This window comes from Sulfitobacter sp. SBS6 (assembly GCF_048285585.1).
Lineage (GTDB): Bacteria > Pseudomonadota > Alphaproteobacteria > Rhodobacterales > Rhodobacteraceae > Sulfitobacter > Sulfitobacter pontiacus.
In genome coordinates this window covers 418,307-473,778 of sequence record NZ_JBLWBA010000008.1, presented here as the reverse complement: position 1 = coordinate 473,778, position 55,472 = coordinate 418,307, and the positions used below count along the sequence as shown (strand labels likewise).

The following is a 55,472-nucleotide window of genomic DNA, read 5'->3' as shown; positions in this document are numbered from 1 at the left end:
CGCAGTGAGGATCTGAGTATGGCTATCAGTCTCTGGGCAGCGCCCCGAATTCATCCGCCTGCTCGATAAGACGGAGCTCGGAGATGTGTTGACTGTGACTAAGCTAGGCCGGCTAGGTCGTGATGTGATTGGCGATACGCAAACTGTCGACGTCGCTCTCTTAGCTCATCCGCCCTTTACGATTGCACAGATCGAATACTCCAAGCTCGCCCCCGCTAAAACCGCACAACGTCCTACATCCTGTAGGTTTTGTTATCGAGATGTTTTTTGGGAAGGGATTTGCTCCCTTAGACCCTAGTCTTTGAATGCATAGTTTTGGGACATGGAGGCCATTTCATATGATTGACTTTGAACAACGCCTCGTTACTACTCAGTGTCGATTTAAGTGGAAAAACGAGCTGTTAAGAAGGTTGCACAGATGAGATCGAAGGAATGGTTCTATGGTCAGTGTATTGCCTTAGTACGAGAAACTAGCGACCTAGAAGGAATTGCATGGCGGGCACTTGAGTTGGGTGTGGAAGGTGTCGACAACACACGCGGACACATGAATCATTCGGTTGGCGTTGCTCAGAAATTTCTCGAAGATCGTCCTGCCGCCAAAGATGCTATAAACGAGTTAAATATGGAAGCTGTTGACCTCGGAGACGATATCAATGCTGACCTGCGTACTGATTTTGTTGACTGGATCGCTGACAAGGCTGGAGCTTTTGGACAGGTCGGAGTGCATAACTTCGGATTTAACTTTGATACCTTCAAATCGGTCGCCACACCTCGCTTGGGTGGTCACCGCCAGGACGGAGGTGGAGCAGACAATGAGCTTCATATTGCGCTGCGGTTGGCTGCGTATTTTACGGAGTGACAGTGGACCTTTCACGCTTTAGTGCCGCCCTAAGTACTCGTTTAGGCCACTTTCCTTTCGAAGGCGACAGGGCTTTTCCAACCTAGTGCTGAGTGGCGGAGACGCGGATTGTAGAAGCCATTGATTTATTCGAAGATCGTCTTCTCGGCCTGTCTGCGCGTTTCCCATGACCGCCACCAGATCAGTTCCTCCTTGATGGAGTTGAAGAAGGTCTCTACTGCCGAATTGTCATAGCAATTTTCTTTTCCGCTCATGGTCATTTTGAAGCCATACTGTCGCAAAATCTTCTGGTAGTCGTGTGAACAATATTGCGCCCGGCGATCCGTATGATTGATGCAGCCCTTCGGCGGTTCCCTGAATGCAATAGCCATCCACTCCTTTGAGGAACCGCCGATGGCTACGGCGACCTAACCTGAGATCGTTTTATCCGGAAAAGACGCCTATTCGCCTCAGACAAGCGTGACCAGCTTCAAATCAACAGCTGCAACCTTGCCTTCAGCGCGCCGTCAATCGAAGCAAGCAACGACTCAGGGAAACCCTCTGGAAGCTGGTTGAACGTGGCCTCAACGATCGCGGACGAAGTCTCCTGCAGCTCATCGAACAGGCCCTGCACGACAGCGCGGGATAAGCCAGACTGAATTCCGGTCTCCACGATGTGGCGGCCCACGATATTCGCCACCTTATAGTGGTTCGAGTTGCCGAAATTCATGGCCAGTTTGAAGTACTTTCGCTCGATTTGTCGCGCATTGACAGTCGGCTGCACCGTCAGAACGTCGTATAGCGGTGTCATGCGGAAGCGGCCGCCGGGTAAGAGGCTGACGCTGAAGTTCTTACCATGCCCGTCTGTCGCGCCCAGCAACCAGAACAAGACGTTCGCTTTGAAAAAGTCGTACCGGTCTTTGTTGGGGTCATCACTTCCCAACAAAAGATCCATAATATCTGAGATCCCTGGGCCGCCCTCGTTCTGGTACTTCTGGGTGGGCACAACGGATAATGCTTGGCAGCAATCCTCTTGCGGCAGACGGATCAAGCGGCCATCCGATGTCCAGCGCCGATCAAAACGTTCAACAACTAAGGCTTTCTTTTCGCCAAACTGCGCCATTTCGACATTCGTCGCCCGAAGCCCAAACGCTTCCATCAGCTTGAGGCACAAGTATTCATTCTCAACGCTGTCGGACAGATCCATGCCGTTGGGCAGTCTGCCGATTTGCGGCTTGATGATGTGCGTGGTTGGCGTCGTGCCGGTTGGCTCAATCCACTGGCCATCTTTACGAAGCAGCGCCGTTTTTTCCTGCGCGCCCGCGACAGAAATGCGGAAGTCATTCTCGCGGCGAATACCCAGTGGCGCGAGATCGAGGTCGCTCAGAATTGCCCCAATCTGAGCCTCATTCACAACTTCTCCAGTCAGCTCGGAGATTGGCTGTGGCTCTTGCCCGTCGGGCAGAAACTGAAGCGCGCCGATGCAGTCCCGCCCAATTTGTGACAGCAAGCTAAAGGCATCGACGCCTTCGGCCCCGACGCGTTCTGCGACCCTTCGCCTGATGAGGTCACTGTCGGGCAAGAGGTTGTCAAAGACTGCCATCACAGGCGCGCCGCTGTAGCGATTCTCCTGCAATGGCAACGATAACGACACCGGCATCCGGTGCTCCCAGTCGTGCCAGTCTCGTGCATAGGCGAAACTGACGCCGCCTGATGGCTCACGCACCAATTGACCCACGAGCCGCGAATTCAGGAAAACGTTCAGCGGTGTGTAGCTGCGCTTGCGACCCATGTCAGAAAATGTCCTCAAGCCCGTCTGATGTGCCTTTGCTGCGCTCGGTCACCGTGATTTCGAGGTCCAAGGCCGCGATCAAATCAAATAGCGTTTCCAGCTTGGTGCCACCGCTGCCGTTCTCGATCTTTGAGATCGTCTCTTGCCAGACACCGCTCATCGAGGCGAGCTCCTTCTGGGTGAGGTTCTTGGCCTTCCGAACCTGGCGAATTGCGTGACCCAAGTTTTTTGATGTTCGAACGAGGTGCTTCATGGTGGTTCTCCTGCCACCCCATATGACCTCCGGATCATAAATTGTCAATATGACCTCCAAACCATAAGTCCGCAATATGATCCGAGCGCCATATCATGCAACTCCATCATGAGCCTTATCTCAAGAAACGATGCGGTTTCTGAGATAACGAAAGACATATCTCAGATTGCGTCACAACTCTCACGCCTCCAGCCCCGCAGCGCGCACCTGCTCAGGCGTCACCAGCTTTGACAAAATCAGATCCTCGACCTGCCGGTTGGTGATGTGACGACACAGGGGATGGCGCTCGTGGATCCACTCGGCAAGGCTCGCACGGCCTTTGGCTTCGGCCTCTCGCGCCTTCTCGCGGTCGGCCTGTATTTGGGTAAGCCCCTTCTCCCATCGGCGCATCTTGAACCAGTTGTCCGAGAAACAAACCTTGCTGCGCGTGTAGCCCACGCTTTCCTTGGCATAGGCTTTGACCGCCTGCTTTAGATCATCAGGCTTTACCCCGGCTTTCAGGGCGGCTGCGATCAGGCACAGACTGGTTCCCCGGTCTCGGATCCTGTCCTCAGGATAGGCCGCTAAGATCTTCTCAGCCTCAAGATCTTCAACCTCCGCCGCCTCGTGCCTGCGCGTAGGTGGTTTATGGATGGTTTTAGGATGGTTTGGGGTCCACCGTGAACCCCGTACCCCGTTCACCGTGGACCCCGTACCGGGTTCAGGCTGGACGGGGTTCACAGTGACACCCGTCTCAATGTCGGGCTCGGCCGTGGGTTCGAGCGCGGCCACGCACTCCAGAACGATGCGGTAAATGACGGTGTAGCCATTCTTGCATTGTCGCCGCCCTGTCTCGATCAGAATGCCTTCTCGAAGGAAGTCGATGATGGTGCGCTTCACCGTGCTCTCGCTGAGCTCTGTGTGGCGCTGGATCGTCCCCTTGGAACACCAGATGCCCGAGCCGTCATCGCTCGCCTTGTCGGCCAGGAACATGATGATCTGTTTGCGCGCGGCACTGCCAAAGCGACGCTCTGCGCATTCGTTTGCGATGCGCCAACTCATTGGACCACCTCGCCGCTCAGAGACCACAAAAAAGCCGACTGCGCATTTGCGGTGCAGCACTGGCCCATGCTAATGTGCTTCGAAAGCTGACAGGCTTTTTCTATTTGGCCCCGGTTCACAGTTGCCGCTGTGACGGGGCCTTTTTCGTTTTGAACCGGCGAATTTGGCTTTGAAACTTTCGCTTTTTGTTCACTTTTTGTCAGGGGGCATTTTGCACCCCTAAACCGTTGTTTTTGCTTTATCTCTTTCTGGATTGCAAATCCACTTCGCGACCGATGCCCGTATGCCCTCTGAAATTTCAAACCAAACCGGTTTTTGGGTTTTGCTTTGCAGAACGGATGCGCGAGCTTTGATCTGCCCTGAAGCCATTACATCCACGACTTTCATCTGGACGAGATCACAGCCGCGCAATTTACTGTCGAAAGCCAAATTGAACAAAGCAAGGTCGCGATGGTTCTCCGCCAATTCGAGGCGCACCCGGATCGCCCAGACATGTTTGGGCTTTAGTGGGAGTTTTTGACCGACGATACGTCCTTTGTTCCAAGCGGGCCGAAGCGCGCGAATGGCCGGTAAGTTTGGTGTCTGCATGATGGATCCTCCGATCCGCCATACCCTCCCACAGCGACAACCGGACGTTGACGGCGCAGCATATCACATGATGCGCAAATGCAGCTAATGGCGGCTTGGAGCCCGAAGGGACCGATGCTGCGCGACGCATGTATGACCGTTTTTCTGGATGTCGCTTTGAGGTATCGGCTTAACCATTCGACTTCGCGACCCCCGGTGTTACCCACTCGTTCAGGTTGGCTTTTGTCCGTCGGGCTTGTTTCATTGAAGCGATGTTCTTTTGGTCACAACAGCCGGTCAAAAGCCTGCTTCAGGTTGGCATCGAACCGCTGCGTCAACTCTGTACCAGGAACGATGTCGAACCCGTGGATCGCACCAGGATAGATGGTGAAATCGACCGGGACGCCATCACGGCTGAGGCGGAGTGCATAGGCCGCGTTTTCTTCCATGAACAGGTCCAGCGCGCCCACGACCATGAAACATGGTGGCAATCCCTCCAGCGTGGCGGCGTGGCTGGGTGAGAAATGCCCGACCCGGTCATCATCCAGCCCATAGTCGCCGCGCAGAGAAGTCCAGCCGAAACGGTTTGCGGCCCGGCCCCAGACGAATTCCCCGGTGGTCGGGTTGTCTACGGGTGCGGCTTGGGTACCGGTGCGATAGTCCAGCATCGGATAGATTGGGAATTGCGCCTTCACCGGGATCTGTCCGCGGTCGCGCGCCAGAAGCGCCAATGCCGCCGTCAGACCACCGCCTGCGCTGGCACCCATGATGCTGATTCGGTCAGGGTCGATGCCAAGTCGTGCCGCAGTCCGGAACACATAAGAAAGGACGTCATAACAGTCTTCGACCGGCCCGGGGAACGGCGTTTCCGGGGCGAGCCGATATTCGACACTGGCCACAACGGCGCCAGATTTCTGCGCAAGATCATAGCAATAGGCATGATAGCTGACCGCGCTGCCCAGGATATAGCCGCCGCCATGGATATAGACGATTGCGGGCGTTGGCGTGGCGCGCGGAGTGTCGGGCCGATAGAGGAAAAAGCTGGCGGGGCTGTCAGGCAGCTCAAAGCTCTCGAATACCGGATTCTCCGACCCCGGAACCGTAGTGGCATCTTGCGCCGCCCTGATATCCGGCAGGATGTCCGGCGTAAAAAGCATGGCGGGCATCGCCTGCGCCATCTCGCGATATTGCGGGTCGACCAGATGAAGTGTGCTGTCCTCAGGGTCCGCTGCCGGAGTAGAAATCTGCGCTCGCGCGCTTCCGGGCTTCAATGCAAGTGCTGCAGTACTGGCAATACCTGCTGCCAGGAACGCTCGACGGGTAGGAATGAGGGGCATGGGGTGTTCCATTCTTTAAGGGAGATAATTCAATTCTGGCGACCAAAGTTTTTAGTGTTGATGCACGCCACCCGTTGGTTGGCGCGTCTCGGCGCTGCTACACGTCTTTTGGCACCACCTGGTCTGAGATGAACTGGGACATCTCCTGTTCTGACAGCGACTTCTTCATCTGCAGAAACGATTCCGCATCACGGCCGCAAACATTGTGGGTGGGCGTATCTTCGGTCGCGCATTCATAGACTTTTTCGGCCACCTCACGCGGGTCAGATGGCTCACCACCCTGTTGGGCCATCTGGGTCACGTTATCGTTCATTTTCGTAGCGAGTTTGGCCGAATACGCCCTTATCTGGTCGTCACCGTTTGCCAGTATCCCTTCGTCCATCGACGTATAGAGGCTCGTCTCATATGACCCGGGCGCAATGGCCTTCACAGAGATGTTGAACGGCGCGTATTCAAGCGCCAGAGCCTCGGTCAGGCCCTCTACGGCGAATTTCGCGGAGCTGTATACGGAAGCAAACGGAAAAGCGATCAAGGCCGCGAGCGACGAGATGTTAATTATCGTCCCCTCGCGCTGCCGCCGCATGACGGGAAGGACCGCTTTCGTCACGCGCATCAGGCCAAACACATTGGTGTCAAACAGGTCGTGGATCGAGTCCTCATCCCATTGCTCGAAAACCCCAACACCGGATATCCCTGCGTTGTTGACCAGAACGTCAATCCGTCCGAAGGCATCAAGGCTCTTGTCGACGACCTCCCTGATGCTCTGCGGATCGGTCACATCGAGCCGGCACAGAAGCGTGTTTTCCAACTCACCCAGATCGGCCTCCTTCTCGGGAGAGCGCATCGTTGCAACGACATTCCAGCCTTTGGATTGAAACAGCTTCGCGGACTGCTTGCCAAAGCCGGAGCTGCATCCGGTGATGAGGACTGTTTTGCTGTTCATCTTGTTATCCCAAGTTTCAGGCATTCGGTGCCAATGGATGTCAACTGAGGAGGTTCTCGTGTTCGGGATCTGTTTTTGCGGACGGGCTGCGGAGCCGGGCATGGTGCCCATCCGGCCCTCATGAGCCCGCGCCTTTGGGAGGAAAGCCTGCCCAGTGCTTGGTCCCTGGAAGGGCCGGATCAATCTGGCCCGCCAAAGAAAACGTCGTTGGCGTGCATTGTATCCATGTATTCCTTCCATTCCTGGACCTTGCCGTCCCGGATCACCATCAGGATATGGAAATGGTTGTTATAGATCTTGCCGCTGACATGCTTGCCCAATGACACGGCCTCAACCGCAACACGCTCACCTTCCGCTGTCAGTGCCTTGGGCGTAAGACTCATGCCCTCCGGAAAGAACGCCTTGGTTCGCCCTCCCGAGGCCAGAACGAACGCCTTGCCGTGATCTCCAGAGATCGGCATTGATCCCGCCACCCAGACCTTTGCATCCTCAGCAAAGGCTTCTTCGACGAACGTCCAGTCGCCAGCGCCGATTGCTTGGACGACCTTATTCGCAAGGGCCTTGTTTTCTTGGGTATCCATAGTGTTTCTCCTTTGTGATCCTTGATCGCGTCTTTTCAGGCCAGTTTGGCCAGGGTGTTGATTTCGGCTGAGCCGAGGCGGATTCTTGCAGGCTGTTCTGGACCCTTTCCCAGAACCGCAGCGATGAACGCGCGTCCTATTTCTTCCGTTGATGTTGCCATCCCGAACGGGCGCATTAGCGGGGCCAGCCAGGCCGCCAGGCCGTACACTGGAACGTTGTGTTTGATGCCCCGCCGGGGCGCGATCGTACCCGGCCGAAAGATCAGCGCCTGCTTGAAGCCCAAACCCAGAACGGCGTTTTCGGCCCGCCCTTTGACACGGGCCCAAAGCTGCCGAGAGGTCTCGGTTTCGTCGGCACCTGCGCCGGACCCGAAGACGAAGCAGCATTGCGGACTTTGCTTGTGCAAGGCTCGGGCAGCGGCGGCGACGTAATCATGCTCCACCCGGATATAGGCTTGCTCATCAGCGCCGGAACTGGGTGTTCCGACCGCCCAGAAGCATCCGTCGATGTCGTGCATGTCACTGGCAATCGTCGCGAAGTCCAGGAAATCACGATGAATGATCTCTCGCAGCTTCGGGTGCGATCTTCCTGTCGGGCGTCTGACAATGCAGAGGACCTCGCCGATTTCCGGATGGTCCAGACATTCGAGAAGGGCTCCGGCACCCACTGTGCCAGTGGCACCAAAGATCAGGACGCGCTTTTTCATGGCAGCACCGCTTCTCCGGACGCAGGCTCATCTGCCGGGAGCCAGTTTTTCAGGGCTCGTTCTGTGATCCGAGAGAGCTGCTTCCTCTGCGACGCATTCTGCGCTTCGGGATGCGCCGGGCGGATAGTGTCTTCGACAAGATAGGCCCCGGTGATGCCGTCAAATTCGGAACAGGCCGCAAGGCGCACAATCCTGTCGGCCCCCACCTCGGTGGGTGAGGCTGCGACACGTATGACGTATCCCATGATCCGTTTGGCTCCGGTCAGGTGTCGCAGCAGGTTGGACCGGATATTGCCGGGATGCAGGTAATTCACGGTGACGCCCTTGCTCTCAAGCTCTTGCGCCAGATCGATCATGAACATCGACCCCGAAAGTTTGGATTCCACATAAGCCTCGCTCGTGGCGAAGTCTGGCTTGGCGGCGATCTCGTCCATGTTGATCCGGTCGAGAAAGGCCAGATTGGTTACCAGATAGACGATACGCGCAGGAGCCGAAGCAGTGATCCGGTCGGTCAGCAAACGGGTCAACAGGATCGGCGCCAGATAGTTTATCGCCCAATTCATCTCGAACCCATCCTCGGTGAAGGTCGGCCTGGTTGCGTTGACCCCTGCGCCATTGATCAGAACGTCGATCCGATCATGCGCGGCGAGTATCCGTTCGGCACAGGCTTTGACGCTGTCCATCGAGGCCAGATCGCAGACCTGAAAACTGGCTGTTCCCGCGCCGCCACGCGCCGCCAGTTCCCGTATCACGCGATCACCTACGGCCTGCTTGCGCCCCAGAAGGACAAGATTGGCCCCCATGTCACATAGCATCCCGGCGGCTACGCGACCTATACCGTCTGTGCCGCCGGTCATAACGATGGTCTTGCCCGTCAGATCACGGTCGGCTTGGGGAATTGCGTGGCGTGGATCGGGCGTCCGGCGCTGCGGCAGGAACAGGTTGATCGTGATGCGGGTGCGGTCGCTGATCAGGGGCATGTCAGTCTCAATTTCCGAGGTTTTTCTTGAAGAATGCGCTCAGCGCGTCGGCGCCCTGCACCACGAGGTCTGGCGTGTCGTAGGTGCGCAGATGGCTGCCGCCTTCAAGGACCACCATCTCGGCCGCCTTGCGTTTTGGCTGCGATAAAGCGTTCGGTGAACGGTTTGGTGAAGGCCTGTTCACCCACGATGCCCAGATACGGACAGGTGATCTGACCGGCGTAGTCCAGCCCGTGCGAGCGCGCGAGTTGCTGATACGAAAACGGCACCATGTGGTTGCTGTAGTTTGGCCATTCGGCGGCCACCCGGCAAAAGTAGTAATCATACTGCTCGGCCAGGAACGGATCGGCCCCGGCTGGGGGCACTTCGGTCATGTCAGGGATGAGCATGTCATCCGGCTCGGCCTCACCTGTCTCGAAATAGCGCTGCCGCGCCGTGTTGGACCTGTCATACATGACACGCTTCTGTTCGTCGGTCGCAAGCGGGTTCGAGACCAACGCCTCACGCAGGCTGAAATGACCGCTGACTGTGCCAAAGGCCTTGACCCGCCGGTCGCCTTGCAGGGCGTCGGCAGTGTAGGACGCGCCCGCGCAGATCCCCAATGCACCCACGCTCCCCACGTTTTCATGAGCGCATAGGAAGCAAATCGCGTTCTGGATGTCCTCGGTCTTGGAATTCGGGTCTTCGTATTGACGCGGCTGCCCGCCGCTTTCCCCGAAGGTCCGGTGATCGAAGGCGAGCGCGATCAGACCCCGTTCGGCCAGCGCCTTGGCGAAGACGCCCTGTGATTGCTCCTTGACGGTCGCCATCGGGCCAGCAACGGCGATCGTGGGGTATTTCTGACCGGCGTCGAAATTTTCGGGGAGGTAGAGATGTCCCCGAATGACCTCTCCATGGCTTTTGAAACTCACGTTCTGTCGCATGTCGTGCCCCCTGTCGAATGGGCATTTTTCGTATGATTGTCTATATTGACATTATTCGTCCAAATGTCAATATGCGCAGCATGACCGACAGAGATAAGTATATCCTCGACGCTGCGGTGCGCCTGTTCTCGCGTTATGGCGTCAAGCGCACCAGCATGGGCGACCTGGCTGAAGAGGCCGGGGTGGCGCGCCAGACGCTCTACAATGCCTACAAGAACAAGGATGACGTTCTGAGGGCTCTGATCCGCTACCACACAGATATGGCGATCGACGAGATCGAGGCCGGACTGGATGGTGTCCAGGCTCTTGGCGACCAACTCGACATTATCTTCAACAGGATGTCCGTCGCTGGCTTCGACTTGGTTCAAGCCACACCGAATGCCCAAGACATCATCGAAGGGTTCAACGCAATCGGTCAGAGGGAATTGGAGGCCTCGGCGGAGAAATTCCGGAGCGTGATCGAAAGGATCCTGTCCCCTTACGAAACGGTACTGGCGGGTTCGGGGCTGTCCTCGGCTGATCTGTCAGATTTTGTTCAACAGTCGGCCAAGGCAGCCAGCAGCGAAGCACGTGACAGAGACCATCTGATCGGGCAACTCAACACTCTCAAGAAACTCTGTCTGGTGGCAATCGCAACTGATACGTCACGGTAGCAAACAATCACGAAATTATGCGTCACGGGACAAATCTTTCCCGAGACATTGGGGTGTAAGCGAATGCCCGCATCCTGTAGTGGTGCGGGCATTCAGCTTTCATGGACTTTGGCCCGTCCCGTCAGTCGTTCTGGAACCGCGAGAAGAGGCCCTCGCCGCGTTGCATCGGCGGGAAATACGCGGGGTATTCGGGTTTCAGGGCGCTCACTTCATCCAGTGCCTTGACCTCGTCGTCGCTCAACGCAATGTCCGCAACTCCAAGGTTGTCGACCAGCTGTTCTTCCTTGCGTGCCCCCACGATGACGCTGGTGACACCCGGCTTGTGCAGCAGCCAAGCCAGCGACACCTGTGCGACCGAGGTGTTGATTGTCACTGAGAACTGACCCGGCGGGTCAGTTCTCAGTGACAATCAACAGGACGGGATACAGGATTGATCTTCCCGTTGTGTCTGTCGAAAAGGTGGTCAGTCGTGGTGCTCGGGTATCGGTTGCCCCACCCGGTCAGGACATCGTCAGCGCCACGACTTACGGCGCATATGGCACCCGAAAACATTACGACGCGGTTGCTACACGCGGAGCTCGAACCGTCGTACCTCTCGCAAGAACGCCAAACCGTAGAAACCCTCGAGCGCAGGCGCAATCATTCGGAACGAGGCCGCAAATGCCTCAAGATATCTGGTTGTTACCATCTGGCGGCGATGAAGCGGATACCATCGCCGAAGCCGCCCCGAAACAAAGACGCACTGTGTGAAGCTGCTGAAAGAAAGACACATTGCGAGGAGCTCTGCCCCGTAGGTCACAGAAACCCAACTCTGCATCGCCACTCTGAACCGCCCTCGGCATAGCTGGCCCCGAAGCTGTTGAAACAGGATACTTAACTTAGGACAAAGGAGAGCAAGCCCCCAACTGCTTCGCGCAAAATTGGAGATGGCCAAGTGCGCCGTTGGATGGGTCTACTCGGCAAGCGATCAACTCCTTTTATTGCAAGCCTTGGACCACATGGAATGTCCTATGGCTATTGCGAGCCACGGAGTTGGGTCCATGGCCCTTCCCAGATGAATAAAACATCCAAGAGAAATGTTATCTTTATTCTGCAGGCTACACTGAAAGGTTCAAAGCTGAAGAACTCATTCACTGTAGCAATTTCCGTAGCAAATGCTGTAGCAATTCTGAGACCACCCACACCGAAAACCCTTCTATGCTTATATTTTTAAGGGAAATTGCATATATCCGCTTGGGATAAATGGTGCCCAGGGGCGGAATCGAACCACCGACACGAGGATTTTCAATCCACTGCTCTACCCCTGAGCTACCCGGGCACCGGAGACCACCGTAGTGGTCGGGTGTGCGGGTTCTAGGAGTTTGCGGCGGGGGTGTCCAGAGGGTTTTGCCATGTTTGGCAAAGGTTTTTTCGGAAAATTCTAATGCGGCTTGTCGGGGGTGTGCAAAGCGGCCTCGGTGGCTTCGATTGCGGCCTCGATATCCTCGGGGTCGCGGCTGGGGGTCGCGTAGCTGCCGTTCAGCCACTTGGCCAGATCCACGTCAGCGCAGCGCCCGGAACAGAAGGGGCGATACTTGGGAGAGGTTTCACGGTCGCAGATCGGGCAGGTCACTTCAACACCTCGGCCAAAGGCATACGGGCGCGTTTGCGTTGCAGTTCGTAGTGGCCCAGCGGGGTCCAGCCGACCAGCGTCGTTTCCACGTCGTCGGCGCGGAAGGCCTGGCGCAACGCGGTCTCGAACGGGCGGCGATCTTTTTTGGGCATGGGCGCAAGGTCAAGCGTGATCTGCCCGCCCAACCCGCGCAGACGCAGGGCACGGGGCAAGGCGCGGGCACAGGCCATATTCGCTTTGATCCCGGCAGCAAGGGACACGTCCGCACCGGTGTTCACATCAACGGCCACCAACGCACGGGTAGGTTCCACAAACATAAAGGCACCGCCGTCAAGCGCGACGCGCGGCTGCGAGAGGCTGTCGACAGTGTCCAACACGCCATGGGTTTCAAAACCACCGGGGTCGGTTACGACGTCGGCGGGCTCGACCCAGTCGCGCCAGGCCAGAATATGCGGACCATCGCCTTCGGACAGGACCTCCATGTCGGTGGATGGGTCGTCCAATACCTTGTCCGCCAGCGCCAGCATCGCGTCGATATCATCGGCGATGTCATCGGCATCCGCGCCGGCGCAAGAGGACCGGAGAATCAGGCCATGTGCGGCCCCGTCGGACGCTTCATGCGCGATTTCGAGCAGCCGGTCCCGTTCTTCCTCGTCGCGGATACTACGCGAGATATTGGTGCCGGGTGCGCCTGGCGTCACGATAGCATAGCGGCTTTTGAACAGCAGCTTCTGGGTGACGGGAACGGCCTTGCCGGGTTCAGCATAGCCGGACACCTGCACGAGAATGGGTTGCCCCGGTGCGAGCCCCTTGATCTGGCGCAGAAACGCAGAGCCGTCGGGCGTTTTCAAAAACATTCCCCCCTGCCCCTTGACCGGACGATCCGCGATGGCGCGGTAGATCGTGCCGGGGCGCGGGCCGTCGCTGTCGATCAGAAGGTCATCCAGCTTGCCGTCCACGATCAGCGCGGCGGCTTCGATGTCGCCAAAATGGTCCAGAACGATCGTACGGCCCTTCATGAGGTCTCTCCTGCGAAAACATATCCTGCAGCACGCAGCAGGTTTGCGGTTTCGGCCAGTGGCAGGCCGACAATGCCGGTGAATGATCCGCTGATCCACGGGATAAGGGCACCAGCCGGCCCCTGAATACCATAGCCGCCGGCTTTGCCCTGCCAGTCGCCGGTTGCCAGATAGGCCGAGATCTCGGTGTCCGACAGTCGTTTCATGCGGACGGTGCTGACCACATCGCGCTGCCACAGCTTGTCGCCGCGCTTGACCGCGACGGCCGTGATAACCTTGTGGCGACGCCCCGACATGAGGCGCAGGAAATGGATCGTCTCTGCTTCATCCGCGGGCTTGCCCAGGATTCGTCGCCCCACCGCAACGGTGGTATCGGCACATAGCACGATATCAGCGGCCCCCGCCTGCACCGCGGCGGCTTTTTCACGGGCCATACGCGCACAATAGGGGCGCGGCAGCTCGGCGGTATGGGGGGTTTCGTCGATATCGGGCGCGCGGATATCGTCAGGCACAACGCCGATTTGCGCCAGCAATTCCTTGCGGCGCGGACTTCCTGATCCGAGGATAAAACTCATATGCGATCCTAGATCGCTGCCCGAAAACCACTAGGTGATTCTCGGAAAAGCGTATTATTTAAAGCGGTAATTGATCCGGCCTTTGCTCAGATCATAGGGGGTCATTTCCACCTGTACCTTATCGCCAGCCAGAACACGGATGCGGTTCTTGCGCATCTTTCCTGCCGTATGTGCGATGATCTCATGGCCGTTTTCAAGCTCGACCCGGAACGTCGCGTTCGGCAGAAGTTCTTTCACGATACCGGGGAATTCGAGCGTGTCTTCCTTGGCCATGGTCTCTCCTTGAACACTTTGCCCTGCAATTTCAGGACGCAGGCTTAAATGGGCGCAATTTTCCCTTTTTTCAAGGGGTATTCACATCAAAGGCACGTTTATGGCCGTTGCGTCACGCCCGAACTGATCCTCCCAGTGGTTTCGGTTCAAAACCACCCCGTCTGCACGCACGCGGCTGATCTGGGCGATGTCGACCTCAGCGAAGGTCCAGCCGGGCACGTTGATCTCGGCGGCCGCAAGGACTCCGGTGGATGGAAAGCCCACATCCGGCGGGCAAAAGATGCCGCCCGCCCCGTAAGATGTGCCAAGCGCCTCTGACCAATCCGCAGGGCCGATGCAGGATGACATGGCCGTAACGCATTGATTTTCAAGTGCCCGCGCCATGGATCCGATGCGGACACGCCAGTAGCCCGCCAGCGCCTCAGTCACGCTCGGCACGGCGATGATGTCACAATCGGCAAGGGCACGGCCCAGCAGGGGAAACTCGCTATCGTAGCAGATGAGGATGCTGATCTTGCCCAATGTGGTCTCGAAGATACGCAGAGGCTCCCCGCCGACCACGCCCCAGACCTCGCGTTCGAATCGGGTCATGATCTGCTTGTCCTGCACCCCGACTTGACCTGAAGGGGTGATCAGACGCGCGCGGTTCACCGGACGCGCGGCGGCAAGCGTCACCGCAGGCCCCGATGCCGCAACGATATGCACGCCATATTCCGCCGCCAGTTTATGATGCGCCGCATCCGCATCCGCCAACCGGTCAGAGACTGCAAACAGCGACGCCTCAAGATTGCCCGCCACATTAAGGCCAGCGAGCGTCGCAAGCTCCATCGCGCCGTATTCGGGAAAAACCAACAGCTCCGCCCCGCTGGCGGCCGCCGTTGCGACCCAGCCTGCAAGCTTGTCTTCATATTGCGCCCAGCTGGTCAGGACATCCAGCGGGTATGCGGCGGTTGCGATTTTCATGAGGCCTCCGGGTGCGTGGTTTCCCTTATGGTGCGCCGCGCGCGGCCAAGCTTCAAGTACCACCACCCCACCCCGGGGCTCATTTCACTTTTGTGAAACTATGGGCGCATGATCCGCGACAAGCTTGCCAATTTATCGGGCATGCTTCACAAAATTGGAAAGAACGAAGGGGGCGAGGACCATGATCAAAAAGGGCATCACCCTGCGCGGTATAGAGGTATTCGAGGCTTTGGCCAGCCGGGGATCGGTCGCACAGGCCGCCGCGCTGACAGGGTTAAGCCAACCCGCCGTGAGCCAGCAGATCAGCAACCTCGAAGCCGCCATGGGCACCGCCCTGATCGACCATAGCACACGCCCCATGCGTCTGACCGCGGCGGGCGAAAGCTTTCTGCGGCACAGCGGCGCGGCGCTGACCCATATCCGGCTGGCGCAATCCGAGCTGACGGTCATGGATTTTGCCAATCTCAGCGATCTGAGCCTTGGCGTGATCGACGACTTTGACAACGATGTCACGCCGCGTCTGGCGACCCTACTGGCCGACAGTATGGCGGGCTGTCGCTTTCGCATGGTAACCGACGGCAGCAAGGGGCTGATCCAGTCGGTGCAGGACAAATCGCTTCATGTCGCCATTGCGGCCACCAGTGGGGATGCAAAAAGCGGGCTGATCGAGATTCCGCTGGCCCGCGATCCCTTTGTTATCGTCACCCCGGCAAGCTTTGACGGCGACAGCGCCGCGCTGATGACGGGGCGATCCGCCCTGCCCTTTGTTAAATACGCGGCGGACCAGTTGATCGCAGACCAGATCAACAACCACCTGACGCGCAGCAATATCACCCTGCCCTCGCAATTCGAGATCGGCAGCCATCTCGCCCTGATGGCGATGGTGGCACGGGGCATCGGCTGGGCCATCACGACGCCCTTCGGCTATTGCCGCGCAGAGCGGTTTCACCAGCAGCTTGCGGTGCACCCGCTCCCCACGCCCGGATTAACGCGACAGATCTCGCTGTTTGCGGGGTCAGACTGGACGGGGCCGGTGCCCCAGAATATTGCCGACACGATGCGGCAACTGCTTCGGTCCCACATGATCGCGCCAACGGTGGCGCAGTTGCCGTGGCTTTCTTCCAGCTTCGAGGCGTTAGAGGGCTGACCGCTTGCGCAAAAGCTGCGCGGCTGGTTCACTTGGCGCGTAAAACAAAGGGGCTGACATGAGCAAGATCGTCATTCTGACCGGCGCGGGCATTTCTGCGGAAAGCGGCATTGATACCTTCCGCGCCGAAGACGGGCTTTGGGCGCAGCACCGGGTCGAGGACGTCGCCACTCCCGAAGGCTTTGCCCGCGACCCGCAACTGGTCGTCGATTTCTATAACGGTCGCCGCAAACAGGCGGCAGAGGTATCGCCGAACGCGGCGCATCAAGCGCTGGCCAGACTGCAGGCGAATTATGCCGGACAGGTGGTGATTGTGACGCAGAATGTCGATGATCTGCACGAACAGGGCGGCGCGCGGGCGATCCATATGCACGGCGCGCTGAATTCGGCGCTCTGCGCTGCCTGCGACCACCGTTGGCCCGCACCTATGGTCATGGCCGTCGGTGATCCCTGCCCCGCCTGCAATGCTCCAGCCGCGCGGCCCGACATCGTTTGGTTCGGCGAAATGCCCTATGACATGGACGAGATTTTTGACCATCTGGCCGAGGCCGATATCTTTGCAGCCATCGGTACCTCTGGCAACGTCTACCCCGCCGCCGGTTTCGTGGCAGAGGCGCGGCGCAACGGGGCCCATACGGTAGAGCTGAACCTCGAACGTTCTGCCGTGGGGAACCAGTTCGCCGAGCACCGCACCGGTCCGGCGACACGTGTGGTCACCGATTGGGTGGAGCAACTCTTGGGCAGCCCACCCCAGCAGCGGCCCGCGTTTTAACACAGATCGGGCCGCTACCATTCATGGGGGCGAAAAGGCTCAGTCTTTCGGCATCTCGTGACCGGTGTGATCCATATCACCGTGGTCATGCTTCATCTTGCCATGGTTCGGCTTGCGGTCCTGATCGACCATCACCTCGATCTCGACCGCACCGGCCTTTTCGAACTCAAGTGTGACGGGCACCATCGCGCCCTGCTCCAGCGGGCCTTTCAGGCCCATGAACATCAGGTGGTCGCCGCCGCGTTTGAAGGCGTGCATGTCATCCGCCGCAATGGCCACGCCGCCTTCGATCTCGCCCATCCGCATGACGCCATTGTCGTCAGAGGTGTGGGTATGCAATTCGACCTTGTCAGCCACGTCGGAGGACGCCCCGATCAAACGGTCATCCGCGCCAGAGTGGTTCATCACCACCATAAACGCCGCACCGGAGGTGGATTTCGCGGTCGAGCTGCGGATGTAGGCGTCATCCACCATGATGCCTTCGGCAGCGAGAGGGGCGGAAAAGAGAAACAATGCGCAGACAGCGCGGGTCAGCAAAGCAGGTGTCATTGGTATATCCTGTCGTCATATTCAAAATGTCTGTGAAGGGTGTGGCTCAGACAGCGACAGGCGGGGCCCTTGGGTCGTGGCGCGTTTTACGTCGCGGCACATCGGCAGTCAGGACATGCACCGCCGGCGCGACAAAGGTCACGATCCGCATCGGTGCGGCCGCCAGAACCACCGTGCCTGCCATTGCAACGTTAAGCGCCGAATCGGGACAGATATGCGGGGCCGAGGTCGGCTTGCCCTGCGCATCCACATAAATCGCCACAGGGCCCGCACCGGTGCACAGCACCATCTGCCCCGTAGCCGCAGAGGCCCCGCGCGCGACAGCCATGCTTTGACCCGTGAGGGCCAGCATCAACGCCAGAACCAAAGCTGAAAGGGAACGCAGGGTCATGGGCCGCACCCTAGACGAAGCGCTTGAAAAAGCACCAGCCCAAAACGACGCAGCCCCGGCCAAAGGCCAGGGCTACAACATCGTAACGATTGGAAAGTCTTACGACAGCGCTTCGGCTGTGGCGCTGGACTTTGCAATTGCTTTCTTAACTTTCAACGCGTTGACGGACAGTTCAGTGTCCTTTGCCTTCGCCATGAACTTGTCCAAGCCACCGCGGTGGTCAACAGTGCGCAAAGCAGCTGCCGAGATGCGGAACTTGAAACCGCGGCCCAGTGCTTCGGACTGCAGGGTGACATCGTTCAGGTTTGGCAAGAACCGACGACGTGTACGGTTCTTGGCGTGGCTTACGTTGTTGCCCGTCATCGGGCCTTTTCCGGTCAATTCGCAAACGCGCGACATGGGTCTATCCTTTTGCTGCGGGGCATTTCCGGCGATCCGGTGCAATACCCATATGGGCCGCGCTACGGCAAACCCTGAAATTGGTTTGCTGGCTTTAGGCGGAATCGCGAGCGGGGTCAACCCAAGCCTGCGCGGCAACACACGCTTTTCCTTTTGCATCCGTCGAAAAGATTTGTCATCTGTCGCATATGAATATTCATTCCCGTGCCCTTCTTGTCCATCTGTTCACTGCGACGGGTGCGATTTTCGCCATGCTGGCCATGCTCGCTGCCGCCGACGAACGCTGGGATATGATGTTCCTCTGGCTGGTTGTCGCCTTCTTTGTCGACGGCATCGACGGACCCCTGGCGCGTAAATACGACGTAAAGACCAACGCGCCGGAATTCGACGGCGTGCTGCTTGATCTGATCATCGATTATCTCACCTATGTGTTCATTCCGGCCTTTGCGCTATTCCATTCCGGCCTCATGGACGGGTGGAGCGGTTGGGTCATGATCATCATCGTCACCTTCGCCAGCGCCATGTATTTTTGCGACACACGCATGAAAACCAAGGATAACTCGTTCTGGGGCTTCCCCGGATGCTGGAACATGCTGGTACTGGTGCTCTTTGCCCTGTCGCCGCCATGGTGGGTGTCGCTGGTGCTTGTCACGGTCTTGGCCATTACCATGTTCGCCCCGCTGAAATTCGTGCACCCCGTCCGGACAGAGCGTTGGCGCGTGGTCACCCTGCCCATGGCATTGGGCTGGACCTTCTTTGCCGGTTGGGCCGCGTGGGTCGATTTTCACCCGCAAAGCTGGGCCCATTGGGGCCTGATCATCACCAGCGTCTATCTGATGTTTGCCGGTGTCGCGCAGCAGTATCTTTACGACCGCGAGGCCTGATAGAGGCGCGCGGGGCCAAGGCAGCGGCACGAGACCGCTAAACTAGATCAGCAGTCCCGCCGCCCCTTCGTGGCGTAGCAGGGCGACCTTGGTCTCTACCCCGCCAGCACCCGAGTATCCGGTCAGCCCCTTGGCCCCCATCACACGGTGGCACGGTACAATGACAGGGACAGGATTCTGCCCGCAGGCCTGCCCCACCACTTGCGCCGGGATCGCCAGTTTGGTCGCGATGTCACCGTAGGTCACTGTATCGCCAAAGGGGATCGCCGACATCTCGGCGCAGACCGCTTGCAACGTGGCACTTCCGCCAATGCGCAGTGGCAGAGTGAACTGTGTCAGCCGCCCCGCATCATAGGCACGCAGCTGCGCCTCCGCCTCATCCAGCAGCGCGCTTTTGTCTTGGTGAAGGGTATCCTGCCCCCAATGCAGGTGGGTAATCGCGCCCGCATCCTCGGTCACGACCAAGGTGCCAAAGCGCGTGGGGATGCTGCGCCGCTTCACCCGAGCTTCCGGATCAAGCGGCGCGGCGTCATCTTAGGACACGGCCTCGTCACACCGGGCACAAACGCCCGCGTGATCATGGGTGCCGACATCCGGCAGTACCTTCCAGCAACGTGCGCATTTTTCGCCCGACGCTTTCTCGAACACCACGGCAACGCCGTCGGTCTCTGGCATACGGAACGCCTCTGCCGGGGCGTCATCGCCGCTGATGGCGATCTGCGAGGTGATGCAAACGTCTTCGAACGCAACGCTTTCAAGCGCCGCCCGCTGAGCGTCATCGGCAACAAACACCATAGGTGCGGCCTCAAGCGAGGCCCCGATGACCTTCTCGACCCGCTGCACTTCCAAAGCCGAGGTCACAACCCGCCGCGCGGCACGCACCTTGGCCCATTTCGCCGCCAGATCAGAATCCAGCCACGCCTTGGGCGTTTCAGGGATATCCGTCAGGTGCACCGAGCTTTCGTCGCCGGGGAACCGTTCAAGCCAGACTTCCTCCATGGTGAACACCAGCACAGGGGCCAGCCATGTCGTCAGACGGTGGAACAGGATATCCAGCACCGTGCGCGCAGCACGGCGGCGCAACGTGTCGCCGTCGCAATACAGCGCATCCTTACGCACGTCGAAATAGAACGCGGACAGATCAACCGTGGCAAAGGTGAACACCGCCTGGAACACGCCTTGGAAGTCGTAGCGCGCATAGCCTTCCCGCACGATCTGATCCAGCTCTGCCACACGGTGCAGCACCCAGCGTTCAAGCTCTGGCATCTCCGCGGGGTCGGTCCGGTCAGCATCGGTAAAGTCCGACAGCGCGCCCAGCATATAGCGCATGGTGTTGCGCAGACGGCGGTAGCTGTCGGCGGTGCCTTTCAGGATTTCCGGCCCGATCCGCTGGTCCGCAGTGTAATCGGTCTGCGCCACCCACAGACGCAGGATATCCGCGCCATATTGCTGCACGACCTTTTCGGGAACGATGGTGTTGCCGATGGATTTGGACATCTTCATGCCCTTCTCATCCAGCGTGAACCCATGCGTCACCACGTTACGATAAGGCGCGCGGCCCGTGGTGCCCACGGATTGCAGCAGCGACGAATGGAACCAACCGCGGTGCTGGTCTGTGCCTTCCATATAGACATCCGCGATACCGTCTTCCGAGCCATCCTCGCGGTCGCGCAGCACAAACGCATGGGTCGAACCGGAATCGAACCACACGTCCAGAATGTCGAACACTTGGGTATAGTCGTCGGGGTTCACGATGCCGCCAAGGAACCGCTCTTTCGCGCCGTCTTCGTACCAGACATCCGCACCGTCAGCCTCGAACGCCTCGACGATGCGCTGGTTGACCTCTGGGTTACGCAGCAAGAAGTCTTCATCCGTTGGCAGCGCGCCATTCTTGGTAAAGCAGGTCAGCGGCACACCCCAGGCCCGTTGACGCGACAGCACCCAGTCGGGGCGTGCTTCCATCATCGAGTGCAGACGGTTGCGGCCCTTTTTGGGCACCCAGTTGACGTTGTCGATCTCGGTCAGGGCGCGTTCACGGATGGTCTTGCCGAATGTGTCCTGCCCGTCACCAACGGGCCGGTCGATCGCGGCGAACCACTGCGGCGTGTTGCGGTAGATGACCGGCGCCTTGGAGCGCCAGGAATGCGGATAGCTGTGCTTGATCTTGCCGCGCGCCAGCAGCCCGCCGACCTCGACCAGCTTGTTGATCACGGCCGTGTTGGCGTCGCCTTCCTTGCCGTTGGGTTTGAGGATCTTCTTGCCGCCAAAGAACGGCAGATCGGCGCGGAAAGACCCGTCTTCGACCACGTTATAGGTGATCACCTGATCCAGCATCCCCAGACCGCGGTAGAGTTCATATTCTTCAAGACCATGCGACGGCGCACAATGGACAAAGCCCGTGCCTTCAGTGTCGGTCACGAAATCAGCGGCGCGGAAGTCGCGCAGATCGTCCCATTCGCCATTGCTGCCTTCGGCCCCCGCCAGCGGGTGCTGCAGCTTGATCTTTGCCAGCTCGTCCTGCGTCACATCCCGCAAACGGCGCACCATGGTGTCATCCAGACGCGCACGCCCGAACACATCCATCGCCATGCTGTCCGACAGCAGATAGCGATCACCGATAGTGACCCAGGATTCCTCGGGGCGGCCGGTGACTTCGTACAGACCGTAAGAGATATCTTCGCCATAGACGACGGCCTTGTTGGACGGCATGGTCCAGGGCGTCGTGGTCCAGATCACGACGTGAGCGCCGTCAAGGGTGGCGTCATCCGTGCCAACAACCTTGAACTTCACCCAGATCGTAAAGCTTTCCTTGTCGTGGTATTCCACCTCGGCCTCGGCCAGCGCGGTCTTTTCAACCGGCGACCACATCACGGGTTTGGAGCCTTGATAGAGCGTGCCGTTCATCAGGAACTTCATGAACTCTTCGGCGATCACACGTTCCGCGTGGAAATCCATCGTCAGATAGGGATCAGCCCAGTTGCCGGTGATGCCCAGACGTTTGAATTCCTCGCGCTGGACATCGACCCAGCCGGCGGCGAACTTGCGGCATTCGGCGCGGAAATCGTTGATCGGCACATCGTCCTTGTCGCGGCCCTTCTGGCGGTACTGTTCCTCGATCTTCCATTCGATGGGCAGACCGTGGCAATCCCAACCGGGGATATAGCGCGCGTCAAAGCCCATCATCTGGTGCGACCGCACGATCATGTCCTTGATCGTCTTGTTCAGCGCGTGGCCGATATGCAGGTTGCCATTCGCATAGGGCGGGCCGTCGTGCAGCGTGAAGGGCTTGCGACGCTGCTTTTCGCGCAGGCGGTCATAGACGCCGATCTTTTCCCACCGCTCCAGCCATTCGGGTTCGCGTTTGGGCAGGCCCGCGCGCATCGGGAAATCGGTTTTTGGCAGGTTCAGCGTGGATTTATAATCAAGCGTTTCGGGGGTGTCGGCGCACATGGCGGGCGTCCTTTGGCAACGGTATTTCGGAATGGTGAATGTTCGGATGCGGTGCGAAAAACTCAAGCACCTCTGCCCGGCGTCTCGTCAATCAGAGCGCCGGGAAAATAATTCGAATAATGATCGCGGAGTTCCGGGTCATATGCAGCCTTATAGGCCGCAGCAGATCGACCGACAAGCCCCCTCGCCCCGGCATCTAGCTGCCTTTGGAAAACAGCCCCGACAGCGCGCGTTTGATGATGCTGCGCACCTTGGGGCGGCGGGGTTCAGAGAACGGCATGGGGCGACAAACCTCCATCGCGGCGACCCCAACGCGGGCGGTCAACGCACCGTTCACCAGCCCTTCGCCAAAGCGGCGTGACAGTTTCGCCAGCATCGTTCCGCCAAGGATCGGCTCCAGCATGTCGTCGCCCACAGCCACGGCCCCTGTCGCCACCAGATGCGACAGCACCACCCGCGTCAGACGCCACGATCCAAAGAAGCCCGAGCGCCCGCCGTAGATCTCGGCGACGCGGCGGATCATGCGCAGGTTGCTGGTCATCGCCGCGACCACATCGGCCAGCGCCAGGGGCACCAGCGCCGTCACCGTCGCGACCTGACGGGCCGCCGCCTCGACCTCGCGGCTGGCGGCGATGTCGAGCGGGCCCAACAGCTCTGCCTCGGTCAGCGCCAGCAGGGTCTGCGCATCCAACTGATCGCCGCGCAGCTCTGCCAGACGGTCGCGGCCCCAACGGGTATCCTCGCGGCCCTGATACAGTCCGACCAGCCGGTCCGTCACAGCCCGCGCCGCAGTCAGATCATTCTGCGCCAGCGCCTCGCCCACATCGTGATGCAAGCCGTCAAGCCGCGCCAGACGGCTAAAGGCCGCCAATTCACGCAGACAGAGCAGTACAAGAACCAGCAGCACCGCACCAATAAGCACGGTCATCGCCATCCCCAACAGCGGATAGCTGGCCAGCAGCCCCATGATAAAGTTCCACGCGGCAATCGATACCAGCGCGCCAATGAGCGTGGTCAGCAGCCACCAGAACAGGCGTACCAGCTTTGACGGCTTGCGCGCGGCCAGCCGTGCCGCGATCTGCATCGCCTGCCCTTGCGGCGCGGGTGTCCCAACATCGGGCACCGGCGGCGCATCCGATACCGAAGGCCGCGCGGTTGTGTCTTCTTCAAGATCAAATAGCACCGGACCCTTGGCCATCACGCCGCCCCTTTCATCCACTCAAACCGCACATCGGGTAGCCCGAAATCATTGCCTGCCCCGTCGCTGCGCGCCACCTCGATAAAGCCCGCGGCACGGTAGAACCGCGACGCACGCAGGTTCGCCTCGAAACTCCACAGCGCGAGCCGATCGCTTTGCGCCTTGGCCCCGTTCAGCAAACGCTGCGCGATGCCTTTGCCTTGGGCCTTGGGGTGCAGATACAGCCCGTGAATCTCGGCCGCACGCCGTGCCAGAAAGCCCACAACATGCCCCTCGGTCCGCGCCACCTGCACCCAGCCCACGTCGATCATGTCGCCCAGGGTGCCGATCTCTTCTGCGCGGCTGTGGGCCTGAGGCAGCCAATCGTGATCTGCATTGGCGCAAGCCATCACCTCTGACAGGCGACCGGCATCCAGCACCCGCGCGGGTGCGATGGTCACATCATCACTGGTCACAGACGATCCCCGATCAGGAATTCCGCCGCGCGGTCCAGACGGATATGCGGCGGCCCGTCACCGGGGCGCAGGTTCAGCCGAGCAGGCGCGAAACGCATGATCTGATAATCCTGATCCAGCCATTTTTCCGCCCCCGCCCGCGCCGGACTTAGAAGATGTGCCGGGTCTTTGGGTAGTTCACCGGGATAGAACGCGGCCTCTTTGCCGTTATCCAGCAGGCTGCCGCGCACGACCTCTAGGGTTTCGCCGTTGTGCGTCATCGTGGCTTCGGTCGTGGCACGCAAAGACGCCAGCGACATGGCCGATGTCTGAGCCCCCGCAAAGCGCGCGCGGTCGCGGGCATCCCGTGTCAGCGCCTCCATGATCGCGGTGAGGCTGGCGTGCTGACTGTGGTGCAAATGGTCTGCCTTGGTCGCGGCAAAGAGGATTTTCTCGACCCGTTTGCCGCGCAAAAGCTGCGTCAGAAATCCGTTGCGTCCGGGTCTGAAGCTGCCAAGGATATCGCTCATGGCAGCGCGCAAGTCTTCGACCGCGCGGGGGCCCTGATTGATCGCGCCAAGCGCATCCACCAGCACGACCTGCCGGTCGATCCGCGCAAAGTGATCGCGAAAGAACGGTTTGACCACCTGCCGCTTATACGCCTCGAACCGCCGCGCCATCTCGCGTAGCAGTGACCCGCGCGACCCCTCGCCGCTCGGCAGGGGCGCAAAGGTCAGCACTGGCGATCCGGCCAGATCACCGGGCAGCAGGAACCGCCCCGGTGTGCAGTCGGAATAGCCATTCGCACGTGCCGTTTGCAGATACTCGGCAAAGCTGGCGGCCAGCGCTTGGGCCACGGGTTCGTCCAACGCCGCCTCGGGGTCGGTTCCCTCCACCAGCGCGCGGTAGCCCGCGGCCTCTTCGCGGTTGGCGATCCGCGCCAGCACCTGCGCCGACCACGTGGCATAATCCACATCCATCAGCGCCAAATCCAGCAGCCATTCGCCGGGGTAATCCACGATATCCAGATGCACCGTGCGCGGCCCCTGAAACCCCGCAAGCAAGCCGTTTGGCCGCACCCGCAAGGACAAGCGCAGTTCCGATATGGCGCGGGTGCTGTCGGGCCAATGCGGCGTAGGACCAGTCAGCGCAGCAAGGTGGTTTTCATATTCGAACCGCGGCACGGTATCGTCGGGCTGCGGCTGCAAGAACGCCGCCTCGATCCGCCCTTCGGAGGCAGCAAGCAGCCCCGGCATCCGCCCGCGATCCAGCAAGTTCGCCACAAGCGAGGTGATAAAGACGGTCTTGCCGGAGCGCGCCAAACCGGTCACGCCCAGACGGATCACAGGCTCGAAAAACGTCTCGGACACCCCGTCCTGCACATTTTCCACCTGCCGCCAAATGCCATCGGCAATTCTTGAGAGTACCAAAGCCCGTGCCCGCCTTCACCTGTCGTTACGCTCTAACATAGGCACGCGGGTCAGGGATTGCCAGATGGGCACCCTCAGGGTAAACGCCCGCCATGCAACGCTATGCCCTGAAAATCGAATACCACGGCGCACCTTTTGTCGGCTGGCAACGCCAGATCGACCTTGCGTCGGTCCAAGGCGCGATAGAGGACGCTTTGGCCAAGATCGAACCGCGCGCCCATAACATCGCCGCCGCAGGGCGCACCGACGCCGGTGTCCACGCGCTGGCGCAGGTCGCCCATTGCGATATGGAACGTGACTGGACCCCGTTCCGCCTGTCCGAGGCGATCAACTATCATCTGAAACCACTGCCCATTGCGATCGTCGATTGCGTCGCGGTGGATGATGATTTTCACGCCCGCTTTTCCGCGCTTGAACGCCGGTATCTGTTTCGTGTGCTGGTACGTCGTCCTCCGGCGACACATCAGGCGGGGCTGGTCTGGCAGGTCAAGAAGCCGCTGGACATCGACCGCATGCGCGAGGCCGCGACCCATCTGATCGGCGAGCATGATTTCACCACCTTCCGCTCGACCATCTGTCAGGCGCAAACGCCGGTCAAAACGCTGGACCGCGTGGATATGACAGAGCATCCCGTCGGCGGCGGTGTCGAGGTGCAGTTCGACGTGCGCGCGCGGTCATTCCTGCACAATCAGGTGCGCAGCATCGTGGGCACGCTTGAACGCGTCGGGGCCGGATCATTCGCGCCCGACGATGTGAAACACATGCTCGCTGCGCGGGACCGTCAAGCCTGCGGCCCCGTCGCCCCGCCGCAGGGTCTGTATCTGTCGCATGTCACCTACGAGACAGACCCTTTCGCGCAATCGCCCCTGCGCCGCGGTTAAACCAGCGCCCTAGTCGCGCCGGATCGCGTTCCACGTCCCGTGGTGCGCCCCCGCGATATCGCCGCGTTCAAACCCATGCGCGCCGAAAAAGTCGCGCTGCGCCTGAATCAAATTCGCGGACCCGCGTGCGGTTCGGATGCTGTCATACCACGCCAGTGACGCGCTTAGCGCGGGCATGGGCACGCCCAGGCTCACCCCGGCGGCGACGGTCTTGCGCAGGCCAGCAAGGTGATCGCCCAGCATATCGCGGATGGCGGGGGCGAGGATCAAGGCCCCCTCGGGCAATCCTGCGTGGAACGCATCGGCCAGATCGTCCAGCAAGGCTGACCGGATGATACAGCCCGCGCGCCAGATCTCTGCAATGCGGGCCATATCCAGCTGCCAGCCAAATTCGTCAGAGGCGGCGGACAACACACGGAACCCCTGCGCGTGACCCAGAATGCGCGCGGCCAGCAGCGCCGATTTCATCTCATCCTCGGTGGGCAGCGTGCCGCCGGTCACCGCATCCGGCAAGAGCGGCGCCGCCGCGACCCGCAAGGCTTTCTCGCTGGACCAGCCACGGGCGCCGACGGCCGCCTCGATCGTGCTGGCCGACTGGCCAAGCTTCAGCGCCTCGATCAGGGTCCAGCGGCCCGTGCCTTTCTGACCCGCCTTATCAAGGATCAAATCCACCATTGGCGTCCCGCTCTCGGCATCCACGGTTTGCAGCGCGGCGGCAGACACCTCGATCAGGTAAGAGCTGAGCGGCCCTTTCTGCCAGCTTTCAAACAGCGCCCCGATCTGCGGTGCCGTTTGCCCACCGGCGTCGCGCAACAGCCCGTAGACTTCGGCGATCATCTGCATGTCGGCATATTCGATCCCGTTGTGCACGGTCTTGACGAAATGCCCCGCCCCGTCCGGCCCCAGATGATCGACGCAAGGCGCGCCCTGAAACTTGGCCGCAATCTCGCTGAGCATGGGGCGCAGCTGGGTCCAGCTGTGATCGGTACCACCCACCATCATAGACGGGCCGTGGCGCGCGCCCTCTTCACCGCCCGACACGCCCATGCCGACAAAATGCCGCCCCGTACCGTCAAAGGCGGCGGCGCGGCGTCGGGTGTCGTGGAAATCGGCGTTGCCGCCATCAATGATGGTGTCGCCCTCATCCAGCAGCGGCATCACCGCGTCGATCATCGCATCCATCGGTGCGCCCGACGGGATCATGAACAAGATGCTGCGGGGCTGCGCGATACTGTCGACAAAATCCTCAAGCGTCGCGTGGCCCGAGAGGTGACCCGCCAGCGGTCCGGCCTCCTCCAGAAAGGGCGCGATCCAATCGGCTTCGCGGTTGCTGACCGCCACACGGAACCCCTGCTCGGCCAGATTAAGCGCCAGCGCACTGCCCATCGTCCCCAGACCATAAACGCCAATATCTGCGGTCTTTAAATCTGCGGCCATCGCGCTAAATCTCCTATAAGGTCCATCAAACAGTGGGATGCACACCGCCGCTGCACAAGGGTTTGCGGGGGTGAAATTGATTCTCGTCTCTTTTTCAGCTACGATGACCGGATAAAAGCAAGAACAACGAAGTTACAGGTTAACGTTTTAATTATGATACATGAACTCAAACGCGCGTGGGAGGGTATGATCCTCCCCATCTGGCGCCGCCCCAAACGTATTCAGGTCGCCGCATTGTGCTACCGTGAAACCCCCGAAGGTAAAGAAGTCCTGATGATCACCAGCCGTGACACCGGCCGATGGATCGTGCCAAAAGGCTGGCCGATTGACGGGCTGGACGGGGCCGGTGCCGCCCTGCGCGAAGCATGGGAAGAGGCAGGCGTGTCCAAGGCCGATATCGAAAGCGAACCGATCGGGTATTATGACTATGACAAGGGCCTGTCCGAAGGGATGACCACGCCCGTCATCGCACAGGTCTACCTGACCCGCGTCCGTCACATCGAGGATGAATACCCCGAGGTTGACATGCGCACCCGCCGCTGGATGCCCCCGAAGGAAGCCGCCGAACTGGTGGCAGAGCCCGATTTGCGCGAAATCCTTCTGAACCTCTAGTCGCCACGCCCCGATAGCCCCCCGTGCGGCCTTGCGAAACCGTTTTCACTGTGCCACGAGCGCATGGTTTTAGAAAATGAGGCAGCAATGACCGACGGACCCAAAGGCCAACAGTGGAAAACACTGGATTCTGACCTGAACCGCATCTCGCGGGTGGAACAGGCCGCGACCTATGTGGCGCGGCCTATGGTCGGATTTGGCATTGCCCTTGCCTTCATCGTATTGGCCGCGCTGGTCGCCGGTCTGTTCTTTGGCGCGCAGCCTTCCAACTATGTGGTGATCGCTGCTGCGGCCTTCGGGGCCTATATGGCGGTGAACATCGGGGCCAATGACGTTGCCAACAATATGGGCCCCGCCGTCGGGGCCAAGGCGCTGAGCATGGGCGGTGCGATCATCATCGCTGCCATTTGCGAAAGTGCCGGTGCCCTTCTGGCTGGCGGCGACGTGGTATCGACCATCTCGAAAGGGATCATCGACCCCGCGTCGGTCGCAGATTCCCAAGTGTTCATCTGGGCCATGATGGCCGCGCTGATCTCGTCGGCCCTGTGGGTCAATCTGGCCACATGGGTGGGCGCGCCGGTATCGACCACACACTCGGTCGTGGGCGGCGTCATGGGGGCCGGCATCGCGGCTGCGGGGATGGCGGCAGTGAACTGGCCTTCGATGAGTATGATCGCCCTTAGCTGGATCATCTCGCCCGTCTTGGGCGGCGCTGTCGCAGCGATGTTCCTTGCGCTGATCAAGTCGCAAATCCTCTACCAAGAGGACAAGATCGCAGCTTCGCGTCGCTGGGTGCCAATCCTGATTGGCGTCATGTCCGGTGTCTTTGCCACCTATCTGGCGCTCAAGGGGCTCAAGAAGATCGTCGAGATCAACATGGGCTCTGCCCTGTTAATCGGTTTGGCCTGTGGCGTTCTGGCCTATGCCATTTCCTACCCCGCCATCCGCCGCGCGTCGGTCGGGATGGAGAACCGTAACAAATCCGTCAAAGTGTTGTTCGGCCTGCCGCTGGTCTTTTCCGCAGCGCTGCTCAGCTTTGCCCATGGGGCCAATGATGTCGCCAACGCGGTTGGGCCCCTTGCCGCGATCGTCCACGCCTCGGAGTTCGGCGGGTTCGAGGCCAAAGTCTCTATCCCTATGTGGGTGATGGTGATCGGGGCCTTCGGCATTTCCTTCGGGCTGTTCCTTTTCGGGCCGAAACTGATCCGCATGGTGGGCAGCCAGATCACCAAGCTGAACCCGATGCGCGCCTATTGCGTCGCCCTCTCTGCGGCGATCACCGTGATCATCGCCTCGTGGCTGGGCCTGCCCGTCAGCTCTACCCATATCGCTGTGGGGGGCGTTTTTGGCGTTGGCTTCTACCGCGAATGGCATATGGAGCGCCGCCTGCGTCGCCCCGGTGCCAAAGCCGGTCAGGTCAAACGCATCGCGGTAGAGGAACGCCGCCGCCGAAAACTCGTGCGCCGGTCGCACTTCATGACCATCGTCGCGGCCTGGGTCATCACTGTCCCCGCGGCAGCAACCATGTCAGCGATGATCTTTCTGGGGCTGAACGCGCTGGTCAACTAAGCGCTGCGGCGCATGGCCTTGCCGTCTAGCGAAGGTCCGAGGGGTCCATATCGGGCAACCCCGGACCGCGCGCCTGCGCCTCTTTCACCAGATCAGAGACCCGCTGACACAGCGGCGTGGCGACGCCTTCCTGCGCCCCCATCGCGATGATCCGCCCTTGAAGCGCGTCAATCTCGGTCGGTTTACCCGCCTCTAGGTCATAGGACATCGAGGTCCGCGCCATCGGGTCAATCGTCAGCATCTTGGCCGCGACACGTGAGAACAGCGGCGTCGGCAGGCGCAGCACCCAAGGGATCAGCTGTGCGGGCAGTGGCGTAGAGGATGCAGGGTGGATACCATGAGCCTTCAGCACGGCAAGCGCCTCGGCCATCTGGGCGGCCATCACGCGCCGCCAGCGCCGGTCAAGCAGTTGTTGCTGCAAGGTCAGCCCTGACAGGGCGTTCAGCGCGTTGTTCAGGTTCAGCAACAGCTTGCCCCATTGAACGCCGATGATCGCCCCCGTCCCCGTCACCTGCAACCCCGGCACCGACAGATAGCCCGCCAGTGGCATCCGGCCCGTTTCGACGAAAATATCCCCGCTGGTCGCGCGGTGATACCGCCCGTCGCCATGGGGGACGACATTGAAAGGCACCATGCCCCCGCGTACATCATGCAGCGGCAAGGCCTCGTGCAGGATCTCGGCCGCGTCGAGGCCGTTTTGCAGGCTGACAATGGTCGAAAGCGCAGGCGTGTGCTGCGCCACCAGCCGCGCGATGTCGGCGGTGTCGTCGGTCTTGACCGTGACCAGCACGATCCCCGCCTCGGCAAGACAGGCAGGGTCCTGGGAGAGGGTCAGGCTTGCGGCAGGCACCTGCTGGTCGAGCCCGTCAAACCCCGTCAGCCGCAAACCATGCTTGCGGATCTGCTCTGCCACGCGGGGACGTACCAACAGCGTGACATCCCGACCGTGGGCGGCAAGCATGCCACCCACAAAGCAGCCGATCGCCCCCGCACCCGCGACAACGATGGGCCGCCGGTCGCTCATTTCCCCAAGCACCAGCGCATGACCGACTTTTGCGCGTGCAGCCGGTTTTCAGCCTCGTCAAAAATGACCGAGCTTGGGCCGTCCATAACAGAGCTTGTCACCTCGTCGTCGCGGTGCGCAGGCAAACAGTGCATAAACAGCGCGTCGGGTTTTGCCTTGGCCATCAGCGCGTCATTCACCTGATAGCCGCGCAGCTGGTTGTGCCGACGTTCGCGCGCCGATTGCGGATCATGCATCGACACCCATGTGTCTGTCACGACCAGATCCGCGCCCTCTACCGCTTTGTTCGGGTCACGCTCGGTTGTGTACAGGCCATTCAGCGCGGCCTCGGGGTCCAGTGTCTGTGGGCCGGTAAACACAAGTTCGAAATCAAAGGCTTTGGCTGCATGGGCGAAGCTGGCAAAGACGTTGTTACCGTCACCGGACCAGACCACCTTTTTGCCCTTGATCGGGCCGCTATGCTCTTCAAAGGTCATGATATCGGCCATGATCTGGCAGGGGTGGGTGCGGTTGGTCAGCCCGTTGATCACCGGGACAGAGGCATATTCCGCCATCTCCAGCAGGGTCGCCTCTTCGAAGGTGCGGATCATGATCAGATCGACATAGCGGCTGAGCACCCGTGCCGTGTCGGCGATGGTCTCGCCGTGGCCGAGTTGCATATCTGCGCCAGACAGCACCATCGTCTGCCCGCCCATCTGACGTACGCCCAGGTCAAAGCTGACCCGCGTCCGTGTCGAGGGCTTTTCAAAGATCAGCGCGACCATGTGATCCTTGAGCGGCTGTTCATCATCCGGCGCACCACGGGGGCGGCCCAGACGGGACGATTTCATCGTGGCGGCATTGTCGATGATGCTGCGCAGGTCAGCCGGATCGGTTTGGTGAATGTCGAGAAAATGTTTCATGGGGTATTCTTTTAATTTTAGGGAGTTGGGGGGCCAGCCCCCCGGCCCCCCGGAGTTTATAGGGCAAAATGAAGGTCAGCTGGCAGCAAGGCTGCTGGCGGCTTGATCAAGGCGGGAGACGGCCTCGGCGATGTCTTCATCGGTGATATTGAGAGGGGGCAGCAGGCGGATTACGTTATCCGCCGCCGGTACTGTGATAACCTCGTGACGGTAACCCGCAGAGACGACATCGCTGTTGGTGGCTTTGCATTTCAGCCCCAGCATCAGCCCGCTGCCGCGCACGCTTTCGAACACGTCAGGGTGGCTGGCGACCAACCCTTCGAGCTTTTGGCGCATCAGGCCGGCCTTGCGGTTCACATCCTCAAGAAAGGCGTCTGTGCCGATGATATTGACCACAGCATTGCCCACGGCACAGCCCAGCGGGTTGCCGCCATAGGTCGACCCGTGGGTGCCCGCCGTCATGCCAGAGGCAGCATTCTCTGTAGCCAGCACGGCGCCCAGGGGGAAACCGCCGCCGATGCCTTTGGCGACCATCATGATGTCGGGGGTGACGCCGGCCCATTCATGGGCGAACATCTTGCCGGTGCGGCCCACGCCGCATTGCACCTCGTCAAAGATCAGCAGCAGCCCGTGTGTTTCGCACAGCGCGCGCATCTGTTTGAGGTCCGCATCCGGCACGGGACGGATGCCGCCTTCGCCCTGCACCGGTTCGATCATGATGGCGGCTGTGGTATCGGTGATCGCCGCGCCAAGCGCCTCCATATCACCAAATTCGATATGTTTGAAACCGGGGAGCAGCGGGCCGAAGCCTTTGGTCATTTTCTCGGATCCTGCCGCCGCGATCCCGGCAGAAGATCGCCCGTGGAACGAACCCGAGAAGGTGATGATCTCGGTCCGGTCGGGCTGGCCCTTGTCGTAGAAATACTTGCGCGCCATCTTGACCGCCAGCTCGCATGCCTCGGTGCCGGAGTTGGTGAAAAACACCGTATCGGCAAAGCTGAGCGCGACCAGCCGGTCGGCCAGTTCCTGTTGCTGGGGGATCTCGTAGAGGTTCGAGGTATGCCAAAGTTGCCCCGCCTGTTCGGTCAGCGCCGCCACCAGCGCGGGGTGCGCATGGCCAAGCGCGTTCACCGCAATGCCTGCGCCCAGATCCAGAAATCGGCGGCCGTCTTGCTCAATCAACCAGGACCCTTCGCCTTTGACAAAGCTCAGGGGGGCGCGTGAATAGGTCGGCAGAACAGATGGGATCATCAGGATCATCCTTATGGGTTGGCCGCATCAAAGGCACAAAAGGCCATGTGTGACGGAGAGGGTCAATAAGATTTGAAGGGGTGCGACGCAATTTATGTCGCAAAAGATCAATGCCGTGCCCCCCGTGTCAGGGGCCGGTGTCGCCAATTAGCCTTGGCGTCGTCGCAAAGAGGATATCGAACGGTTGATCATGCCGTTTGCATAAGCAGCTTTTCGCGGCTTGCAAAGCAAAAATTGGCGCGCGATCGCCGCAATCTGTCGCACGAACGGTGCCGGGGCTGCTTTGCTGTGGTTTTAAGGGAGCGTTTGCCGCCGCTGCCGCCCCAATCGCCCGTTCGCGCCTTGCACCCAAGCTGTCAGTGATTAGTATAGGGGCTTGAGATTTTTCCACGGCGGTCCTGAGAAGGGCCGCTTGTTAGCTAAGGACGCCAAATGTCTTGGACCGATGACCGCGTAGAGATCCTGAAGAAAATGTGGGGCGAGGGCCAATCCGCAAGCCAGATTGCAAAGGAGTTGGGCGGTGTGACCCGCAATGCCGTGATCGGCAAGGTGCATCGTCTGGGGCTGTCCAACCGGACCGCAACCGCAGCGCCCGCCGCCGCCCCTGCTGCGGCGGCCAAACCGGAAGCCAAGGCCAAGCCCGCCGCGAAACCCGCCGCAGCCGCCAAGCCCAAGGCTGAACCCGCCCCCGAAGCCGCAGAGCCGGAACCGGCAGAGGCCGCGCCAGCGCCCCGCCCCAACCTGCCCGCGCGCGCCAAGATCATTCCCGCCGGTCAGCCGCTGCCGCCGCAGCCCTCCGCGAACGAGATCAGCCCGGAAGCGCTTGCCAAGGTGAGCGAGGTCGAGAAAAAGTCGAAGAAGATCGGCCTGATGGACCTGACAGAGCGGACCTGCAAATGGCCCGTCGGTGACCCTGCAACGGATGATTTCTGGTTCTGCGGTCTGCCCGTACAGCAGGGCAAGCCCTATTGCGAGGCACACGTCGGCGTCGCCTTCCAACCGATGAGCGCGCGGCGCGACCGCCGCCGCTAAGCTGCCAGTCAGCCGCTGCGGACATCAGAGTAACGAAAGGCCAGACAGCGATGTCTGGCCTTTTTCATATCAACGCGTCGGCGCAGGGGGGGGATCGTCCCTGCCCGGCTCTGCCGGATTATCACAGAACAACGCGATCTTGTTGCCTTGGGGGTCGCGCAGGTAGCTGACGTAGAAGCGCGGACCATAGGTGGCGCGAAACCCCGGCTGGCCCTCATCGCTGCCGCCCGCGGCCAGCGCTGCGGCGTGTAGCACGCGCACCTGTGCCTGGTTGGTTGCTTCGAACGCGATCATCGACCCGTTGCCAGCAGAAGCCGGCGCGCCATCAAAGGTCGGTTTGACGTAGAAATCTGGCAAGGCCACGGGGTGCCCCGCAGCCTGTGGCAACACAAAGCTCAAGCCCTCGGGACCTTCGGTCAAGGCATAACCCAAGGCTGGCAGGAAAGCCGTATAGAAGCGTTTGGCACGTGCAAGGTCGTCTGCCCCGACAGTAACATAAGCGATCATAAGAAACCCCTACCCCGCTGCGGTCTTGCCCCGTCGGTCCCCGCGCAACTGCGCATAAAGCACATGGGTCCGCCAGCGCCCGTCGATTTGCAGATAGCTTTGCGCGACGCCTTCGTATTTGAAACCGGTCTTTTCCAGCAACCCGCGCGAGGCGATGTTCTCGGGCAGGCAGGCGGCCTCAACGCGGCTGATGTCCAGGCGGGTGAAGGCGTGGTGCACCGTCGCCTCGATCGCTTCGCGCATATAGCCGCGGCGGGCGAATTGTTCACCGGTCCAATACCCCAAGGTGCCCGCCTGTGCCGGGCCGCGGCGGATATTATCCAGCGTGATCGCCCCGATCAGCATGTTATCCTTGCGGCGGATCAGGAACAGCGGCAGCGCCGTCCCCGCAGAGACCGACCGGTTGGCCCAGTAGACCCGATTGGTAAAGGCTTTGCGCGACAGGTGATCCGGTGCCCAAGATGGCTCCCACGGGGTGAGGTAGGTGATGCTGTCCGACCGCAGGGTGGCCCAGGGGCGGAAGTCAGCATGCACCGGAGGGCGCAACGTCAGCCTTTCGGTTTCAATGGCAAGCTTTCGTTTCAGCAGTTGCATCAGGCAGCGCGACGCTCCTGCAGTTCTTCCAATGTGGGGGCGCCGTCTACCGGACCATAAAGCGCCAATGCCGCAGGGGCGCTGGCGGCGATATTCTGGGCAAAGTCGCGCACGTCGCCTGTGGTGACCGCGTCGATCTGCGCGATGGTCTCTTCCAGCGGGGGTACGCGGTCCCAGATCTGGATCAATCGCGCCAGACGTTCGGCACGGTTCGACGGGCTTTCCAGCCCCATCAGCAGCCCAGCCTTCATCTGCGCCCGTGCCCTTGCAACCTCGGCCGGGGACATGTCGGAGGCGGCGCGCTTCATCTCGTCAATGGTGATGCCCGCCAGTTCGGGCAGCTGTTCACCGCTGGTGCCAGCATAGATCGTCATCATGCCCGTATCGGCATAGGCCCCCGCCTGCGCGAAGATCGTATAGCACAGGCCGCGGTTCTCGCGGACCTCCTGGAACAGGCGGCTCGACATGCCGCCCCCCAGGGCAGAGGCATAGATCTGCGCGACGTAGATATCATCGGCGCGGTAGCCGGGCGCTTCGAACCCGAGCGCGAAATGCGCTTGCTCAAGCGGTTTCAACTGGCGCACTTCACCGCCGCTGAATTTGGCAGCATCCACGTCGAAGAGAGGCTTGGGGGGCATGTCGCCGAACAGCTGTTCAGCAAGGCGCACGATTTCGTCATGGTCCACCGCCCCTGCGGCGGCGAGGATCATCTGGTCGGGGCCGTAGTGCTGGCTGATAAAGCCCGACAGGTCTTCGCGGCTGAAATTCGACACGCGTTCGGACGGGCCCAGAATGGTGCGCCCGATGGGTTGGTTGGGGTATGCCTTTTCCTGCAACCAGTCAAAGATCACATCATCCGGCGTATCCAGCGCCTGACCGATCTCTTGCAGGATCACGCCGCGCTCTACCTCGATCTCGCCATTATCAAGGACGGGATTGCGCAAGATATCCGCGATCACATCCAGCCCCAGCGACACGTCATTTTCCAGCACGCGCACGTAGTATGCCGTCACTTCACGCGAGGTATAGGCGTTGATATAGCCGCCCACATCCTCGATCGCTTCGGCGATTTGCAACGAGGTGCGCTTGGCCGTGCCCTTGAACGCCATATGCTCAAGGAAATGCGCGATACCGTTTTGCGTGGCCGTCTCATGCCGCGCGCCCGCCGAAACCCAGACCCCGATAGATGCCGATGCAAGCCCCGGCATATGCTCGGTTACGATACGAAAGCCGTTGGACAGGCGGTGTTGTTGCAAGCTCACTGAGCGATGCCCCCTTTAATGATATCCTTGAGCGCCTCAAGGTCGTTCGGCACGCGGGTCACGCGTTCTTCGCGGTCGAAAAGATCGGCCATGTGGTCAGGCAGCGGCGGGCGCTGGCCTGTGGCGGCTTCGACCGCGTCGGGGAACTTGGCCGGATGCGCGGTGGCCAGCGTGATCATCGGCGTCGCCGGATCACGCAAGGCCGCCCCCACGCGGACCCCGATGGCAGAATGCGGGCACAGCAGTTCGTTTGTGTCGGCGTAGAAGGCCTTGATCGTCTCGCTGGTTTCCTCTTCGGACACGCGGCCGGATTTATAGGTGTTTTGTAGGTCGCGCAGGGCATTGTCGCCCACGTCAAACCCACCCTTCGCCAGATCACCCATCAGCGCATTGATCGCGTCGCTGTCTTGGCCGTAGGCGAAATACAAGGCGCGTTCAAAGTTGGAGCTGACCTGAATATCCATCGATGGGCTGATAGAGGCATGAACCTCGCCCTTGTGGTAGCCGCCTGTGGTCAGGCAGCGGTGCAGGATGTCATTCTGGTTCGTCGCAACCACCAGATCGGCAATCGGCAGGCCCATTTCGCGCGCGATATAGCCCGCGAAGATGTCGCCGAAGTTGCCCGTGGGTACGGTAAAGCTGACCTTGCGGTCCAGCGCGCCCATAGCGAGCCCTGCGGTGAAGTAATAGACCACCTGCGCCAGCACGCGGCCCCAGTTGATGCTGTTGACCCCTGCCAGTTGCACCCCGTCGCGGAAAGCGTGGTCGTTGAACATGTCTTTCAGGCGCGCCTGACAGTCGTCGAAATCACCGTCCAGCGCCAGCGCGTGCACGTTGCTTTCCGATGGTGTGGTCATCTGGCGGCGTTGCACTTCGGACACGCGACCGTGGGGGAAGAGGATGAAGACATCGACGTTATCCAGCCCGCGGAAGGCTTCGATCGCGGCCGATCCGGTATCGCCCGAGGTCGCACCGACGATGGTCACCCGTTCCCCCTTGCGCGACAGAACGGCCTGGAACATGTGGCCGATCAACTGCATGGCAAAGTCTTTGAACGCCAGCGTGGGACCGTGGAACAGTTCGAGCAGGAAGTGCCCCTGTTCAAGCTGCACCAGCGGCGCGCGCACCTTGTGGTTGAAGCCCGCATAGGCCTTGGCGATCAGTGCCTTGAATTCATCGTCGCTGAATGTGTCGCCGACAAAGGGTTTCATCACACGAAAGGCGACATCCTCGTAGGACATCGTGGCCATCTCGCGCAGCTCATCGGTGCCAAGCGTCGGGATCGTTTCGGGCACATACAGACCGCCGTCACGGGCGAGGCCGGTCAGCAGCGCCTCTTCGAACGACAAAACGGGGGCGGAACCACGGGTGGAGACATAACGCATAAGGGTCAGCTTTCGGTTTTGGGCGCGCGGCGGCGGCGCAAGAAGAACAGGCTCATCCCAAGCCAGATCGCGGCAAGAGAGAACCAAGTGATGGCATATTGCAAGTGGTCGTTGGGAATACGGGCGGTATCAACGGGCAACGGGCTGATCCCCGCTGGCTGAGGCGTGCTGCTGCGCGCAACCAGAAGAACCGGTTCGGTGCCAAGCGTTTGCGCCATATCCGGCACATCGCGGGCGAACCAGATGTTGCCCTTCAGGTCGGCCTCGGGGGTGAAGCTATCGGTTTCGCGCGGCCATTGCAGATTGCCCGTCACCGTCGCGGGGCCCAAAGCGCGGGGGGCGTCCTTGTCCGTCGTCAGGACAAAGCCGCGGTCGACCATGATGCGGCGGCCATCCTCTAGCGTGAAAGGCGCGATGACGCGGTAGCCTGCGCCGACGTCTTTCTGGGACACAAGCACATGCACCTCGCCTGCCCGATAGGCACCGGTCACCGCGACGGGCAAATAGGCGTCATCCTCGGCGTTGACGGTAGGGGGCAGGTCGACGGGGGCGGCGGCGATGCGGGTGTTGATGTCGGCGATGATCGCCTCTTTCCACGCCAGCCGCTGGATCTGCCAAACGCCCAGCCAGATCAGGATAGCAGCCCCGCCAAGGCCGACAATCAGCAGGAATAGCGTACGACGCATAAAGCTCTCTTGAGGTTGGCACCCGTGAACGGGTGGCGGCAATGCAAAGGCGCGCAAGGTCCCCCTCGCGCGCCTGTTGCTTTTAGTGATTGCGGCCCGGTTTGCAAGCCGACTGCGGGCTTAGATGCCCCACATGTAGACGGCGAAGAAGAGGAACAGCCAGACCACATCAACAAAGTGCCAGTACCAGGCAGCGGCTTCGAAGCCGACGTGCTGCTCTTGGGTAAAGTGGCCTTTCATCGCGCGGAACAGGCAGACCGCAAGGAAGATCGTGCCGATCACAACGTGGAAACCGTGGAAGCCTGTCGCCATGAAGAAGCTGGAGAAGAACAGGTCGCCGCCGAAGGTCCAGTCGTCATGGGCCAGCAGTTCATAATATTCATAGGCCTGGAACGCGGTGAACAGCATGCCCAGAACGATCGCGATGGACAGGCCGGCGATCAGGTCTTTGCGGTTGTTTTCATGTACCAGCGCGTGGTGTGCCCACGTGACAGCACAGCCCGACAGCAGCAGGATCAGTGTGTTGATCAGCGGCAGGTGGAAGGCGTCAACGGGAATGATATCCGGCTGCACATATGTGGAGCCCGGGAATTCATCCATCGGGTACAGCGCTTCTTTGAAGAAGGTCCAGAACCACGCCACAAAGAACATCACTTCGGACATGATGAACAGGATGAAGCCATAGCGCAGACCGATGCGCACGACGTTGGTGTGATCGCCGACGTGGCTTTCAGCAACAACCTCGGACCACCATCCGAACATGCAGTACAGAACGGCAACCAGACCACCCAAGAAGACGAAGGGGGTTACATCGTGCATCCAGAAGACACCACCAACCAGCATGACACAGCCGGCGATGGAGCTGAGCAATGGCCATGTGGACGGCGGCAGAATGTGATAGTCATGGTTCTTTTCATGGGCCATTGGTTCAGTCCCTCACCTTTTTCTTAATTCAGGTTTGTCTCGCTGTCCTGATCGGGGGCTTCATAGTCCTCGGGCAGGTCGATTTCATAGAACGTATAAGACAGTGTGATCGTATGTACATACTTGCCATCACGGTCTTCGACGATTTCGGGGTCAACAAAGAAGCTGACGGGCATTTGAACACGCTCACCGGGGGCGAGCACCTGCTCAGTAAAGCAGAAACATTCGATCTTTTCAAAGAAGGCCCCGGCGGCATAGGGTGTCACGTTGTAGGACGCCTGCCCCGCGACGGGGTGATCGGTTGGGTTATAGGCCTCGTAGAACGCCAGCCCGGTCTCGCCGATGCGCAGTTCCATTTCGTTGACGACGGGTTTGAATTCCCACGGCATGTCTTCGTTCAAGCTGCCGTCGAAACGCACCTTGATCGTCTGATCCAGCACCTCGCCCTCGGCTCCGGCGACCTGTCCCGGCGTCCCGCCAAAGCCGGTGACGCGGCAGAACCAGTCGTAGAACGGCACCGATGCCCAAGCCAGCCCCCCCATCAGGATGACGACAGAGACGGTTTGCACCACAGTCTTCGCGGGTCCGGACAGGGCCATCAGTTGCTCTCCTGTGTTTGAAGCTCACCACCGGGCAGATCGTTGAAATCGATATTGGTGATTTTGACAAAGGTCAGTGCCATGACCAGCACGACGAAGGCGGCCAGCAGCAGACCGACGCCAAGGTTGCGCCCGCGGCGGCGTGTGTGAATCTCGTGTTCAGCGCGAATGCCCATTACCAGCCTCCCAAGCCGTAGCCCCGCAGGGTGGCCTCAAGCAAAATGGCACCGAAGTGCAGGAAGAGATACCATAGCGACAGGCGGAAGAACTTGCGTTCAACGCGGAAATCATCGGCTTCGCTGTCATCTTCATCACGCTGCCAGATGCGGAAGGCCCCGATCAGGAACAACAGGTTCAGCACACCCGCGGTCGCCAGATAGATTGGCCCGCCGATCGAGGTGAAGCCGGTGCCGACTGCCAGAATGACCAGCAAAACAGTATAGGCCAGAATGTGACGACGGGTGGAGCGGCGGCCGTGGGTCACGGTCAGCATCGGCACCTTCGCGTCGTCATAGTCATTGCGCATGAACAGCGCCAAGGCCCAGAAGTGCGGCGGGGTCCACATGAAAATCAGCGCGAACATCAGCCATGCCTCGACCGAGAAGCTACCGGTGGCGATGATCCAGCCGATCACGGGCGGGAACGCCCCCGCAGCACCGCCGATGACGATGTTCTGCGGCGTCGCACGCTTAAGCCACATGGAATAGAAAACGGCGTAGAAGAGGATGGTGAACAGCAGCATACCCGCGGCCAGCAGGTTGGCCGCCAGCCCCAGCATGACAACAGACATGCCCGACAGCGCCACACCGATCGCCAGCGCTTCGCCCGGCTGGACGCGCCCCGACGGGATCGGGCGGCCTTGGGTCCGGCGCATGATCGCGTCGATGTCGGCGTCCCACCACATGTTCAGCGCGCCCGAGGCCCCTGCCCCGATGGCGACAAACAGGATCGAGGCAAAGCCGATCACGGGGTGCACAGACACCGGCGCGGCGAGCATGCCAACAAGTGCGGTAAATACCACCAACTGCATGACGCGCGGCTTCATCAGGGCGAAATAATCGCCGAACTGCGCCTCATACTCGCCCGCAGGTGTCGTGCTGGTATCTGTCATGCGATCTCTCATACAAAAGGAACCCGGGGCGCGCCTCGCGCACCCCGCATCAGCAATTGTGCCTTACTTGGACGCAACGGTCAGAGTCTGCGGGATGCCCGCATACTCTTCTTTCGCGTTGCCAAGCCACTCGGCATAGGCCTCTTCCGAGACGACTTTCACAGTGATCGGCATATAGGCGTGGGCGTTGCCGCACAGCTCGGAACACTGACCGAAGTACACGCCTTCTTTCTCGGCGGTGAACCATGTTTCCGCCAGACGGCCGGGCACGGCGTCCTGTTTCACACCGAAGGCAGGCATCGCCCAGGAGTGGATCACGTCGGAACCGGTGACCTGAACAACGATGGTCTGACCGACAGGGATCACAACGGCGGTATCGGTCGCCAGCAGGAACTGCTGTTCGGTATAGCCGGCCGCTTCAAGCTGCGCGATCACTTCAGGTGTTTTGCGGTTTTCGCCGCCAACAGCCGGTGCACCGATCATATAGCTGTCGAAGCCAAAGCCCTCGTCGACATATTCATAGGACCAGTACCACTGGTTGCCGGTCGCTTTGATGGTCAGGTCGGCCTGCGGGATTTCCTGCTGACGGAACAGGATCGGCAGCGAATAGGCCCCGATCAGCACCAGAATCACGATCGGTGCGACGGTCCAGAGGATTTCAACCGGCGTGTGGTGTGTGAAGGATGCGGCAACGGGGTTGCGCTTGCGGTTATAGCGGATCGCCACCCAAAGGATCAGACCGGTCACGAAGATGGTGATCAAGGTGATGATGATCAGGATCAGGTGGTCCAGATCGTGGATGTCTTGCGCGACGCGGGTCACGGCTGGCTGAAAGCCCATCTTGCCGTCTACCGGCTCACCAATGATTTCCAGCCCGTCGATGCGAAGGTTTTCCTGCGCCATTACTGGCACGGCGGAAAAAGCGGCCATGAGACCCGAAAAAGAGAGAAGATGTTTCATATGTCGTCCTGATCTTGTGACCATTGATAAGCGAATCCCAGCAGCACCCCGCAATTGGAGGCAGCTGTCCCGTTGTAATCTGTACGCTTACAATCATATTCTAACTTCAAGATAAAGACTTCTGCTTGCGTCAAACGGACGCGAAGCGATTTTTATGACACGATTCAGGGAACATTTTTATGAGCCAGCCGCCTTTCAACCCCTTTGAGGCGCAGCTTGACCGTGACGCCGCGCTGTCCATCCTGCGCGACGCTGTGGCAGGTGCCGACGACGGGGAACTGTTTTTCGAACGCCGGCGGTCTGAAGGGTTGGTGTTTGACGACGGGCGGCTGAAAACGGCCAGCTACGATGCCTCCGAAGGCTTTGGCCTGCGGGCGGTGCGGGGCGATGTCTCTGGCTATGCCCACTCGACCGAGATCACCGAAGCCGCCCTGCGCCGCGCAAGCGAAACGGCACGGCTGGCCGTGGGTGCGGGGGGCGGCACATGGGCGGATGCGCCAGCCGCGACCAATCAAAAGCTCTATACCGACGAAGATCCGATCGCGGGCGCGGCCTTTCCCGTCAAGGTCGACACCCTGCGCGAGATCGACGATTTCGCCCGCAGCCTTGATGCGCGTGTCGTGCAGGTTTCTGCCTCTATCTCTGCTTCTATCCAGGAGGTCGAGATTCTGCGCCCCGAGGGCACCTCTGTCCGCGATGTGCGCCCGATGACGCGGGTGAACGTGTCGGTGATCGTCGAACAGGATGGCCGCCGCGAAAGCGGGACCGCCGGTGGCGGCGGGCGTGTCGGGCTGGACGGACTGTTGGACCCCGCCGACTGGCAGGCCAAAACGCGCGAAGCCCTGCGCATCGCCTGCGTCAACCTGCGTGCCGTGCCTGCGCCTGCGGGCGTCATGGATGTTGTGCTTGGCCCCGGCTGGCCCGGCATCCTGCTGCACGAGGCCATCGGTCACGGATTGGAAGGAGATTTCAACCGCAAGGGCTCAAGCGCCTTTGCCGGCCTCATGGGCCAACGCATCGCCGCCAAAGGCGTGACGGTGCTGGATGATGGCACCCTCCCCGACCGGCGCGGGTCTATCTCTGTTGATGACGAAGGCACGCCCTCGGCCAAGAATGTGCTGATCGAGGACGGTGTGCTGGTAGGCTATATGCAGGACCGGCAGAACGCCCGGCTGATGGGCGTGGCCCCAACCGGCAATGGCCGCCGCGAATCCTATGCCCACACCCCGATGCCGCGCATGACCAACACCTATATGCTGGGCGGTGACGTGGCCCCCGGTGATATCGTCGCGGACCTCAAGGACGGCATCTATGCGGTCGGTTTTGGCGGCGGGCAGGTGGATATCACCAACGGCAAGTTCGTTTTCTCCTGCACCGAAGCTTACCGTGTGCGCAATGGCGTGGTCGGCGACCCCGTCAAAGGGGCCACGCTGATCGGAGACGGGGCCACGGCGCTGCAACAGATCCGCGCCATCGGCAATGATCCCGCGCTGGATCCGGGCATGGGCAACTGCGGCAAGGCGGGCCAATGGGTGCCCGTGGGCGTTGGACAGCCCACATTGATGATCGGCGGCCTGACCGTCGGCGGTGCCGCTGCCGCCTAAGTGAAAACGGATTACCGGAATGCACTTAGGTGCTTCGGTGATCCGAGACAGCTTGGCACGTAGAAGAAGATTATTACTTCGGATTATACCTTCGCCGTTCACGTTTCGTTAAGCAGCTTTGCCTAAAGCTGGTGATGCAACGGACGGAGACGCGGGATGACTGACAGGAACAACACTCCTTCCTCTTCCACGCCCCCCTTGGTCCCACCCACCCTGGAAGACGACAGCTTTGCGCGGCTTCGTCTGTTGCGCTCGCGCCGTGTCGGCGTTGTCACCTATTACCGCATGCTGCGCGACTACGGCACAGCGCGTGCCGCGCTTGCGGCATTGCCCGACGTCGCCCGCGCCGCAGGTGTGAAAGACTATCGCATCTGCCCCGAGAATGTCGTGCACGCAGAGCTGCGCGCGGCAAAGGCCGCGAACGCGCGCTTGATTGCCCATGATTGCGCAGCCTACCCCCCTCATCTGGCAGAGCTTGACGACGCCCCCCCGTTTCTATGGGCAATCGGAGATATCGAGCTGCTGCACCGCCCCTTGGTGTCGATTGTGGGCGCGCGAAACGCCTCATCGCTCGGGACGCGCATGGCCCGCGCCTTGGCATCCGGCTTGGGAGAGGCGGGGTTTACCGTCGTCTCCGGATTGGCGCGGGGGATTGATGCCGCGGCACATCTGGCGACGCTCGACACCGGCACAATCGCGGTGCAAGCGGGGGGCGTCGATGTGATCTATCCGGTAGAGAATACGACGCTTGCCCAAGATATCGCGGCCCAAGGGCTGCGCATTTCGGAACAACCGATGGGGCTGCAACCGATGGCGCGGCATTTCCCCAGCCGCAACAGGATCATCGCAGGGCTAAGCCGCGCAACGGTCGTGGTCGAAGCGGCGGCAAAATCCGGCAGCCTGATTACCGCCCGTGACGCGCTGGATCAGGGGCGAGAGGTGCTTGCCGTGCCCGGCCATCCCTTCGATGCCCGTGCCGCGGGCTGCAACATGCTGATCCGTGACGGGGCGGCGCTGGTGCGCAATGCCGCAGATGTGATTGATCAACTGGGACCGGCAAAAGCTCCCGCCGCCAGCCCGCCCATTTCCCAAGCAGCCGCTCCCGCGCCCCAGCGCGACATTGCAGCGCTGCACACCGATATATTGTCACGCCTTGGCCCCAGCCCCGTTGCCGAAGACCAGCTGCTGCGCGATCTGGCGGTCGCACCGGGGATCGCCACACCTGTTCTGGTGGAGCTTGAGTTGAACGGGCATATCCTGCGCCATGCAGGCGGGCTGGTATCCCGCGCGGACTGAGCGTGACGCGGCCGCAGATCGGGGGCCAGCCCCCGCTTTGGAGACCCTCCAAAGCGCCCCCGGGATTTAGACCATCTGGAAGCCGGAACCCCGGCCGGATTACACCGTGAAACACCCCCTAAAAGGCGCTTTATAGCCCGTGTATCAAAGGGGGCGCGCTGTTCTGCGGATTGACAAACTTCGCTTCACGCCACATGTCACAGCATAAGCCACGCGAATTAATTTGATCCAAGGTGCCGAATTTTATGCCAGTTGTCGTCGTCGAATCACCTGCCAAAGCTAAAACGATCAACTCGTATCTCGGCAGTGATTACACCGTGCTTGCGTCCTACGGCCACGTCCGCGATCTGCCGCCCAAAGACGGATCGGTCGACCCGGAAAACGGGTTCGACATGACCTGGGAAGTCGCCGCCGCAAGCAAGAAACACGTCAAAGCCATCGCTGATGCGCTGAAAGACGACAACGCATTGATCCTCGCGACTGACCCTGATCGCGAAGGCGAAGCGATTAGCTGGCACCTGCAAGAGGCGCTCACCAAGCGCAAGTCGATCAAGAAGGATACGCCGGTCAGCCGCGTGGTGTTCAACCAGATCACCAAAAAGGCCGTGACCGAGGCGATGGCGAACCCGCGTCAGGTCGATATGCCACTGGTCGAGGCCTATCTGGCACGGCGCGCGCTGGATTATCTGGTGGGCTTCAACCTGTCGCCCGTCCTATGGCGCAAATTGCCCGGCGCGAAATCGGCGGGGCGGGTACAGTCGGTCACCTTGCGGCTGATCGTCGAGCGCGAGATGGAGATCGAGGCCTTCCGCAACCGCGAATACTGGAGCGTCAAGGCACTGGTCGCCACCCCGCGCGGGCAAGAGTTCGAGGCCCGTCTGGTGACGCTTGCCGGTAAGAAGCTGGACCGTTTTGATCTTGGCAATGAAACGCAAGCCGAGATGGCGGTGCAGGCGATCACCAGCCGTGATCTGACGGTTACCAGCGTCGAAGCGAAACCCGCGAGCCGCAACCCCTCGGCCCCGTTCATGACCTCGACCCTGCAGCAGGAAGCCAGCCGCAAGTTCGGCATGGGCGCACGCCAGACCATGAGCACAGCGCAGCGGCTCTATGAAGCCGGTCACATCACCTATATGCGGACCGACGGCATCGACATGGCCCCCGAAGCGATCACGATGGCACGGGACGCTATCTCGGACCGGTTCGGGGCGGAGTATGTCCCGTCCGAGCCGCGCATTTACAAGAACAAGGCCAAGAACGCGCAAGAGGCGCACGAATGTGTGCGCCCCACCGACATGACCAAAGATGCCGACGCGCTGAAACTGACCGAACCGGATCAACGCAAGCTTTACGACCTGATCTGGAAGCGCACGCTGGCCTGCCAGATGGAAAGCGCGCGTCTGGAACGCACCACGGTAGAGATCGGCAGCAAGGACGAACAGGTCGGGCTGCGCGCCACCGGTCAGGTGGTGAAATTCGACGGCTTCCTGCGCGTCTACGAAGAAGGCCGCGACGATGTCGTGGACGAGGATGACAAGCGCCTGCCGCAGATCACCCAAGGCGACAAGATGGACAAACGCGCCGTCACGCCAGAGCAGCACTTTACCCAGCCGCCCCCCCGCTACACCGAAGCGACATTGGTCAAGCGCATGGAAGAGCTGGGAATCGGGCGCCCGTCGACCTATGCCAGCGTTGTCACCACCATTCAGGATCGCGAATACGTTCGCAAGGAAGGCAACCGTCTGTTCCCCGAGGACAAGGGCCGTTTGGTGACGGCCTTCCTCGAGAATTACTTCCGCAAATATGTGGGCTATGATTTCACCGCCGATCTGGAAAACCAGCTTGATAAGGTGAGCGCGGCGGATGCCGACTATAAGGATGTGCTGGGCAGGTTCTGGCAGGATTTTTCGGCTGCGATTGCCGAAACCGCCGATTTGCGCATCACCGAGGTGCTGGAGAAGATCAACGAGGTACTCGAGCCGCATCTCTTCCCGCCCAATGAGGATGGCAGCGATCCGCGCCTGTGCCCCAACTGCGAGATCGGGCGTTTGTCCATGCGCACCGCACGGTCCGGCGGCGCGTTCATCGGCTGTTCTAACTACCCTGAATGCCGCTATACCCGCCCCTTCGGCCCGCCCGACCCCGAGGCCGAAGCCTCGGCTATTCCGCCCGACGGCAAACTGCTGGGCGAGGATATGGGCGACGAGATTCGCGTGTTCAAAGGGCGCTTCGGCCCCTATGTGCAGCGCGGCCCCGTCACCGAAGAGAACAAAAAACCGCCGCGTCAATCGGTGCCCAAGGACTGGCCAGCCGAAGAGCTGGAGCTGGAACGCGCTGTCATGCTGCTGTCGCTGCCGCGAGAGATCGGCCCGCACCCGGAAGATGGGGTGATGGTCTGGGCAAATATCGGGCGCTACGGCCCCTATATCAAACACGCCGACAGCACGTCGAACCGTGGCGGGACCAATGCCAACCTCGAAACACTGGACGAGGTGTTCACCGTTGGGATGAACCGCGCCGTGCAGCTTCTGGCCGAGAAAGTCGCCAGCCGTGGCGGGCGTGGCAAAGCGGCAAAACCGATCCGCGAGATGGGCGAACACCCTGATCTGGGTGGCGAGGTCAACATCATGGAAGGCAAATACGGGCCTTATGTGAAGTGGGAAAAAGTCAACGCTACCATCCCCAAAGAGGTTGAGCCTGCCGATCTGACCATGGAACGTGCGGTTGAGCTGATCGAGGAAAAGCTGGCGAAATCCCCTGCCAAGCGCAAAGCCGCAACCAAGAAGCCCGCAGCAAAGAAAACCGCTGCGAAAAAGGCTCCGGCCAAGAAAACGGCTGCCAAGAAGGCTCCCGCAAAGAAACCAGCGGCCAAAAAGGCACCCGCAAAATCGGCCACCGCACCGGAAGATTGAGAGCGCAACTCACATATTCATGAAATGACATATATGTGAGTTGCCCCGCCCTGCCCTTGCTGCTTTTACCTGTGACAATCGCCACGGTAGAAGGACATAAAGATGGCAGAGCAGACATTCTCAAGACGCGGGTTGATCCTGACAGCCGGCGCGGCGCTTTTCACGCCGGCCCTATTGCGCGCACAGACGCCGGTGCCAGAGATCGCGGCACCGGTACGTCATAACACCAACGGATTTTCCAGCCAGAACTGGCAGGACCACTTTGATACATTGGGCAAAGCCGCGATCGTGGCTGATACCTCTTCCCGCGCGCTGCACTATTGGGGCGGCGATGGCGAGACCTACAAGATTTACCCGACCTCCGTGCCCCGCAGCGACGAACTGACCAAACGCGGCTACACCCGCATTGTGCGCAAACGTGTCGGGCCCGACTGGACACCGACACCCAGCATGATCGAACGCGACCCCGATCTGAAGTATATGCCGCCCAGTCCGGACAACCCGCTTGGCACCCATGCGATGTACCTCAGCTGGCCCGCCTATCTGATCCACGGCACCCATGACACGCGCAAGATCGGGCGGCAAAGCTCTGACGGGTGCATCGGGCTTTACAACCACATGATCGAGGCGCTGTACCAGATTGCCCCCATCGGCACGCAGGTACGCATCGTCTGACCTCGCTGCGGGCTGCACTGACCCCGCGACGACAGCTGCCCACCCGACGCAGGGTGGGCGCACATTCCCCCGAATTTTCCGGCAAGCACCACTGGTACCGCTGACATTAGCGTCGGCGGTTTGACACGTTGGTTACGCCGCGTCATAGAAGTCGTATAACGATAATACGACAGGGCCGTGAGCCTCTCTTGAAAGGAGCCGGAATGAAGAAAATCTATGGAAGCGCTGCCGAGGCGCTGGAAGGCGTGCTGCACGATGGCATGCTGATCGCAGCGGGAGGCTTTGGCCTTTGCGGTATTCCCGAACTGCTGCTGAACGCGATCCGGGACGCGGGCACCAAGGATTTGACCTTTGCCTCGAACAATGCGGGCGTAGATGATTTCGGCATCGGTATCTTGTTGCAGACCAAGCAGGTCAAGAAAATGATCAGCTCTTACGTCGGCGAGAACAAGGAATTCATGCGCCAGTATCTCGGCGGCGAGCTTGAGCTGGAATTCAACCCGCAAGGCACCTTGGCCGAACGTATGCGTGCGGGTGGCGCGGGCATCCCCGGTTTCTATACCAAAACCGGCGTTGGCACCGTGATCGCCGAAGGCAAAGAGCACAAGGATTTCGACGGCGAGACCTATATCCTTGAGCGCGGCATCGTTGCGGATCTGGCGATCGTGAAAGCCTGGAAAGCGGATGACACTGGCAATCTGGTGTTCCGCAAAACTGCGCGCAACTTCAACCCGCCAGCGGCCATGTGTGGCAAGATCTGCATCGCCGAGGTCGAAGAGATCGTTCCCCGTGGCAGCCTTGGCGGCGACGCGATCCACCTGCCCGGCATCTATGTGCACCGCATCATTCAGGGTGATCACGAGAAACGTATCGAACAGCGCACAGTGAGGACGGCATAATGGCTTGGGATCGCAATCAAATGGCGGCACGCGCCGCGCAGGAACTGCAAGACGGTTGGTATGTGAACCTTGGCATCGGGATTCCGACGCTGGTGTCCAACTACATCCCCGAGGGGATGGATGTGACGTTGCAGTCGGAAAACGGCATGTTGGGCATGGGGGCTTTCCCCATCGACGGCGAAGAAGACGCCGACCTGATCAACGCGGGCAAGCAGACCATCACCGAGCTGGATCGCACCTCGTATTTCGACAGCTCGACCTCCTTCGGGATGATCCGCGGCGGCAAGATCGCCATGGCCATTCTGGGCGCGATGGAAGTGGCTGAAAACGGCGACCTCGCCAACTGGATGATCCCCGGCAAGCTGGTCAAAGGCATGGGCGGCGCGATGGATCTGGTCGCGGGTGTGGGCCGCGTTGTGGTGGTCATGGACCACGCCAGCAAGCATGGCGACAGCAAGGTGCTGAAAGAATGTACCCTGCCGCTCACCGGTAAGAACGTTGTCGACCGCATCATCACCAATCTGGGTGTGCTGGATGTCGTTGAGGGCGGGCTGAAGATCGTTGAATGCGCCGATGGCGTCACGGAAGACGAACTGCGCGCCGCGACCGAAGCGACAATCGTCTAATCTGCTGGCACGATGAACAACAAGGGGCGCAGCCAGCGATGGCCGCGCCCCTTTTAACATCCGGCCCCGAACTGGTGTCAGTTCATCGCCGCAAAGACACATCCGTCCGAGATCAGCTCGGGCGGGGTCTGGCACAGGCCCTTGGCGACCTGAAAAGCGGCCAGCACCTTGGGCACATAGTCACGGGTTTCGGCAAAAGGCGGCACGCCCGCGTGCTTGTGCACGGACCCTTCGCCCGCGTTATAGCCCGCCAGCACCAAGATCGGATCGCGGTCAAATTCGCCCATCAGCCAATCCAGGTATTTTACGCCGCCCGCGATATTCTGCGTCGGGACCATACTATCGGTTACCCCAAAGCGCGTCGCTGTATCAGGCATCAGCTGCATCAACCCCTGCGCCCCCGCCCCGCTGATGGCATCGGGCCGTCCTGCAGATTCAACCGTGATCACCGCGAGCACAAGCGCAGGTGACACCTGTGTCCCGATGGTAGAGCGGAGGATGTCGATCCCGTTGGCCTTGGCGATCTCTTGCATCTGTTGCATGCGTGGCGCGGGGATTTTGCTGCTGGCCGTTGCCAGCGTGACCATCGCGGCCTCCAGCCGGCCCGGGCCAGATTTCTCGACCGCCGGAGAGACACGATCCCAGAACCAATCATATTGCCCCGGTGACGCTGGCACGATGGCACCGGAGTCGGTTGCGACAACCTCGGGTACGTCGTCGGCCTTGGGTTCGATAAAGACATTGATCCGATTGGTACTGCCCGGCTTGGGCGGCTTCACACGTTTTGCCTCGAACTTCGGAAACGGCTTGGGCGCGTCTGCCCAGACAGCCGAGGCCGCCAGCATCCCCACCATCAAAGATACGGTCATTCGTCGAAACATCGCTGCCTGCACTGATTATTTAATGCTCTTTTTCAGCAATCTCGCACGGAAACCTTCGCCAAACCAACCAAACATGGCAGGGAACATGGCGATTTCGCCATAATTGATGCAATCCTGCCCCGCTTCACATCAAGGATAACAAAAAATGAAGACGGAAAATCTTTTCGTATCAGCGGGCTACAATAATTCTGCCAAAAACCGGCCCTGAAAAACGAAATGTCACAATTGCCGCCAAATTCGTGCCCCATTCACAAGGCTATATAGGCTCATACCAAGTCAGCCAGATGCGGAATTGAGAGAGAAGCATCGAAACGGACGACAGGGTTGAGATTGAAAACTTTATGATCCTTGGAGGGACATACCATGATGAACTTTATCAAGAACTTCAAAAACGACGAATCCGGCGCTGTGACTGTTGACTGGGTTGTTCTGACCGCCGCCGTTGTTGGCCTGGCCGTCGCAGCTTACACCTCGATCGAAACAGGCGCAAAAGATCTGACAGCGAAAACAAGCACGTATATGGGAACCCAAGATCCGGCGACGAAAAAGTAATATAGCGCCCTTGCGGCAACGATGCCTGCACCCGAGGTGGCCGCATTCCGCAAAACGGAATGCGGCCTAACGTGTACTTAAACTTTCATCAAGCAAGGCAACACAATGATCACAAAGCTTCTTAAATTCTGGCAAAGCCCAAGCGGTGCGGTCACAGTTGACTGGGTTGTTCTTTCTGCCGCCGTCGTATCTCTGGCTGTTCTCATTGTCGTCAGCATGACCACCGGAACTGTAGACTTGGCAGACAAAGTGATGACACAGACGCCGGGCGACATCTAACCCAATCCAGCACTATAATGACCCAGCTTGGTCGCGGATTATCCATAGTCTGAACACAATCACCGCCTATCCATTGGTATAAGTTTCGCGCCGCGTCTTGGGACCGGCACACACTCAAGAGAGGTAAGTAACATGCGGATGGTTTTTGGACTGGTCCTGCTCGCCGGTATCGCTTTGGCAGGTGGTGCTGTGTATCTGGCAAAGGGCCGCATCAGTGAATATCAACGCGCCAACCAACAGGCCCAAGAGGCTTTGGCGCAGATCGTGCCAACGGTTGGTGTATATGTGGCCAACGGGCCGCTAAAATACGGGCAGCGCCTGACCCGCGAAGATGTGCGGCAGGTAAAATGGCCCGAGGATGCGATCCCCGAAGGCACGTTTATAGAAGAAGCAGCGCTTTTCCCCGAAAACAGCGATGACCTGCGTGTCGTGCTGCGTGCGATGGAAAAAGACGAAGCCATTATGGCGGTGAAGGTGACCGAACCCGGTGCCGATACCGGCCTCACCTCGCAGCTGGAACGGGGCAGCCGTGCTTTCGCGATCCGCGTCGATGTATCAAGTGGCGTCTCGGGCTTCCTGCGCCCCGGTGACCGTGTCGATGTCTACTGGACCGGCCGCATCAACCGAGGCGGCAACGATCGCGCCGATACCGGAGACGTGACCAAACTGATCGAGGCAGGCGTCAAGATCATCGCGATCGACCAAAGCGCCGGCGGCGAACGCAGCGAAGCCGCCATTGCGAATACTGTGACTGTTGCCGTTCAGCCCTATCAAGTTGCCGCATTGGCACAGGCTCAATCGACGGGTGACCTATCCCTCTCGCTCGTCGGGGCAGAGGATGACACCGTCGCCGGCGAGATCGAAGTCGACCAGCGCCGCCTGCTCGGCCTGACGGAAGAAACGGTCAAAGTCGAAACAACTACAGAAAAAGTCTGCACCATCCGGACCCGTCGTGGTGCCGAAGTGGTCGAAATCCCGATCCCCTGCACCAACTGATCTGCTTGTCAGGCAGGGCAAATACGGACCTCAACACCGCCGCGCATCACTTTGCGCGGCGTTTTGCCATTTCGGATATGTTGCTGTTAATCCACATATACCCGCCACCCCCTGTCATTGATTCTTGCAAAAAAACGCAAAGGACCGCACAGTGTCGCAAACGGCGGGCGCAAAGACCCTATTTTGAGGCGTGATCACAAAGGCAGGTCACATGAAAATCGATAAGTTTATTAAAGCAGCCCTATTGGGACTGACCATTGGCGCGATGCCATTTGCATTGACTGCGCCGATCGACGCGCAGGCCAACACACTCCGTGTGGTCAAAAAGGGCACCAACCGTGTGTTGGAAGTCCCGATGAACCGCGCGGTTGTGGTTGAAAGCGACATCCCCTTTGCCGAGCTTAGCATCGCCAACCCGGGGATCGCGGATATCTCATCCCTCTCCGATCGCACCATCTATGTGCTGGGCAAATCCCCTGGCCTGACCACGCTGACCCTGCTGGATGCGGCCGGTCAGCTGATCACCAACGTGGATGTGCGCGTCGCGGCGGATGTCTCTGAATTCAAGGAACGCCTGCGGCAGATCCTGCCCGGCGAAAAGATCGAAGTGCGCACAGCCAACGACGGTATCGTTCTGTCGGGCATCGTGTCGTCGACCCAACGCCTGCAGCGCGCCCTTGATCTGGCCGAACGCTACGCGCCAGAACGCGTCTCCAACCTGATGAGCGTCGGCGGCATCCAGCAGGTGATGATGAAAGTCCGCTTTGCCGAGATGAGCCGATCTGTCTCCAAATCCTTAAGCGCGTCGCTCGCGTTGAACGGGCTGGTGGGCAATGATCTTGCGATCAACGGCGGGACCAATACGACAAATACATCAGGCGCGATTGCAAACTCTCTTGGCGGCACGACACCTGCGTCCAATAGCAACGCAGGCGCGGTACTGTTCGGCTTTAACGCAGGGTCCACCCAAGTCGGCCTGCTGCTTGAAGCCCTGGAGCAGAAGGGCGCCGTACGCTTCCTTGCCGAACCGAACCTCGTCGCGCTGTCCGGGCAAGAGGCGACGTTCCTTGCCGGTGGCGAATACCCCGTGCCTGTCGCCCAGACCGGCGACCAGATTTCGGTGCAGTACAAACCCTTCGGCGTAGAGATGAGCTTTATCCCCCGTGTCGTGGATAAAGACCTGATTAACCTCGAACTTAAAGCCGCTGTATCGGCGATTGATGCCAGCAACAGCGTGTCCTTGGGCAATGGTTTCGACATCTCGGCCTTTACCCGCCGCGAAACCTCGACCACGGTTGAAATGCGCGACGGCGAAAGCTTTGCGATCGCGGGTCTGCTGACCGACGATTTCACCGATAACTCCAGCCAGCTACCCTGGATCGGCGATGTGCCTGTATTGGGCGCGTTGTTCCGCAGCGCGAACTATCAGCGCAGCCAGTCCGAACTGGTGATCATTATCACGGCCCATCTCGTGACCCCCACCCGCGGCGAGGCTTTGGCCCTGCCCACCGACCGGATCAAACCGCCCACGGAAAGCGAATTGTTCCTGTCAGGTCGCACGTCCAAAGGCAGCACAGCGCCCACCAAAGGGGCGGCTGGCGAGGTTGCCAAACAGGACTTTAGCGGGTCATATGGCTATGTATTGGATTGATCAGATGACTTCAGCGATCCCTTCGACAGGCAAAATCACCGGGTTATGCGCCGCTTTGGCGATGACCGTAGCAGGCTGCGTCAGCAGCCCTGATCCGGTCTATACCCAGTTCCACCGCGAAGCAGGATCCCTGACCGATCTGGGCACCTTCGGAAACGCCACGCTGAACAACCGTTTGGTGATGACAGGCGAACGCCAGTACACCTTCGATCTGGCCAACCGCTTTGCCGGCGAAGTCGAATCCACGGTGACCTTTGCCTTTAACTCGGCCCAGCTGGACGGGGCCGCGCAGGCTGTGCTGCGGCGCCAAGCGGGATGGATCCGCCAGTTCCCCGAGGTCCGGTTCCGCGTGTATGGCCATACCGATGCCGTCGGTTCGAACAGCTACAACAAGGCGTTGGGCCTGCGCCGAGCACAATCCGTTGTTGCGTTTCTGTCAACGCAAGGCATCAGCCGCAGCCGTCTTGAGGCCGTTGTTTCCTTTGGCGAAACACAGCCGTTGATCGTGACACAAGGCCGCGAACGGGCGAACCGTCGCACCGTGACCGAAGTCAGCGGCTTTGTCGGGCGACATCCCACCGTACTGGACGGCAAATACGCGCAGATCATCTATCGCGATTACGTTGCCAGCGCCGTGCCACCGACTCAGCTATC

58 protein-coding genes, 1 tRNA gene and 3 pseudogenes (1 of these 62 cut by a window edge) are annotated in these 55,472 nt (G+C 60.2%); 21 read left to right on the top strand and 41 right to left on the bottom strand.

The genetic code is table 11. The features are described 5' to 3' along the window. Positions 1 to 418: 418 nt before the first annotated feature. The gene (locus ACNQ62_RS16085; protein ID WP_418095272.1) at positions 419 to 859 is read left to right on the top strand and encodes a hypothetical protein; all 441 of its coding nucleotides are present in this window, start codon (positions 419 to 421) and stop codon (positions 857 to 859) included. Positions 860 to 900: 41 nt separating this feature from the next. On the opposite strand, the pseudogene ACNQ62_RS16080 reads toward ACNQ62_RS16085, so the two are convergent. The 11 genes and pseudogenes from ACNQ62_RS16080 to ACNQ62_RS16030 all read right to left on the bottom strand — a co-directional run. Beyond that, positions 901 to 1,230: pseudogene (locus tag ACNQ62_RS16080) on the bottom strand (IS3 family transposase); the annotation flags it as partial. 98 nt (positions 1,231 to 1,328) lie between these two features. Then, positions 1,329 to 2,630 carry a type II toxin-antitoxin system HipA family toxin gene (locus ACNQ62_RS16075; protein WP_418095271.1) on the bottom strand — a complete coding sequence of 434 codons (1,302 nt, stop codon included), beginning with the start codon at positions 2,628 to 2,630 and terminating at the stop codon, positions 1,329 to 1,331. Between the two features lies 1 nt (position 2,631). Beyond that, on the bottom strand, positions 2,632 to 2,883 hold the full coding sequence (locus tag ACNQ62_RS16070) for a helix-turn-helix domain-containing protein (RefSeq protein ID WP_418095270.1): 252 nt from the start codon (positions 2,881 to 2,883) through the stop codon (positions 2,632 to 2,634). A gap of 180 nt (positions 2,884 to 3,063) precedes the next feature. After that, positions 3,064 to 3,924: a hypothetical protein gene (locus ACNQ62_RS16065; RefSeq protein WP_418095269.1), complete on the bottom strand. Its 861-nt coding sequence runs from the start codon at positions 3,922 to 3,924 to the stop codon at positions 3,064 to 3,066. 258 nt (positions 3,925 to 4,182) lie between these two features. Further along, positions 4,183 to 4,512, bottom strand: a pseudogene (locus tag ACNQ62_RS16060) (integrase); the annotation flags it as partial. A 263-nt stretch (positions 4,513 to 4,775) separates the two neighbouring features. After that, complete coding sequence (locus tag ACNQ62_RS16055; RefSeq protein WP_418095268.1) at positions 4,776 to 5,828, bottom strand: alpha/beta hydrolase; 1,053 nt, start codon at positions 5,826 to 5,828, stop codon at positions 4,776 to 4,778. Positions 5,829 to 5,925: 97 nt separating this feature from the next. Continuing rightward, the gene (locus ACNQ62_RS16050; protein WP_418095267.1) at positions 5,926 to 6,771 is read right to left on the bottom strand and encodes an SDR family oxidoreductase; all 846 of its coding nucleotides are present in this window, start codon (positions 6,769 to 6,771) and stop codon (positions 5,926 to 5,928) included. Between the two features lie 179 nt (positions 6,772 to 6,950). Next, positions 6,951 to 7,352: a nuclear transport factor 2 family protein gene (locus ACNQ62_RS16045; protein ID WP_168593097.1), complete on the bottom strand. Its 402-nt coding sequence runs from the start codon at positions 7,350 to 7,352 to the stop codon at positions 6,951 to 6,953. A 35-nt stretch (positions 7,353 to 7,387) separates the two neighbouring features. Then, entirely contained in the window at positions 7,388 to 8,059 is a 672-nt protein-coding gene (locus ACNQ62_RS16040; protein WP_418095266.1) for a hypothetical protein, read from the bottom strand. Beyond that, positions 8,056 to 9,039, bottom strand: a complete 984-nt coding sequence (locus ACNQ62_RS16035; RefSeq protein ID WP_418095265.1) for an SDR family NAD(P)-dependent oxidoreductase — start codon at positions 9,037 to 9,039, stop codon at positions 8,056 to 8,058. Before ACNQ62_RS16035 ends, ACNQ62_RS16040 begins: the two co-directional genes overlap by 4 nt. A gap of 104 nt (positions 9,040 to 9,143) precedes the next feature. After that, on the bottom strand, positions 9,144 to 9,962 hold the full coding sequence (locus ACNQ62_RS16030; protein WP_418095264.1) for an alpha/beta hydrolase: 819 nt from the start codon (positions 9,960 to 9,962) through the stop codon (positions 9,144 to 9,146). A gap of 32 nt (positions 9,963 to 9,994) precedes the next feature. Here ACNQ62_RS16030 and ACNQ62_RS16025 point away from each other — a divergent pair, with 32 nt between their 5' ends. After that, positions 9,995 to 10,615, top strand: coding sequence for a TetR/AcrR family transcriptional regulator (locus ACNQ62_RS16025; protein WP_418095263.1), 621 nt, complete (start codon positions 9,995 to 9,997; stop codon positions 10,613 to 10,615). 121 nt (positions 10,616 to 10,736) lie between these two features. Here ACNQ62_RS16025 and ACNQ62_RS16020 read toward each other — a convergent pair whose 3' ends face one another. After that, a complete protein-coding gene (locus tag ACNQ62_RS16020; protein ID WP_064216802.1) occupies positions 10,737 to 10,988 on the bottom strand; it encodes an aldo/keto reductase in 252 nt (83 codons plus the stop codon). Positions 10,989 to 11,107: 119 nt separating this feature from the next. On the opposite strand from ACNQ62_RS16020, the pseudogene ACNQ62_RS16015 reads away from it, so the two are divergent. Beyond that, positions 11,108 to 11,394 (top strand): annotated as a pseudogene (locus ACNQ62_RS16015) (IS5/IS1182 family transposase); the annotation flags it as partial. Positions 11,395 to 11,858: 464 nt separating this feature from the next. Here ACNQ62_RS16015 and ACNQ62_RS16010 read toward each other — a convergent pair. From ACNQ62_RS16010 to ACNQ62_RS15985, 6 genes are all read right to left on the bottom strand, one after another. Further along, a tRNA-Phe gene (locus ACNQ62_RS16010) sits at positions 11,859 to 11,933 on the bottom strand. A 102-nt stretch (positions 11,934 to 12,035) separates the two neighbouring features. Beyond that, the gene (locus ACNQ62_RS16005) at positions 12,036 to 12,227 is read right to left on the bottom strand and encodes a DNA gyrase inhibitor YacG (RefSeq protein WP_184583106.1); all 192 of its coding nucleotides are present in this window, start codon (positions 12,225 to 12,227) and stop codon (positions 12,036 to 12,038) included. Further along, entirely contained in the window at positions 12,224 to 13,246 is a 1,023-nt protein-coding gene (locus tag ACNQ62_RS16000; protein WP_005851740.1) for a ribonuclease E/G, read from the bottom strand. Before ACNQ62_RS16000 ends, ACNQ62_RS16005 begins: the two co-directional genes overlap by 4 nt. Further along, a complete protein-coding gene (locus ACNQ62_RS15995) occupies positions 13,243 to 13,821 on the bottom strand; it encodes a Maf family protein (RefSeq protein WP_418095262.1) in 579 nt (192 codons plus the stop codon). The genes ACNQ62_RS16000 and ACNQ62_RS15995 overlap by 4 nt, the downstream gene beginning before the upstream one ends. Before the next feature lie 54 nt (positions 13,822 to 13,875). Beyond that, positions 13,876 to 14,094, bottom strand: a complete 219-nt coding sequence (gene infA, locus ACNQ62_RS15990; protein ID WP_005851736.1) for a translation initiation factor IF-1 — start codon at positions 14,092 to 14,094, stop codon at positions 13,876 to 13,878. Between the two features lie 81 nt (positions 14,095 to 14,175). Next, positions 14,176 to 15,057: a carbon-nitrogen hydrolase family protein gene (locus tag ACNQ62_RS15985; protein WP_418095261.1), complete on the bottom strand. Its 882-nt coding sequence runs from the start codon at positions 15,055 to 15,057 to the stop codon at positions 14,176 to 14,178. A gap of 181 nt (positions 15,058 to 15,238) precedes the next feature. Here ACNQ62_RS15985 and ACNQ62_RS15980 point away from each other — a divergent pair, with 181 nt between their 5' ends. Then, the gene (locus ACNQ62_RS15980; protein WP_418095260.1) at positions 15,239 to 16,204 is read left to right on the top strand and encodes a LysR family transcriptional regulator; all 966 of its coding nucleotides are present in this window, start codon (positions 15,239 to 15,241) and stop codon (positions 16,202 to 16,204) included. 58 nt (positions 16,205 to 16,262) lie between these two features. Beyond that, the gene (locus ACNQ62_RS15975) at positions 16,263 to 16,976 is read left to right on the top strand and encodes an NAD-dependent deacylase (protein ID WP_418095259.1); all 714 of its coding nucleotides are present in this window, start codon (positions 16,263 to 16,265) and stop codon (positions 16,974 to 16,976) included. A 39-nt stretch (positions 16,977 to 17,015) separates the two neighbouring features. Here ACNQ62_RS15975 and ACNQ62_RS15970 read toward each other — a convergent pair whose 3' ends face one another. The 3 genes from ACNQ62_RS15970 to rpmB form a co-directional block, all read right to left on the bottom strand. Continuing rightward, a complete protein-coding gene (locus ACNQ62_RS15970; protein ID WP_005851728.1) occupies positions 17,016 to 17,525 on the bottom strand; it encodes a copper chaperone PCu(A)C in 510 nt (169 codons plus the stop codon). Between the two features lie 46 nt (positions 17,526 to 17,571). Then, positions 17,572 to 17,916 (bottom strand): hypothetical protein, encoded by a 345-nt coding sequence (locus ACNQ62_RS15965; RefSeq protein WP_243251314.1) that lies wholly within the window; start codon positions 17,914 to 17,916, stop codon positions 17,572 to 17,574. 99 nt (positions 17,917 to 18,015) lie between these two features. Beyond that, on the bottom strand, positions 18,016 to 18,315 hold the full coding sequence (gene rpmB, locus ACNQ62_RS15960) for a 50S ribosomal protein L28 (RefSeq protein WP_005851725.1): 300 nt from the start codon (positions 18,313 to 18,315) through the stop codon (positions 18,016 to 18,018). Between the two features lie 188 nt (positions 18,316 to 18,503). Here rpmB and ACNQ62_RS15955 point away from each other — a divergent pair, with 188 nt between their 5' ends. Then, entirely contained in the window at positions 18,504 to 19,199 is a 696-nt protein-coding gene (locus ACNQ62_RS15955) for a CDP-alcohol phosphatidyltransferase family protein (protein WP_418095258.1), read from the top strand. A 42-nt stretch (positions 19,200 to 19,241) separates the two neighbouring features. On the opposite strand, the gene ACNQ62_RS15950 is transcribed toward ACNQ62_RS15955, so the two are convergent. The 5 genes from ACNQ62_RS15950 to ACNQ62_RS15930 form a co-directional block, all read right to left on the bottom strand. Beyond that, positions 19,242 to 19,700: a methylated-DNA--[protein]-cysteine S-methyltransferase gene (locus ACNQ62_RS15950; protein WP_074635804.1), complete on the bottom strand. Its 459-nt coding sequence runs from the start codon at positions 19,698 to 19,700 to the stop codon at positions 19,242 to 19,244. A 33-nt stretch (positions 19,701 to 19,733) separates the two neighbouring features. Further along, entirely contained in the window at positions 19,734 to 22,649 is a 2,916-nt protein-coding gene (gene ileS, locus ACNQ62_RS15945; RefSeq protein ID WP_418095257.1) for an isoleucine--tRNA ligase, read from the bottom strand. A gap of 196 nt (positions 22,650 to 22,845) precedes the next feature. Continuing rightward, positions 22,846 to 23,847: a YcjF family protein gene (locus ACNQ62_RS15940; RefSeq protein ID WP_418095256.1), complete on the bottom strand. Its 1,002-nt coding sequence runs from the start codon at positions 23,845 to 23,847 to the stop codon at positions 22,846 to 22,848. Continuing rightward, positions 23,847 to 24,302, bottom strand: a complete 456-nt coding sequence (locus ACNQ62_RS15935) for a GNAT family N-acetyltransferase (protein WP_037965093.1) — start codon at positions 24,300 to 24,302, stop codon at positions 23,847 to 23,849. Before ACNQ62_RS15935 ends, ACNQ62_RS15940 begins: the two co-directional genes overlap by 1 nt. After that, positions 24,299 to 25,711 (bottom strand): YcjX family protein, encoded by a 1,413-nt coding sequence (locus tag ACNQ62_RS15930; protein WP_418095255.1) that lies wholly within the window; start codon positions 25,709 to 25,711, stop codon positions 24,299 to 24,301. Before ACNQ62_RS15930 ends, ACNQ62_RS15935 begins: the two co-directional genes overlap by 4 nt. A gap of 92 nt (positions 25,712 to 25,803) precedes the next feature. Between ACNQ62_RS15930 and truA the strand changes: the two genes are divergently transcribed. Further along, entirely contained in the window at positions 25,804 to 26,592 is a 789-nt protein-coding gene (truA, locus tag ACNQ62_RS15925; RefSeq protein ID WP_340244719.1) for a tRNA pseudouridine(38-40) synthase TruA, read from the top strand. A 9-nt stretch (positions 26,593 to 26,601) separates the two neighbouring features. Here the strand turns inward: truA and gndA are convergent, their stop codons facing one another. Continuing rightward, positions 26,602 to 28,029: an NADP-dependent phosphogluconate dehydrogenase gene (gene gndA, locus ACNQ62_RS15920; RefSeq protein ID WP_418095254.1), complete on the bottom strand. Its 1,428-nt coding sequence runs from the start codon at positions 28,027 to 28,029 to the stop codon at positions 26,602 to 26,604. Between the two features lie 153 nt (positions 28,030 to 28,182). Between gndA and ACNQ62_RS15915 the strand changes: the two genes are divergently transcribed. Further along, entirely contained in the window at positions 28,183 to 28,641 is a 459-nt protein-coding gene (locus tag ACNQ62_RS15915; RefSeq protein ID WP_005851707.1) for an NUDIX hydrolase, read from the top strand. Positions 28,642 to 28,728: 87 nt separating this feature from the next. Then, positions 28,729 to 30,210, top strand: coding sequence for an inorganic phosphate transporter (locus tag ACNQ62_RS15910; protein WP_009826144.1), 1,482 nt, complete (start codon positions 28,729 to 28,731; stop codon positions 30,208 to 30,210). A 25-nt stretch (positions 30,211 to 30,235) separates the two neighbouring features. Here the strand turns inward: ACNQ62_RS15910 and ACNQ62_RS15905 are convergent, their stop codons facing one another. From ACNQ62_RS15905 to ACNQ62_RS15895, 3 genes are all read right to left on the bottom strand, one after another. Next, positions 30,236 to 31,234 (bottom strand): 2-dehydropantoate 2-reductase, encoded by a 999-nt coding sequence (locus tag ACNQ62_RS15905; protein WP_418095253.1) that lies wholly within the window; start codon positions 31,232 to 31,234, stop codon positions 30,236 to 30,238. Further along, positions 31,231 to 32,136, bottom strand: a complete 906-nt coding sequence (argF, locus tag ACNQ62_RS15900) for an ornithine carbamoyltransferase (protein WP_418095252.1) — start codon at positions 32,134 to 32,136, stop codon at positions 31,231 to 31,233. The genes ACNQ62_RS15905 and argF overlap by 4 nt, the downstream gene beginning before the upstream one ends. 75 nt (positions 32,137 to 32,211) lie before the next feature. Next, positions 32,212 to 33,387 carry an aspartate aminotransferase family protein gene (locus ACNQ62_RS15895; RefSeq protein WP_289085514.1) on the bottom strand — a complete coding sequence of 392 codons (1,176 nt, stop codon included), beginning with the start codon at positions 33,385 to 33,387 and terminating at the stop codon, positions 32,212 to 32,214. A gap of 432 nt (positions 33,388 to 33,819) precedes the next feature. On the opposite strand from ACNQ62_RS15895, the gene ACNQ62_RS15890 reads away from it, so the two are divergent. Next, a complete protein-coding gene (locus ACNQ62_RS15890) occupies positions 33,820 to 34,419 on the top strand; it encodes a GcrA family cell cycle regulator (protein WP_005851702.1) in 600 nt (199 codons plus the stop codon). Positions 34,420 to 34,488: 69 nt separating this feature from the next. Here the strand turns inward: ACNQ62_RS15890 and ACNQ62_RS15885 are convergent, their stop codons facing one another. From ACNQ62_RS15885 to coxB, 10 genes are all read right to left on the bottom strand, one after another. Further along, on the bottom strand, positions 34,489 to 34,926 hold the full coding sequence (locus tag ACNQ62_RS15885; RefSeq protein WP_418095251.1) for a VOC family protein: 438 nt from the start codon (positions 34,924 to 34,926) through the stop codon (positions 34,489 to 34,491). A 9-nt stretch (positions 34,927 to 34,935) separates the two neighbouring features. Continuing rightward, a complete protein-coding gene (locus ACNQ62_RS15880) occupies positions 34,936 to 35,520 on the bottom strand; it encodes a GNAT family N-acetyltransferase (RefSeq protein ID WP_005851700.1) in 585 nt (194 codons plus the stop codon). Continuing rightward, positions 35,520 to 36,782, bottom strand: coding sequence for a M16 family metallopeptidase (locus tag ACNQ62_RS15875; protein WP_005851699.1), 1,263 nt, complete (start codon positions 36,780 to 36,782; stop codon positions 35,520 to 35,522). The genes ACNQ62_RS15880 and ACNQ62_RS15875 overlap by 1 nt, the downstream gene beginning before the upstream one ends. Beyond that, positions 36,779 to 38,167 carry a threonine synthase gene (thrC, locus tag ACNQ62_RS15870; RefSeq protein WP_009826137.1) on the bottom strand — a complete coding sequence of 463 codons (1,389 nt, stop codon included), beginning with the start codon at positions 38,165 to 38,167 and terminating at the stop codon, positions 36,779 to 36,781. Before thrC ends, ACNQ62_RS15875 begins: the two co-directional genes overlap by 4 nt. Before the next feature lie 5 nt (positions 38,168 to 38,172). Further along, positions 38,173 to 38,853: an SURF1 family protein gene (locus tag ACNQ62_RS15865; protein WP_418095250.1), complete on the bottom strand. Its 681-nt coding sequence runs from the start codon at positions 38,851 to 38,853 to the stop codon at positions 38,173 to 38,175. A 120-nt stretch (positions 38,854 to 38,973) separates the two neighbouring features. Continuing rightward, positions 38,974 to 39,777 (bottom strand): cytochrome c oxidase subunit 3, encoded by an 804-nt coding sequence (locus ACNQ62_RS15860; protein WP_005851694.1) that lies wholly within the window; start codon positions 39,775 to 39,777, stop codon positions 38,974 to 38,976. 23 nt (positions 39,778 to 39,800) lie between these two features. Continuing rightward, positions 39,801 to 40,376 carry a cytochrome c oxidase assembly protein gene (locus ACNQ62_RS15855; RefSeq protein ID WP_005851692.1) on the bottom strand — a complete coding sequence of 192 codons (576 nt, stop codon included), beginning with the start codon at positions 40,374 to 40,376 and terminating at the stop codon, positions 39,801 to 39,803. Next, positions 40,376 to 40,552, bottom strand: coding sequence for a hypothetical protein (locus ACNQ62_RS15850; protein WP_005851690.1), 177 nt, complete (start codon positions 40,550 to 40,552; stop codon positions 40,376 to 40,378). Before ACNQ62_RS15850 ends, ACNQ62_RS15855 begins: the two co-directional genes overlap by 1 nt. Further along, the gene (cyoE, locus tag ACNQ62_RS15845) at positions 40,552 to 41,487 is read right to left on the bottom strand and encodes a heme o synthase (protein ID WP_243251291.1); all 936 of its coding nucleotides are present in this window, start codon (positions 41,485 to 41,487) and stop codon (positions 40,552 to 40,554) included. Before cyoE ends, ACNQ62_RS15850 begins: the two co-directional genes overlap by 1 nt. Before the next feature lie 63 nt (positions 41,488 to 41,550). Further along, complete coding sequence (gene coxB / locus ACNQ62_RS15840; RefSeq protein WP_418095249.1) at positions 41,551 to 42,447, bottom strand: cytochrome c oxidase subunit II; 897 nt, start codon at positions 42,445 to 42,447, stop codon at positions 41,551 to 41,553. 179 nt (positions 42,448 to 42,626) lie between these two features. On the opposite strand from coxB, the gene tldD reads away from it, so the two are divergent. The 6 genes from tldD to ACNQ62_RS15810 all read left to right on the top strand — a co-directional run bounded on the left by tldD (position 42,627) and on the right by ACNQ62_RS15810 (position 50,459). Next, positions 42,627 to 44,051, top strand: coding sequence for a metalloprotease TldD (tldD, locus tag ACNQ62_RS15835; RefSeq protein ID WP_005851686.1), 1,425 nt, complete (start codon positions 42,627 to 42,629; stop codon positions 44,049 to 44,051). Between the two features lie 156 nt (positions 44,052 to 44,207). After that, the gene (gene dprA, locus ACNQ62_RS15830) at positions 44,208 to 45,347 is read left to right on the top strand and encodes a DNA-processing protein DprA (protein ID WP_418095248.1); all 1,140 of its coding nucleotides are present in this window, start codon (positions 44,208 to 44,210) and stop codon (positions 45,345 to 45,347) included. A 245-nt stretch (positions 45,348 to 45,592) separates the two neighbouring features. Beyond that, complete coding sequence (topA, locus tag ACNQ62_RS15825) at positions 45,593 to 48,259, top strand: type I DNA topoisomerase (protein WP_418095247.1); 2,667 nt, start codon at positions 45,593 to 45,595, stop codon at positions 48,257 to 48,259. Positions 48,260 to 48,361: 102 nt separating this feature from the next. Next, on the top strand, positions 48,362 to 48,934 hold the full coding sequence (locus ACNQ62_RS15820; RefSeq protein WP_418095246.1) for a L,D-transpeptidase: 573 nt from the start codon (positions 48,362 to 48,364) through the stop codon (positions 48,932 to 48,934). A gap of 203 nt (positions 48,935 to 49,137) precedes the next feature. Beyond that, positions 49,138 to 49,833 (top strand): CoA transferase subunit A, encoded by a 696-nt coding sequence (locus ACNQ62_RS15815; RefSeq protein WP_005851680.1) that lies wholly within the window; start codon positions 49,138 to 49,140, stop codon positions 49,831 to 49,833. After that, entirely contained in the window at positions 49,833 to 50,459 is a 627-nt protein-coding gene (locus tag ACNQ62_RS15810; RefSeq protein ID WP_132997117.1) for a 3-oxoacid CoA-transferase subunit B, read from the top strand. The genes ACNQ62_RS15815 and ACNQ62_RS15810 overlap by 1 nt, the downstream gene beginning before the upstream one ends. Before the next feature lie 77 nt (positions 50,460 to 50,536). Here the strand turns inward: ACNQ62_RS15810 and ACNQ62_RS15805 are convergent, their stop codons facing one another. Further along, positions 50,537 to 51,328, bottom strand: a complete 792-nt coding sequence (locus ACNQ62_RS15805; RefSeq protein WP_278375960.1) for a lytic transglycosylase domain-containing protein — start codon at positions 51,326 to 51,328, stop codon at positions 50,537 to 50,539. Between the two features lie 375 nt (positions 51,329 to 51,703). Between ACNQ62_RS15805 and ACNQ62_RS15800 the strand changes: the two genes are divergently transcribed. The 5 genes from ACNQ62_RS15800 to ACNQ62_RS15780 all read left to right on the top strand — a co-directional run. Then, positions 51,704 to 51,892, top strand: a complete 189-nt coding sequence (locus ACNQ62_RS15800; RefSeq protein WP_064216187.1) for a Flp family type IVb pilin — start codon at positions 51,704 to 51,706, stop codon at positions 51,890 to 51,892. A 105-nt stretch (positions 51,893 to 51,997) separates the two neighbouring features. Further along, positions 51,998 to 52,171, top strand: coding sequence for a hypothetical protein (locus ACNQ62_RS15795; RefSeq protein ID WP_162840119.1), 174 nt, complete (start codon positions 51,998 to 52,000; stop codon positions 52,169 to 52,171). 132 nt (positions 52,172 to 52,303) lie between these two features. Further along, complete coding sequence (cpaB, locus tag ACNQ62_RS15790) at positions 52,304 to 53,167, top strand: Flp pilus assembly protein CpaB (RefSeq protein WP_180828738.1); 864 nt, start codon at positions 52,304 to 52,306, stop codon at positions 53,165 to 53,167. A gap of 211 nt (positions 53,168 to 53,378) precedes the next feature. Then, on the top strand, positions 53,379 to 54,818 hold the full coding sequence (locus ACNQ62_RS15785) for a type II and III secretion system protein family protein (RefSeq protein ID WP_037943338.1): 1,440 nt from the start codon (positions 53,379 to 53,381) through the stop codon (positions 54,816 to 54,818). After that, positions 54,805 to 55,472, top strand: the 5' portion of a protein-coding gene (locus ACNQ62_RS15780) for an OmpA family protein (protein ID WP_037943337.1). The gene runs 37 nt beyond the window's last position; only the first 668 of its 705 coding nucleotides appear in the window; it begins with the start codon at positions 54,805 to 54,807; its stop codon lies beyond the right edge, outside the window. Before ACNQ62_RS15785 ends, ACNQ62_RS15780 begins: the two co-directional genes overlap by 14 nt.

Coding starts and splice junctions, on each gene's coding strand:
- ACNQ62_RS16085 (WP_418095272.1), top strand. CDS start 419: ATGAGATCGAAGGAATGGTTCTATGGTCAGTGTATTGCCTTAGTACGA.
- ACNQ62_RS16075 (WP_418095271.1), bottom strand. CDS start 2,630: ATGGGTCGCAAGCGCAGCTACACACCGCTGAACGTTTTCCTGAATTCG.
- ACNQ62_RS16070 (WP_418095270.1), bottom strand. CDS start 2,883: ATGAAGCACCTCGTTCGAACATCAAAAAACTTGGGTCACGCAATTCGC.
- ACNQ62_RS16065 (WP_418095269.1), bottom strand. CDS start 3,924: ATGAGTTGGCGCATCGCAAACGAATGCGCAGAGCGTCGCTTTGGCAGT.
- ACNQ62_RS16055 (WP_418095268.1), bottom strand. CDS start 5,828: ATGCCCCTCATTCCTACCCGTCGAGCGTTCCTGGCAGCAGGTATTGCC.
- ACNQ62_RS16050 (WP_418095267.1), bottom strand. CDS start 6,771: ATGAACAGCAAAACAGTCCTCATCACCGGATGCAGCTCCGGCTTTGGC.
- ACNQ62_RS16045 (WP_168593097.1), bottom strand. CDS start 7,352: ATGGATACCCAAGAAAACAAGGCCCTTGCGAATAAGGTCGTCCAAGCA.
- ACNQ62_RS16040 (WP_418095266.1), bottom strand. CDS start 8,059: ATGAAAAAGCGCGTCCTGATCTTTGGTGCCACTGGCACAGTGGGTGCC.
- ACNQ62_RS16035 (WP_418095265.1), bottom strand. CDS start 9,039: ATGCCCCTGATCAGCGACCGCACCCGCATCACGATCAACCTGTTCCTG.
- ACNQ62_RS16030 (WP_418095264.1), bottom strand. CDS start 9,962: ATGCGACAGAACGTGAGTTTCAAAAGCCATGGAGAGGTCATTCGGGGA.
- ACNQ62_RS16025 (WP_418095263.1), top strand. CDS start 9,995: ATGATTGTCTATATTGACATTATTCGTCCAAATGTCAATATGCGCAGC.
- ACNQ62_RS16000 (WP_005851740.1), bottom strand. CDS start 13,246: ATGAAGGGCCGTACGATCGTTCTGGACCATTTTGGCGACATCGAAGCC.
- ACNQ62_RS15995 (WP_418095262.1), bottom strand. CDS start 13,821: ATGAGTTTTATCCTCGGATCAGGAAGTCCGCGCCGCAAGGAATTGCTG.
- infA (WP_005851736.1), bottom strand. CDS start 14,094: ATGGCCAAGGAAGACACGCTCGAATTCCCCGGTATCGTGAAAGAACTT.
- ACNQ62_RS15985 (WP_418095261.1), bottom strand. CDS start 15,057: ATGAAAATCGCAACCGCCGCATACCCGCTGGATGTCCTGACCAGCTGG.
- ACNQ62_RS15980 (WP_418095260.1), top strand. CDS start 15,239: ATGATCAAAAAGGGCATCACCCTGCGCGGTATAGAGGTATTCGAGGCT.
- ACNQ62_RS15975 (WP_418095259.1), top strand. CDS start 16,263: ATGAGCAAGATCGTCATTCTGACCGGCGCGGGCATTTCTGCGGAAAGC.
- ACNQ62_RS15970 (WP_005851728.1), bottom strand. CDS start 17,525: ATGACACCTGCTTTGCTGACCCGCGCTGTCTGCGCATTGTTTCTCTTT.
- ACNQ62_RS15965 (WP_243251314.1), bottom strand. CDS start 17,916: ATGACCCTGCGTTCCCTTTCAGCTTTGGTTCTGGCGTTGATGCTGGCC.
- rpmB (WP_005851725.1), bottom strand. CDS start 18,315: ATGTCGCGCGTTTGCGAATTGACCGGAAAAGGCCCGATGACGGGCAAC.
- ACNQ62_RS15955 (WP_418095258.1), top strand. CDS start 18,504: ATGAATATTCATTCCCGTGCCCTTCTTGTCCATCTGTTCACTGCGACG.
- ileS (WP_418095257.1), bottom strand. CDS start 22,649: ATGTGCGCCGACACCCCCGAAACGCTTGATTATAAATCCACGCTGAAC.
- ACNQ62_RS15940 (WP_418095256.1), bottom strand. CDS start 23,847: ATGGCCAAGGGTCCGGTGCTATTTGATCTTGAAGAAGACACAACCGCG.
- truA (WP_340244719.1), top strand. CDS start 25,804: ATGCAACGCTATGCCCTGAAAATCGAATACCACGGCGCACCTTTTGTC.
- gndA (WP_418095254.1), bottom strand. CDS start 28,029: ATGGCCGCAGATTTAAAGACCGCAGATATTGGCGTTTATGGTCTGGGG.
- ACNQ62_RS15915 (WP_005851707.1), top strand. CDS start 28,183: ATGATACATGAACTCAAACGCGCGTGGGAGGGTATGATCCTCCCCATC.
- ACNQ62_RS15910 (WP_009826144.1), top strand. CDS start 28,729: ATGACCGACGGACCCAAAGGCCAACAGTGGAAAACACTGGATTCTGAC.
- ACNQ62_RS15905 (WP_418095253.1), bottom strand. CDS start 31,234: ATGAGCGACCGGCGGCCCATCGTTGTCGCGGGTGCGGGGGCGATCGGC.
- argF (WP_418095252.1), bottom strand. CDS start 32,136: ATGAAACATTTTCTCGACATTCACCAAACCGATCCGGCTGACCTGCGC.
- ACNQ62_RS15895 (WP_289085514.1), bottom strand. CDS start 33,387: ATGATCCCATCTGTTCTGCCGACCTATTCACGCGCCCCCCTGAGCTTT.
- ACNQ62_RS15890 (WP_005851702.1), top strand. CDS start 33,820: ATGTCTTGGACCGATGACCGCGTAGAGATCCTGAAGAAAATGTGGGGC.
- ACNQ62_RS15885 (WP_418095251.1), bottom strand. CDS start 34,926: ATGATCGCTTATGTTACTGTCGGGGCAGACGACCTTGCACGTGCCAAA.
- ACNQ62_RS15880 (WP_005851700.1), bottom strand. CDS start 35,520: ATGCAACTGCTGAAACGAAAGCTTGCCATTGAAACCGAAAGGCTGACG.
- thrC (WP_009826137.1), bottom strand. CDS start 38,167: ATGCGTTATGTCTCCACCCGTGGTTCCGCCCCCGTTTTGTCGTTCGAA.
- ACNQ62_RS15865 (WP_418095250.1), bottom strand. CDS start 38,853: ATGCGTCGTACGCTATTCCTGCTGATTGTCGGCCTTGGCGGGGCTGCT.
- ACNQ62_RS15860 (WP_005851694.1), bottom strand. CDS start 39,777: ATGGCCCATGAAAAGAACCATGACTATCACATTCTGCCGCCGTCCACA.
- ACNQ62_RS15855 (WP_005851692.1), bottom strand. CDS start 40,376: ATGGCCCTGTCCGGACCCGCGAAGACTGTGGTGCAAACCGTCTCTGTC.
- ACNQ62_RS15850 (WP_005851690.1), bottom strand. CDS start 40,552: ATGGGCATTCGCGCTGAACACGAGATTCACACACGCCGCCGCGGGCGC.
- cyoE (WP_243251291.1), bottom strand. CDS start 41,487: ATGACAGATACCAGCACGACACCTGCGGGCGAGTATGAGGCGCAGTTC.
- coxB (WP_418095249.1), bottom strand. CDS start 42,447: ATGAAACATCTTCTCTCTTTTTCGGGTCTCATGGCCGCTTTTTCCGCC.
- tldD (WP_005851686.1), top strand. CDS start 42,627: ATGAGCCAGCCGCCTTTCAACCCCTTTGAGGCGCAGCTTGACCGTGAC.
- dprA (WP_418095248.1), top strand. CDS start 44,208: ATGACTGACAGGAACAACACTCCTTCCTCTTCCACGCCCCCCTTGGTC.
- topA (WP_418095247.1), top strand. CDS start 45,593: ATGCCAGTTGTCGTCGTCGAATCACCTGCCAAAGCTAAAACGATCAAC.
- ACNQ62_RS15820 (WP_418095246.1), top strand. CDS start 48,362: ATGGCAGAGCAGACATTCTCAAGACGCGGGTTGATCCTGACAGCCGGC.
- ACNQ62_RS15815 (WP_005851680.1), top strand. CDS start 49,138: ATGAAGAAAATCTATGGAAGCGCTGCCGAGGCGCTGGAAGGCGTGCTG.
- ACNQ62_RS15810 (WP_132997117.1), top strand. CDS start 49,833: ATGGCTTGGGATCGCAATCAAATGGCGGCACGCGCCGCGCAGGAACTG.
- ACNQ62_RS15805 (WP_278375960.1), bottom strand. CDS start 51,328: ATGACCGTATCTTTGATGGTGGGGATGCTGGCGGCCTCGGCTGTCTGG.
- ACNQ62_RS15800 (WP_064216187.1), top strand. CDS start 51,704: ATGATGAACTTTATCAAGAACTTCAAAAACGACGAATCCGGCGCTGTG.
- ACNQ62_RS15795 (WP_162840119.1), top strand. CDS start 51,998: ATGATCACAAAGCTTCTTAAATTCTGGCAAAGCCCAAGCGGTGCGGTC.
- cpaB (WP_180828738.1), top strand. CDS start 52,304: ATGCGGATGGTTTTTGGACTGGTCCTGCTCGCCGGTATCGCTTTGGCA.
- ACNQ62_RS15785 (WP_037943338.1), top strand. CDS start 53,379: ATGAAAATCGATAAGTTTATTAAAGCAGCCCTATTGGGACTGACCATT.